Here is a 56440-nt window from a genome sequence, read left to right as displayed (position 1 = left end):
CGAGGGTTGCGGCGCCGATCGCGGGGTTGGTCAATGCCGCCAACCGCACAATGAGTTGGCGCCCGCTGACCGGCGGGTTCTCCGCCACCGTCGCTTCGAAGGAGGGCCGCCAGAATTCCCATGCCTTGGCCACCCCGCCGCCGATGACGACGTGATCGACGTCGAAGAGTGTGCCCGTGGTGAGGACGGCGTTGGCCAAGGCCTGACCCGCGTCATGAAAGACGGCGAGCGCGACCTCGTCACCGGAAGCGGCCCGTCGGGCGGTCTCCTGCCCGGTGAGGGGTGAACCGCCGGTGCGCTCGGCGTAGCGCAGGCCGATGGACCGCCCCGAGGCAACGGTCTCGAGATGGCCGATCCCGCCGCACGTACAGCGCTGGTCCGAGTGGCGAGGCGTGTGCCCGATTTCACCTGCACCGCCATGAGGGCCCTCGAACAGGTGACCAGCCAGCATGACCGCTCCTCCGACGCCTGTGCCCAGCATCACGCCCAGTGCGTTCTCAGCCCCGCGCAGCGCGCCCCAGCGGACCTCGCCGACGAGGAATGCGTTGACATCGTTCGCGACGGTGACGGGGCGTCGGATGAGCGCTTCGAGCTCGGCACCGATGCGCCGACCCACCCAGTCGGTGAAGAGCTGCGAGGCGGCCAGGACGGTGCCCGTGGCCGAATCGATGATGCCCGCGGCGCCAAGGCCGAGCGCAGCGATGGGGCTGCCGACCTCACGCTCCAGGGATTCGATCGTGGCGGCAACGGCCCGCAGCACAGCGCCTCCGCCCCGTGTGGGAGCGGCCTCCGTATGGGAGGCGAGGACGTCGCCCGACCTCGACACCAGCACGGCGGCGATCTTGGTGCCCCCGATGTCCACCCCGGCGAGCAGGGCGGGCCGAGGGGGGTCGTCGATCGCTACCGGCGTCTTTGCAGGCTGCACAGCTTGTCCTCCTTGAAAGGTGCTGGCAGCAGGTTATATCGGAGCCGAAATAAATGCCAGTCAGAGATTGACGCGCCGCGCGATCATGAGTGAGGCAGCGCCGATCGCCTCCGCCGAGGCGTCCCATTCGCGCACCTGCAGAGCGGGAGGAATGGCCATGGTGGGGCTCGTTTCACCCAGTCCAGCCTGGAAACTGGTCTGAAGGGCGGGCCAGAGCGGCAGCGACTGGCCGGTGAGGAGCACCGTGCTGAGCCCGGTCATGGTGCAGGCGCCGCCGACGGCGCGCCCGAGCCAGTAGCCCGCTCGGTCCATGATCGCTCCTGCCCGCGGAGCCGCGGCGGCGAGTTCGGCGAGGTCCTGGGCGGAGGCGGCCTCCCGGCCGGTGCTCCGGCTGATCGACTTCATGAGGTCTCCCAGGCCCACCAGCACCTGCAGGCAGCCGGTGTTCCCGCACGGACAGGGGGGCCCGAGTGGGTCCACCGAGACGTGGCCGATCTCTGTGGACGCACCCTTTTGGCCGCTGAGGATGTGGTGGTCTCGGACCACGGCCATGCCGACGCCGTAGCCCAGCGAGACGAGCATGAAGTCTGCAGGGTTCTCGGCCCCTGTCCGGAAGAGTTCGCGGTAGGCCAGGGCGCCGATGTCGTTGACGAGGAACGTGTCCATGCCACTGTCGGCCTGCAGCATGCTGGCCAGGCCCAGGTCTCGCCAACCGTGCACCACGGAGATGGCCACGCGGGTGGCGTCGGCGCTGATGACGCCGGAGATGGCCACGGACAAGCCCCACCAGTCGGCGGCAGCATCCTGTTCGACGAGACGCCTCACGTGTCGGCCCAGTGCCCTGCTCAGCTCTCGCGGCGAGTTGGTCGACACCTCGACGGTGGTCACCTCGAGTGCGGCGCCGTCGAGACCCACGGTTGCCACGGTCGCCTGGCCGGGGTTGATCCCCACTCCTACGACGCGGCCGGCGTCTGGCACCACCTCGAGCGGCACTCGGGGGCGACCCGACCCGAGGATCTGCGCCGCCCCCTCGCGCAGGATGCCCATGTCGATCAGCCGTCGCACCTGCGTGCTCACTGTTGCGGGGCCGAGACCCAGCCGGGCCACGAGATCACTGCGGCTCTGGTTGGGCTCGCTCGCCAAGCTGGCTAGCAGTTGGCCCCGTGAAGCTTGACCACCCCGTCCGAACGGCTCCATTGACCTTCTCCCCTCAGGTGCCTGCGGCCATTGTGTCGCGTACCGGCAGGAATTCGGCAACCCCACTTGACAACCACTTAATTCGGAGGCAAATTAAACCTACCTTGTATCTAGGAGGAAGCAATGAAGCTTAACCTTGTCGGCATCGGTGCCGTCACTCTCGCGGCTGCCCTCGGGTTGGCTGCATGCGGCTCGAACGCCAGCCCCACCGGAAACGAAGAAGAGTCGTCCCAGGAAGGGCAAGCCGTCACGCTCGACTGGGGCTTCTGGAACCAGGGCGATGACGGCAACAAGATGTGGCAGGGCCTCGCCGAGGACGTCACCGCTGAGCATTCCAACATCACCGTGAAGCTCACCAGCCCGCCGTTCGCCGACTACTTCACCAAGCTCCAGTCTCAGCTCGCCAGCAATTCCGCTCCCTGCATTGTCAGCATGCAGAGCCTGCGGCTGCCCGCCTTCGCCGAGGCCCTGGAGCCCATTGATGAATTGATGGCAGCCGAAGGATTCGACCCCGAAGAATGGAACCCCGCCGCGCTCAAGGCCCTGCAGCTCGACGGCAAGCAGTACGCCATGCCCTACGGCATCTCCACCATGGCGCTGTACTACAACAAGGATCTCTTCGCCGCCGCGGGCGTCGACGAGCCGGAGCCCGGCTGGACGGTCGAGGACTTCGAGGCCGCCGCCAAGACCATTACGGAGAAGACCGGCAAGCCGGCCTTCGGACAGAGCTTCTCGGATCTCCACATGTTCTCGCAGCTGCTCGCTTACAACGGTGCCCGCCCCGTCTCCGATGGCGGCACGTTGGAACTCACCACCGACGCCATGCGCGAAGCGTTCACCTGGTACACCGGTCTCGCCACAGAACAGGGCGTTGCGCTCGTTCCGGCCAGTTCCTCCGATGTTCCCTGGGGCGAGCAGCAGTTCGTCGCCGGCAACGCTGCGATGGCCGTCGACGGCACCTGGAACCTGGCCTCCGACGCCAAGGAAGCCACGTTCCCGGTCGGCGTGACCACCCTCCCCATCGGGGATGGCGGCGTGTCCTCGTTCTCCGCCAACTCCGGGTTCGGCATCGCCAAGTCCTGCGAGAACAAGAAGGAAGCGGCCCAGGCCATCGCGATCATCACCGGTGCTGACGGCCAGGAGAAGACCGCCACCTCCGGCACCATGCCTGGCCGTCTTGCGCCGGCCGACCTCTTCTACGAGGGCCTGGCCGCCGCTGTCGACGGTGACAACCCCGGATACTCGGAGCAGGCCCGCCTGGTCGTCGAGGAAAGCAGCAAGGGCGCCGTGCCGTTCGTGCCCACCTCGAACTGGGACGCGGTCACCAAGTCCATCGCCCGCGAGTTCATCCTGGCCTACACCGGCAGCGCCACCCCGGAGGCAACCCTCGACAACGTTCAGGCGTCGGCGGGCAACTGACGTGACCGTCTCATCCCCCGTCCGTGACCGTTCGGTCAGGGAAGAGGAGGCCCCGGTTGGCAACAGCCGGGGCCCCCGCTCCAGGCCCCACGAGAAACGTGCCGCCCTCGGGTTCCTGACCCCCAGCGCCATCGGCCTGACGCTCTTCGTGCTGGTCCCGACGATCCTCGCGATCGCCACGAGCTTCTTCCACTGGCCGACTTTCGGCGATGTCACGTTCGCGGGATGGGACAACTACAGGAATCTCTTCGCCCGCGGCAACGCTTTCCCGGCCGCCCTCATCAACACCATCGTCTTCACCATCGTGGTCGTTCCCCTGAACCTGGTGTTGACGCTGGCGATGGCGTTCTGGATCTCCACGAGCCGGATCAGCCACGTCTACCGAGTGCTGTTCTTCCTTCCCGTCGTGACGCCCAGCGTGGCCACGTCGATCATCTGGAAGATGCTCTACCAGCCCGGGGGCATCATCGATTACCTCGCCCAATCCGTCGGCATCCAGATGCCGAATCTTCTGGCCACCAACAGCACCGCGCTGATGGCCGTGGTGTTGGTCGTGATCTGGAATGGCCTCGGCTACAACACCCTCATCTTTTCCGCGGCCATCGACCAACTGCCGGATTCGGTGCTCGACGCAGCGAAGATCGACGGTGCCGGCTTCTGGTCCACGCTGTTCCGGGTGAAGCTGCCCCTCATGACGCCGGCCATCTTCTTCGCCACCACGATCACGATCATCCAGGCGTTCCAGATCTTCAACCAGCCCTACGTCATGACGGCCGGTGGGCCGGGCAACGCAACAGTCACCGTCGTGATGGACGTCTACCAGAAGGCGTTCCAGGGTGGGCAGCTCGGTGCCGCAGCTGCGCCAGCCATGATCCTGTTCGCACTCATCCTCGTGGTCACCGCGCTGCAGTGGCTCGGCCAGAAGAAGTGGGTCAGCTATGACCAGTGAAACCATCCCCACCGTTCGCCGGCGCCGACGCATCGCAGGACCGGTGCTCAACGAGGCGCTGCTGTTCGTCGCCGCCGTCGTGTTCATCTTCCCGGTGATCTACACCATCACCTCTTCCCTGAAGCCGGCAGGCGAGATCTTCAGCCAGCCGCCGTCGCTGTTCGGCTCGGAGATCCGCTGGGCGAACTACACCGAGGTGTTCGACTACGCGCCGTTCGGCAAGTACATCCTCAACGGTGTCATCCAGTCGCTGGGCGGCACCCTCGTCGTGCTGGCCGCCAGCGCGCTGGCGGCCTACTCCTTCGGCATCCTCCGCTGGCGAGGCCGCGACGTGACCCTGCTGGGTTACCTGGCCACGCTGATGATCCCGCAGGAAGTCCTCGTCATCCCCATGTTCCTGCTCATGCAGCGACTCGGCTGGATCAACTCCTGGCAGGCCCTCATCCTGCCCTGGGCCTTCGGCGCGTTCGGAACCTTCTTGCTGCGCCAGTTCTTCATGAGCCTGCCGTACGAACTGGTGGAGGCCTCCAGGGTGGACGGCTGCAGCCACTGGCAGACGTTCCTGCGGATCATCCTGCCGCTGGCGCGCCCGTCCATGGCCGTGCTCGGCGTGTGGACGTTCATCACCTACTGGAACAGCTTCCTGTGGCCGTTGATCGTGGTCAACGACATCGAGGGATTGGGCAACGTGAGCCTCGGGCTCCAGACCTTCTTCGGTGAACGCGGCGCAGCCTGGAACCTGATCCTGGCCGCATCCGTCATCGCGATCGCGCCCACCATGATCGTGGTGATCATCCTGCAGAAGCACCTGGTCAAGGGCATCGCGACGGTGGGGCTGGCCGGCCGATGAACCGCACCTCGCGCCCCCATGTGCTCGTCATCCTGGCCGACGACCTCGGCTGGGGCGACCTCGGCTGCTTCGGGGCGACGAGGGTGCGCACGCCGAACATCGATGCGCTGGCGGCGCGCGGCACGTCCTATTGGGACGCTCACGCCGCATCGTCGGTGTGCACCCCGTCCCGATACGGCCTGCTGACGGGGCGCCACCCCTGGCGCAGCCCCCTGAAGGCGGGCGTGCTGGGCGGAGCAGATCCGTGCATCATCGCCGACGACGTCCCGACGATCGCATCGGTGTTGCAGGCTGAGGGCTACCGCACGGGAGCCTTCGGGAAGTGGCACCTCGGTCTCGACTGGCAGCGCACGGACGGTTCACGCCCAGCAGCCTTCGATCCTGGCTTCGCTCCGGATATGCAGGGCGACGGCCGCGACATCGACTACACCGTCGCGTTCCACAACGGGCCACTCGAGCACGGATTCGAGCGCTATTTCGGCATTGCCGGGTCGCTCGACATGCCGCCCTACTGTTTCCTGGACCAGAACCGTACCGTCGGCATCCCCACGCTGGAGAAGCAGCCGCTGATCACCTCGCAACGCCCCGGGCTCATGGTGCCGGGGTGGGAGGACGACCAAGTTGACGTGGCCGTCACCCGCGCCGCGCAGGAGTGGCTGAAGGAGCCCGACGAGCGTCCATTCTTTGCCTATGTCGCCGCGGCGTCCCCACACCGTCCCTGTGTGCCGCCTGGGTTCGTGCGCGGAACCTCCGATGCCGGCGCCAGGGGCGACAGCATCCATCTCTTCGACTGGATGGTCGGCGAGCTGCTGGGGGTGCTCCCCGACGACGTTCTGGCCCAGACCCTGGTGATCGTGACCAGCGACAACGGCGCGCCGATGATCTTCCCGGAAGACGGCGACGTGGTCATCCATCGCCCCAACGGCGCCTGGCGAGGGCAGAAGGCCGACGCGTACGAGGCCGGCCACCGGGTACCGCTCGTGATCACCGGGCCCGGGTTCGACGTCGGCGCGGAATCTCGCGCGTTGGTGAGCCTGCTGGACCTGTTGCCGACGATCAGCCGCTGCGCGGGCGTCGCCGCGACTCCTCCAGCAGACGGTGTCGCTTTGGGGGACCGAACCGAGCAGGACTTGGTGGGTGCCCAGGCATACGATGGTCGGCTCCTGCTGCGCTCTGCGTCAGCCAAGGTGATCTATGGCAGCGGCTCCGGCGGGTTCAGTGAGCCGGTGGGGCAACCGTGTGGGCCGGGCAGTGAGCTCGTCCAGGTCTTCGATCTTGCGGCAGACCCAGCCGAGGCGCGTGACATCCGCCGCAACGACGAGTCTGTCGCACCCACAATGTATGAGGAGTTTGTGGCCGCTACTGGCTACGCACCTGTCCCCGACCCGTGACGCACATATTCGTCCGCCACGCGTAAGGTGTTTCGGTTCCTCTTGACCTAGACTTCGGCGCAACGAACATACGTGCCGAGGATGGCGGAGGTCGGGGTGACAGGGTCACAGGTGCCGAAGACCGAGGAAAGGTCGGTTTCGCTGAACGCGGGCCGCCCGGCCTGGCTGTTGGGACCCGCCCTTGTTGCGGGAGTGGCCTACCTCGACCCCGGCAATGTCGCGGTCAACATGTCGGCCGGCGCCCACTTCGGGTACCTGCTGGTGTGGGTGTTGGTGGTGGCCAACGTCGCGGCGTGGCTGGTGCAGTACATGTCAGCCAAACTCGGGCTCGCGACAGGCAGCAGCATGGCCGAACTGCTCGGCGACCGGATGGGCACCCGCACCGGCAGGCTCCTCTACGGCGCCCAGGCGCAGTTCGTCGCCGTGGCCACCGACATCGCGGAGATCATCGGTGGGGCAGTGGCGCTCTGGATCCTCTTCGACATCCCACTGGTGGCCGGAGCCATCATCACCGGAGCGGTCTCGACGGTGCTCCTCCTCGTCCAGTCGGAACGCGGGGCAAAGGCCTTCGAGTTCAGCATCATCTCTCTGATGGCCATCATCGTGATCGGCTTCTGCTACGGGTTGGTGATCGCGCCTCCCGAGCCTGCGGATGTCGCCGGCGGGCTGGTGCCGAGGTTCGACGGTACGCAGTCGGTCCTGCTGGCCGCCAGCATCATGGGCGCCACCGTCATGCCGCACGCGATCTACGCGCACTCGTCGCTGGCGCGTGACCGGTTCGCCCACACCGAGATCCCCGCACGCCGGCTGATCCGCGCCACACGCCTCGACGTCACCATCGCGCTGAGCATCGCCGGTTCGGTCAATCTGGTGATGCTCCTGGTGGCCGCGACCGTGCTGCCGGGCGTCCCCGGCACCGACAGCTTGGAAGGCGCGCACCTCGCTATCCAGAACGCGCTGGGGGCCACTGCCGGTTTCATGTTCGCCATCGCGCTCCTGGCCTCTGGGTTGGCCTCGACGGCGGTGGGCTCGTACGCCGGAAGCGACATCCTCGGCGGCCTGTTCCGCACCAGGCTCAGCCTCCTCACCCGTCGGCTACTGACCATGATCCCGGCGGTTCTGGTGCTGGCGGCAGGTGTCGACCCCACGGCGGCGCTGGTGCTGAGCCAGGTGGTGCTGTCCTTCGGGATCCCCTTCGCCGTGGTGCCGCTGGTGTGGCTCACCTCGCGCAGGGAACTCATGGGCGCCTACCGCAATACGACGGCCCTGACCTCTGCCGGCTGGCTGGTGGCGGGGGCGATCGTCGCGCTCAACGTGGCCCTGTTGGCGCTGCAGGTCGGGCTGGTCGGTTGACCTACGGCATGACCCAGACGGAATCCGTCGCGGCGCGTCCCAGGGTCAGCGTCTCGTCGGCGCTGCCGACGATGATCTCGATGCCGCCCGAATAGGGGAGGCCGGGCCTGGCTTCCAGCACGGTGCCCACCCCGATGCCGTGCTCGGCGAAGAACTGCAGCAGGGCGGGGTCGTCGTCGGAGATCCGCTCCACCCGGGCGGGGTGGTTGGTGCCGAGGTCGGTGAGGGTGACGGCGTCCAGCTGCAGGATGCTGCCGTCGGCGTTGGGAATGGGGTCGCCGTGTGGGTCGCGGTCGGGGTGGCCCAGGTGCTCCGCGATGCGTTCGACCATGAAGTCCGAGACGGCGTGCTCGAGGTGGTCTGCCTCCTCGTGCACCTGATCCCAGCGGTAGGCGAGGACTTCCACGAGGAACGTCTCAATGAGACGGTGTCGCCTGACCATGGCCACCGCATGCGTGCGGCCCTCGTCCGTGAGGGTCATCGACCCGTAGGGAGTGTGCTCGACCAGGCCGAGTTCGCCGAGCCGACGCACCGCGTCGGAGGCGGTGGACATCCGCACGCCGACGCGAGCCGCCACGGCGGACGTGGTGACGGGGTCATCAGACCATTCGCCCAAGCTCCAGATGGCCTTGAGGTAGTTCTGATTGCTCGTCGAGAGCGTCGACACGGACATGCTGCGATGGTAACAAAGATGCATGTTCGCCCTGACGAACTTCAGCTTGGCATACCAGGAGCGTCTAAGTAAGGAGACTCATCTTTCTCAGCGGGCCCGCGAGTCGTCACAAGAAGTTTCATATCCGAGTGCCAGCCTGACAGGTGGTGATGACTAGGTACTTGGCCTCAACGGAGGCCTCCCAGGGGCCGCGGGGGCCGTTGCAGAGCGTTGAAATGTGGTGAGCCGGCGGTAAATCCTGTCAGGCGCGCCGAGGTCGGTATGTACTTGACATATGTTCTTGAGCGTTACTATGGCGCCATGCCTTCCCCCGACGTGAACTCCCCCTCTGGGCTGGTGGCACGGATTGAGACAATGTTGCCCAATCTGCGCCCCGCCGAACGACGAGTCGCCGAGGCGGTGCTGACGAATCCGGCCGCCGTGGCACGGGAGTCGATCTCCGCCCTCGCCGAGCGCTGCGGCGTGTCCGCACCCACAGTTGTCCGCTTCTCCAAGCGCGTGGGCCTGGCCGGTTACCCCCAGCTCCGCGTCGGTCTGGCGATGGCTGCCGGCGCCGAGGCAGGCCGCACCGGACGGCCCATGACCGCGGGCATCGTGGGTGAGGACGACTCCTTGTCCGACATCGCCGCCAAGGTGGCCCACGCCCACGCCAACTCGATCGAAGAGACCCTCTCCGCGCTCGACCTCAACGCGCTCAAGTCTGCAGTCCGCACCCTTTCCAGCGCTGAGAAGATCGACGTCGTAGGTGTCGCGGGAAGCGGGCTGATCGCGGCTGACCTGGTCCACAAGCTGCAGCGATTCGGCTACAACGCCTGGGTGCAGGCAGACAGGCACGCGGCAGTGACCGCCCTGGCGCTGCGTGGCCGCGGCGACGTCGTGGTGGGCATCTCGCACACCGGGCACACCGCAGACGTGGTGGAGCCGCTCCGGATGGCTTCTTCTCGGGGCGTGAAGGTCGTCGCGATCACCAGTGACGACCAGTCTCCGTTGGGTCTGCTCGCCGACACCGTGCTCACGTACCGCTCCAAGGAGCCGGCCTTCCGCCTAGGTGCGATGGCCAGCCGGATCGCTCAGCTGAGCATCATCGACTTCCTGCTGGGTGGCATCGCGATGCGTCAGGCCCAGCCCGTGCGCTCCGCGCTCGACAGCACCTTCAAGGCCGTCGGGGCCCTCTGAGGCCCGATCAGGCCGCTCGCGGTGCCCCGCTCTTGGCGCGTTCGTAGGACACGAGGGCTGCCGCGGACAACTCGGCCGGTGACGGGCGGGGCGACTTCACGCCGATGCCCGGCCCGCTGACGGTCCACGTCCCGCCGCGGGTGCATTCGCTCTTGGCGACGACGACGGCGCCCCTGGGCGTGACGAACGACAGCCTCGGCCGGTCGTCGTCGACGGTGATCTGGCCATCGAGCTCGGGACGCATCGCGATGAGATGCGACTTGACGGAGAAGATCAGCAGCAGGTCTGAGATACCGGTGTCGGTCACCAATTCGTTCATGTGAACTACTCTGCCGCTCGCCTCCGACATTTCTTTCGCGCGCACGGGGGACCGATCGCGAGGGTCGGCTGCGCGGCGGGCCCGCCTTGGCGGATATGGGAAGCTTGGCGCGTGAACCCCCTCGTGCTGACGTTCCCGGACTTCGATCCCGTGGCCCTCAACCTCTTCGGCCTCAAGATCCACTGGTACGCGATCATGTACCTGCTCGCGTTCGGCATGGCGTACGGTCTGATGCGGCGTCGTCTGGCGCACGAGCCCTACCGCTCCATCACGAAGCCCCAGCCGTGGTCGTCGGCCGACATCGAGGACATTCTCCTCGCGTCGATCATCGGCGTCATCGTGGGCGGCCGCCTGGGCTACTCCCTCTTCTACACCAACGGCTACCACCTGCAGAACCCGTTGGAGATCATCAGGGTGTGGGACGGCGGCATGAGCTTCCACGGCGGCGCGATCGGCGTCGTCCTCGGTCTGGCCTGGTACGCGTGGCGCAAGAAGCGGCCCTTCCTCCAGGTGGGCGACTTCCTCGCGCCGTCCGTGCCCATCGGCCTCGCGGCTGGGCGTTTCGGCAACTTCATCAACGGTGAACTCTGGGGCAGGCCGGCCCCCGAATCGCTGCCGTGGGCCATGATCTTCCCCACGGGCGGAGACGTGCCCAGGCACCCGTCGCAGCTCTACCAGATGCTCCTCGAAGGCATCCTCCTCTTCGTCCTGCTGTGGTTCTACGCCCGCAAGCCGCGCTTCCGCGGCCAGGTCACGGCCGCCTTCCTCGCCGGCTACGGCGTCTTCCGGTTCATCGCCGAATTCTGGCGCGAGCCGGATGCGCAACTGGGCATCCTCGGGCTGGGTCTCAGCATGGGTCAGTGGCTCTCCCTGCCGATGATCCTCATCGGGGCGGGGTTGTGGTGGTGGGCGCGCCAGCGCCGCGTCGACGACCGCGAAGAGCCTGTGGACAACTCGGGGGACAACTCCCGCGGTGAAGCCGAGGCCGATCCGGCGTCCGACGGCTCGACACCAGACGACGACACGCTCAGTGACAGGCGCGAAGACCCCCACGTCAACCCCCGGGACAACTGACGCGGGGGTTATCCACAGCTTCGTTGCCACGTACAGTGGAGACTCACGGGAGTTCGTACTCAAACGGGCAGGACAAGCATGGATGAGCATCTGAACGAGTCGGCACGGGCTGGGGATAACTCCGTGGACGACCCCCGGCTGACCCGGCCGCTGGTCCTCTACGACGAGGACTGTGGCTTCTGTACCACATCAGCCCTCGCTACGCAGACGCCGTGGTTCCGCGCACAGGTGACTGTGACCGCTTTTCAGCGTGTGGACCTCGCTGTCCACAACCTCACTGTGGACAAGTGTGCGGAGAGTCTTCACGTCGTGGATATCGACGGCAGCGCGCACGTGGGCAGTGACGCTGTCGCCGTCGTGTTCCGCGAGTCGAGGTTCCCCTGGCCGCTGGTGGGGGGCGTCCTGCGTCTGCCCGGGATCCGCTGGGTGGCGCAGAAGGTGTACGCGATCGTGGCTCGCAACCGCTACCGGTTGCCCGGCGGGACGGCCGCGTGCCGGCTTGATTAGCGCTCGAGGAGCGGGTCCACCCAGGCAGCCGGGCCGCTGACCACGGGGCCGAGCGCGGCCAGACCTGCGCCCATCGCGGCGCGGCGGGGCGTGTGATCGACCAGTTCCAGCTCGATACCCGAGTGCGGCGCCCACAGCACGCGCGTGGTGAGCTCGCGCTGGAGCGGCTCGCGGAGCCACTCGCCGACACTCGCGAGGTGCCCGCCCAACCGCACGGTGCTGAGATCGAGCAGGTTCAGAGCCGCGCCGATGGCGATGCCCAACGCCGACGCCAGCGTGTCGATGGCCGCCTGAGCAACGGCGTCGCCCTCCGCGAGCGCGGCAACCACGCCGTCGATGTCCGGCTGCCCGGCAAGGCTGGACACGGCATGGGCGCCGGCCACCGTCTCGAGGCACCCGCGGGCGCCGCAACCACAGAGCTCGCCGTCGGGATCGACGCAGATGTGGCCGAGCTCGCTGGCCCAGCCGTGCCGACCGCTCATCAACTGACCATCCAGCGAGATGGACGCGCCGATGCCCACCTCGCCGGTGACGTAGAGGAACGACGACCCCGGGTTCTCCCGCAGCACGGTGAGCGCGGAACAGTCGACGTCGTTGCGCACGGTGAGCCCCAGCCGGGCACCGGCCACCTCCACGTCCCAGTGGAGGCCGGGCTCGACCCCTTCCCACGCGAGGTTGGGTGCGCGCAGAACGCGTTGGCCCTCCCTGTCGACCAGACCTGGGATGGCGAGGAGCGCGCCGGAGACCCGGGCTCCTTCGGGCACGTCCTTGAGTGTTTCCCTGGCGATGTCGGAGAGCCGGGCCATGCCCTCCTCGACGCTGAACGACTCGACATCGATGTCGATGTAGCGCTCCGCCTGCACCTCTCCGGTCAGGTCGACGAGGGTGGCGACCATGCGCTCGACGTTGACCTCGAGACCGAGGGCGAAGACTGTGCCGGGGCGGATCTTGAGCGGGACGGCCGGGCGGCCCCGCGACCCACCGACGGCCTCGCCCTCCACGACAAGCTCGCCGATGATGAGGTCGTCGACCAGCCTGGACACCGTGGAGCGTGTCATCCCCAACCGGCCGGCGATGTCTGCGCGGGAGACGGAACCGCTGTTCGCCAGCACTTCGCCCAGCACGAGCGCGAGGTTGCCCGTGCGCACGGATGCCTGCGTCATGCCCGCGGAAACTGGTGTCTCAGTGTTGAACATCGCCCCTCCTGCCAGGCCGGAAGTGATCAGACCTCAGACCATTCTCCCCGACAACGATGGGAAACGCCGCACGGGGTGTTGAGCTATGAGCGATCGTCGGGCGACGCATCGTCAGCATCCTCCCGTGAACCCGCGACGGGGGGCCGGCGCCGCAGGATCCGGGCGAGCTCCACGATGATGAAGAAGATGACCAGAGCCGCCGCCGCGCCCAACAGGAGGAGGGGCCACAGCGGCGTCGCCTCCGCGGTCTCGAGGAGCTGGATGTCCAGCGGAATCAGCATGCGCCCATCATCCCACGCTCGCTCGGCCCTCGGACGGGGCGCCCGAAGGGATCAGACGATGAGTTCGGCAGCCGCGTCGGCGTAGGCGCAGGCCAACTGCATCAGGTCCGCCCGGTGCCGGTCGATGCGGCAGCGGCCGGGCTCGCTGCTGATCCCCTCACGCGCCCACTGCTTGCGGGCCAGGGGCAGCAGGTGGACGGGGAGTTCCCCGTCGCGGTTGGTGACCCGCCACCAACTCACCTCGCCGCCGCGGGTGGCCATGATGGTGCCGACCCTGCGCGCGGAGGTGCCGACGAGTTCCGCGATGTCGCCGTACGACACGACCGACCCCCTCGGAACCTGTTCGACGGCTCGCAGAACCAGTTCGACGGTGACCTCCGCCTGCTGCGCCATCTCAGGCCCCCTTCGGGTCAGAGTGATTGAGCAACCCTAATACGCGTCGGGGTTCAGGGCTCGGTGGTCAGCAGATCGGGCAGGACGTCGTCGAGCCGGCCCCGGACGACCTGGTGTGCGAGGTCGTCCATGGGGGTCTCGGAGGCGTTGACGATCACGCCGTACGCCCCGTGGGAGATGGCAGTGGGGAACAGCCCAGCCACGGGGTAGACGCCGAGCGACGTGCCCACGGCGACGATCGCGTCGCAGTCTTCGACCGCCTGCAGCGAGGCCTCCATGACGTCGGGCTCCAGGACCTCCTCGAAGAGGATGACGGTGGCGCGGGTGATGCCGCCGCACTCCGGGCAGCGGGGATCCGGGTCGCCGGCGTTGACGTGGGCGACCATCTCCTCCATCGGGCCGGTCTTCCCGCACATCTCGCAGCGCCACGTGCGCATGCTGCCGTGGACCTCGTGCACCAGTTCGGGGCTGGAGCCGGCCAGCTGGTGGAGGCCGTCGGTGTTTTGCGTGATGATCGCCCGCAGCCGGCCCTGCTTCTCCAGGCCGACGACGGCGTGGTGCGCCTTCGTGGGACGGGCGTTCCAGGCCTCGGGCATGGCGCGGCGGCGCCAGGCCGCCTTCCGGACGTCCTCGTCGCTGAGGTACCAGGAGAGGGTGGAGACCAGTTCGGCGTAGGGGTCGCGCGTCCAGAGACCCTCGGGGCCGCGGAAGTCCGGGATGCCGGCGGCGGTGGACAGCCCGGCGCCGGAGAGGATGACGATGCGGTTGGCTTCAGAGAGACGTGACACGGCCATGCGCCCAGTCTGCCCCAGGTCACATGCCCCTGCCCGCTCGCCCCGAGGCGGTAGGCGACCCCCCGCCGGGCAATTAGGTAAGGCGGTGCTAACTTAATGCGCATGACTCTCGTGGAACTGTTCGCCGCTCGGCGATGCACCACAGCGCGGGCGTTCGCCGCCAAGTCAACGTGCACCCTCGATTCCATACCGCTGGGCGAGGTGCGCACCGTCGTCGGTTTCGATGACGACGACGTGGTGGTGCGCCGCCTGTTCGACCTGGGTTTCACACCGGGTGAGAGCGTCGTGCGGCTGCGCCAGGCGCCGCTGGGCGGCCCCCTGATGTTCCGGGTGGGCGGGGTGGAGATCGTGTTGCGCAGGGCGCAGGCGAGCCGCATCCTGGTCGCGACGTGAGCCACACCCACCATCACGGCGGCCCTTCGGCCGCGCCGCAGACTTCGGCGACCGGAGAGGTGCTCCCGCGGGTGGCGCTCGTCGGGAGCCCGAACGCCGGCAAGACCACGCTCTTCAACGGGCTCACGGGCCTGCGGGCCAAGACGGGCAACTACCCCGGCGTCACCGTCGCGAGGTACGAGGGCCTGGTCGAGACCACCACCGGGCCGGTGGTGGTCGAGGACCTCCCCGGCACCTACTCGCTCGATCCCATCAGCCCTGACGAAGAGATCGTCGCCGCCGTCCTCGAGGAGGCGGGCACGCTGGCCGGGCTGCTCGTCGTCGTCGACGCGACGAACCTGAGGCGGGGGCTCGGCTTCGTCGCCCAGGTGCAGCAGGCCGGTCTGCCCACCACGATCGTGCTCACGTTCGTCGACGAGTTGCTGCGCCGCGGCGGCAAGGTCGACCCAGAGGCCCTGTCAAGGGCCCTCGGGCTCACGGTGCTGCCCGTGGTGGCGGGTGAGCGACGCGGGGTCGAGGCCCTCCGCCAGATCCTCGCCGCGCCCGCCCACTGGCCAGCGCCGATGCTGGTGCCTCCCACGGAACCCCAGGCCGTCGTCGGCTGGACGCAGTCCGTCCTCACCGCAGCGCACTTCGCCGCGCCGGATCCGGATTCGCGCACCGCCAGGTTCGACCGCGTGCTGCTGCACCCCCTCTGGGGCAGCCTCATCTTCTTCCTCACCATGTTCGTGTTCTTCCAGACCATCTTCGTGGTGGCCGCCCCCCTGCAGGGCTGGATCGAGGCGGCCTTCGCGTGGCTCGGCGACTGGGCGCGCGGCGCCATCCCGGTGGGCTGGTTGGCATCCTTCACCGCCGACGCCCTGCTGGCCGGTGTGGGCGGCGTGCTGGTGTTCCTGCCGCAGATCGCCCTGCTCTTCATCCTCATCTCGTTGCTCGAGGGTTCCGGCTACCTGTCGCGCGCCGCCTACCTGATGGACCGCGTGATGTCGACGGCGGGCCTGGAGGGCCGTGCGTTCGTCGCGCTCCTCTCGTCGCTGGCCTGCGCCATCCCGGGCATCATGGCCACGCGCACGCTGCCGTCGGCCAAGGACCGGCTGGCCACCATGATGGCCGCACCGCTGATGACCTGCTCCGCCCGGCTGCCCGTCTATGTGCTGCTGATCGGGATGCTCGTGCCGCCCGAGCTGGGCTGGGGCCCGGTGCGGGCACAGGGCGCCATCATGTTCGGCCTCTACGTGCTGGGGGCCGCGTCGGCCATGACGTCGGCGTGGTTCTGGAAGCGGGTCGTCGGGCGCTCTGGCGTGGGGCTGCCGTTCTACATGGAGATGCCGTCCTATCGGCTGCCAAAGCTGAAGACGGTGCTGATCTCGGTGTGGGATGCCTGCAAGGCGTTCCTGCGGAAGGTGACCTCGATCATCCTCGTCACGACGGTGGTCCTCTGGGCGCTGTTGAGCCTGCCGATGCGCTCTGCTGACGACCTGACCGCGGCAGGCGTGGACCCCGCCGACGAGGTGGCCGTGACCGCCTACACGCTGGACCATTCGGTGGCCGCCGGTCTCGGCCGCGCGGTGCAGCCGGTGTTCGAGCCGTTGGGCTTCGACTGGCGCGTCAACGTGGGCGTGATCTCGTCGCTCGCCGCGCGCGAGGTCTTCGTAGCGACGCTCGGTCAGGTGGCGTCCGCCTCTGACCCCGAGAACCCGGCCAGCGCGTTGGCGGACATGCGACACCAGGACGGGCCGCGCGAGGGCGAGATGGTCTTCACCCCTCCCACCATCGCGGCGCTGCTGGTGTTCTTCGTCTACGCGCTGCAGTGCATGTCCACGCTGGCCGTGATGCGCCGCGAGACCGGCACCTGGCGGTGGCCGCTCATCGCCTTCGGTTACCTTGGCCTCACCGCCTGGCTCATGGCCTTCCTTGCCCATCAGATCGTGGGAGTACTCACATGACACGCGCCATCCACCCCCAGTCGATCCCGGGCGAACCGCGCGCCGTGCGCTGGGTCACCGACGCCGTCCTCCCCGTCGGCCAGGTCCTGCACGCGCCCGGCACGCTCGGCCCGCTGCTCGAGTACGGCGTGTTGACCAAGGCAATGGTGGAACGACGCGGTGTCTGGACGTGGTTGGCCGAGGACCGCACCTGGACCGAGCACGGCCCACGGATCCGCGACGCGGTGGCGGCCGCCGTCGACCTCGAGGGCTGGGAGGTCACCGAGGGCTCCGGGGAACTGCTGGGAATGCTGGCGCGCGAGGTGCTGGAGGGTGAGCTGGCCGGCTACGTGTCGAGCCACGGCGGCCACATCACAGTCGCCGATGCGACGGCCACGACGCTGAAGCTCAACTTCGGCGGCGCCTGCGAGGACTGCCCCGCGGCCGCGTCGACGCTGCATGACCGGGTGGAGGCATCGGTGCGTCAACGCTATCCGCTCCTCACGGAGGTGAAGCGCAGCGGCGAGCACCATCACGGCGGCGGCTGGCTCGGCCTCCCGGTGCCCGGTCGGGGCCGATAGCCCCTGAAACTCCCGCGTGACTGACAGGATGGCCCGTATGAAGGTCTACGAGCACGTCACCGACTTCGCGCACCCGCGCGACCTCGTTCGCCGAATGCTGTACGGCCCCGGTGGGCTGGTGCGCTTCACTCCGGGCGGCGGGCTGACGGTTCTCCAGGGCAACCCGGACGACTACCGCGTGGGCAACCAGTTCACCGTGAGCGTCCATCTGCCCTACCGGCCGTACCCGAAGCCCAAGGCCACCTACCGCTACATGGCGCTGAGCGACGACGTGCAGGTCGTCGACATGGTGGACAGCGCCATCTTCAACAGTTGGCGCCACGAGTCGTTCCTCAGCGACCTGCCAGACGGCGGCACCAGGATGTTCGACCGCATCACGTTCGACGCCCCGCAACTGAGGTTCGACACCGATGCGGAACACAACCGCGACTTCCGGTTCAGGGCGCGCCAGATGAAGGGCGACCTCATGCTCCACCGGCTCCTCGCCGGCCAGAGCCGCCGGATCCTCGTCGCGGGTGCCTCGGGCCTCATCGGCACGCAACTGGTCGCGCTGCTCGCCAACGCCGGGCAGCACGTCGGCCGGCTGGTCCGCTCGCCGGACCAGGGCTACGCGCCCGGCACCGCCATCCAGTGGGACCCCGCCGGGCGACACCTTCCCCCCGGCGTCCTCGAAGGCGTCGACGCGGTGATCAACCTCGCCGGGCACTCCATCGGCGGCCGGTTCACTGCGAACAACAAGCAGAAGATCCTGCAGTCACGCCTCGACGCCACCCACACGCTGGCCGACGCCGTCGCCCAACACCCGTCGACCGCGCTCATCCAGGCGTCGGGCATCGGCATCTACGGCGCGCGACGCCCGGGAGAACTTCTCACGGAGGAGTCGGCACCCGGCGACGGGTTCCTCGCCGACGTCGTGCGTCAGTGGGAGGGAGCCGCCGGCGCAGCGTCGGACGCGGGCGCCCGCACCGCCTTCATGCGCACCGGGATCGCGTTGAGCCAGGGCGGCGGGGCCCTCCTGCCGCAGCTCCCGCTGTTCTTCCTGGGGCTGGGTGGACCGGTGTCGCCGAAGGAGGGCATGAACAGCTGGATCGGGATCGACGACGTGGCCCGCGCGTACACGTATGCCGTGGTGGCGCCGTCGGTGCAGGGACCGGTCAACATGGTGGGGCCCGCTCCGGTCACCAACGGCGAGTTCGCCGAGACGCTGGCCCGGGTGATCGGGAAACGGTCCTGGCTGCCGGTGCCCTCGGTGGGGCCCAAGGTCCTCCTGGGGTCCGAGGGCTACGACCAGCTGATCGACACCGACCAGCGGGTCTCCTCGGCCAAGCTCCAGACCGCGGGGTTCAGGTTCTCTGAGCCCACCGTCGAGGAGGCGCTGAAGCACACGCTCTGGCGGTGACAGGCGGCGCTATCCGGCGAGCTGGAGGCCCCGGAAGAGGCTGACGACCACGAAGGCGACCGCCAGCACGGCGAGCAGCGGCCACTGCCATTTCCGCACCGACCTGGGCAGATACAGGACGACGGCCGTGGCCACAACACCACCCACCAGGCCGCCCAGATGCCCCTGCCACGACACATTGGCCCACAGGAACGACACCGCCACGTTGATGCCGATCCAGGTGAGGATGCCGCGCACGTCGCCCTTGTGCTTGATCGCGAGCAGCAGCACGGCGCCGAGGAGCCCGTAGATCGCGCCCGACGCGCCCAGCGTGGAGCCCAGCGGGTTGGAGAACAGCATCACGCTGGCAGACCCGCCGAGCAACGAGATGAGGTAGATGGCCAGGAACTTCCAGCGGCCCACGATCTGCTCGACGTTGGGGCCCAGCAGGTACAACACCAGCATGTTGAAGCCGAAGTGCCACAACTCCACATGCGCGAAACCCGAGGTGAGCAGTTGCCACCATTCGCCGTAGTACGCGGCGATGGCGGGGGTGAGCGCCACGTAGCCCATCGGCTCGCCGTCGTAGCCGCCGGTCAGCAGCAGCAGGATCCAGATGGCGGCGTTGATGCCGACCAGGACCATCGAGGTCGTCTTGGGGTTGGAGGTGCGCTCGCCGCCGTACGGGAGCGCGTGTTGCCGTGTCTGCTGCATCCCCTGCTGCACGCATTCGGGGCACTGGAACCCCACCGAGCCCGGCACCATGCACTGGGGACAGATGGGGCGGCCGCAGCGCTGGCACGAGATACGGGTGGGTTCGTTCGGGTGCCGATAGCAGACGGGCGCGGCCATTTCCATGGGACGAGCGTACCCGCGCGCCTACTGGTGCTGTTTCCGGCGGCTCTCAGCCCAGGCCTCGCGGGATTCCGGGTCGTCCATGATGAGATAGACGAGGCCGCAGTCGTGCGGGCCGGTCACGCTGACCTGGCAGAGGGTGCACGGATCCCCTGGGCGCAGCGGGCACTTGGCGTCCGGGCGCCGCTTCCGCCTGGTTTCCGCGTTCGTCGACACGTTTCGAGTGTACGTCCGCCGTGTACGTTGGCCCGCATGGGTCACTCGCACGGCGAACACGCACCAGTAGAAGTGGGACAGCGCGCCCGGGCTCTCCTCGTCGGCTTCCTCGCCGTCGTGGGCATCCTCGCCGTGGCGGGCATGATCTGGCTGTGGCCCAGCGGCGCCGAGCTCGACGGCGCCCTCACGATCGTCGACGAGGTGCCGGGCGTGACGTACGAGGACGCCACCATCACGGGGATCGTCGAAGGGTGCGAGTCGGCGGGGGTGGGCCCCGTCGAAGGGCCGGCCTGCCTGACCGCCCAGGTCGTCGTCGACAGTGGGGCCGACGAGGGGGCGGAGGTCGCCGTCGAGCTGTCCGGGCCCCAGGTGCACGCAGGCTTGAAGTCGGGCGACTCCATCGAGGTCGCCCGCATCCCCACCGAAGACGGCTTCCACTATGCGTTCAGCGGTGTGAACCGGCTGCCGGTGATCGGGATCATGCTGGCGCTGTTCGTGGCTGCGGTGGTCGCCGTCGCCAGGTGGCGGGGGCTGATGGCGTTGGTGGCGCTGGGCATCGCCGCCTACGTACTGCTGGGGTTCATGCTTCCGGCCGTCATCGTGGGCAAATCCGGCATGGCCGTGGCGCTGGCCGGGTCGACGGTGATCATGTTCATCGTGCTCTACGTGGCGCACGGGGTCTCGGTGCGCACCTCGGCCGCGCTGGCCGGGACCCTGCTGGGGCTCGCGGTCACCACGGGGCTGGGCGCGATCGCTGTCGTGACAGCCCGGCTGTCCGGCTTCTCTGACGAGAACGAGTACGACCTCGCCCAACTCGCACCCGCCATCAACTTCCAGGACCTGTTGATGGTGGGCATCATCGTGGGCGGGCTCGGCGTGCTCAACGACGTGACGATCACCCAGGCCTCGGCCGTCTGGGAGCTGCGCGGCGCAGCGCCGCAGTGGTCGCGGTCCCGCGTGTTCGCGGCGGGGATGCGAATCGGCCGCGACCACATCGCCTCCACGATCTACACCATCGTCTTCGCCTACGCCGGCGCCGCGCTGACCGTGCTGCTCCTCCTGTACTTCACCTCCCGTGCGCCGCTGGACCTACTCGGCGTGGAGATGTTCGCGGGGGAGGCGGTGCGCACTCTCGGCTCGGCCATCGGCTTGGTGTTGAGCGTGCCCCTGACCACCGGCATCGCGGCCCTCACCGTCGGCCCGGCGAAGGGGGAGGTTCCGGCCGCAGAGGCATCGCCGGTAGCAGAAATCTGAGCAATTCTCAGGAAGGATTTGGGAAACTCTCAGGAAACTCGTACAGTTTTCAGGGATCACCGCGTGGGTGGTCTCCTCACCCTGAGAAACCCTGAGAATTTGCTGAAGGATATCTGCGTGCGAAAGTCTTTTGTCGGAGCCCTGGTAGTCGCGCTCCTGGCTGGCGTGTTCAGCGTCGCCACCGCTCCGAGGGCCGAGGCAGCAGCCACCCTTCCGGATTTCCCCATGCTGCTGCCCGTGGGTTGGGGCCTCACAGTCCAGGGTGGCGGCACCCACACCTTCGCCTCCGGCGTGCGTAGCTCCGTGGATCTCGGCGCCGCAGGCAACGCGTCGGTCGACGTGGTCGCCGCCGCCGATGGCGTGCTCACCACCGTCAAGGCCAACTGTGAGGTCATCATCACCCACCAGGGCGGCTGGCAGACGAAGTACTTCCACCTGCGCGCCATCCCGGCCGGCCTCGCCGCCGGCCAACAGGTGGCGGCCGGCACCAAGCTGGGCATGACCGGCATGCCGGGCTCCGAGACCTGTGGCCGCGGTACCTTCCGCCACGTGCACTTCACGCTGATGAAGGCCGGCACCGAAGTGCCCATCGACGGTCTGCAGCTGGGCGGCTACGCAATCCACGGCAGCGGCGGCGCGTACTGCGGCTACTGGACGCGCAACTCCGACGGCGCCGTCGTCGCCGACGCACGTCGCTCCTGCTACGCCGTGCCCGCCCTGAGCAACACACTGCTGCCCGCCTCCGCGCTGCACCGCGCCTCGCAGGTCGCCGCATCGCGTGACGTCCAGCGGCCGGTGATCGCCGCGGCGGACACCATCGACGCCGTCGCGCTCTACGTGACCGAGGGTCAGCACACCGTGGGCGGTCGCGCGTGGCGCACCACCTGCGAGCCGTATTCGCAGACTGAGCGGTGTCGCACCGAGATCTGGGCCTCCATCGTCGAGAACGTCGCGGGCTACGAACTGCACACGGAGGGTTGGGTGTTCAACAACCTCACGTACAAGCCCGCGAAGCGGGAACTCTGGGTAGGCAATGACCTGGGCACGCCCGGCAGCTGGAGCGACGCGCAGGGCCGGCAGTGGCGCACCGAGTGCGACACCGCCGCGACGGGTCGCGGCGCCTGCCGCACCTACGTGAGGTCGTCCGCCGGCGGCGCCGAGGTCTTCAACAACCTGGTGCGCTTCAGCGACTGACCCCCGGCCCGCTCGCGTCACACTCTTCTCCGAATCCCTGCCCCGTCCGCACCGGGGGGCAGGGATTCTCCTATCGTGTGGATGTGGCCCTCCGGCGTTCTTCAGCACTGCTCCTCGCCATCGCCCTGGTGTGGAGCGGTCTCACGCCCACCGTGGCGACGGCCGACGACGGCCTCCACAACTGGCGGGTCCCCCTGACCCAGCAGGCGACCGACGCGGAACTCAGGGGGTTCGTCGGCGCCGAGAGCCTCCTCCCCGGCCAGCCCATGGAGCTGAGGGTGCACAGCCCGTCCCAGGCCGTGGCCGTTGACGTGTACCGCATCGGCGACTACAGCGGCCGCGGCGGGCTCAGGGTGGCGCAACTGACGGCCCAGCCCGGCGTCGCGCAGCAGGCCTGCACGTTCGAAGACGGCAACATGGTGGACTGCTCCGGGTGGAAGGTCACGCACACCCTCGACACCACCGGCTGGCTGCCGGGCATGTACTACGTGAACCTGCGCCACGCGTCGGGGAGGTCGAAGACGGTGCCGGTGATCCTGCGCTCGCGGTCGCACCGCGGCACGGTGACGGTGATGTCGGCGACGGCGACCCACCAGGCGTACAACCCGATGGGCAACTTCAACCTGTACCAGGGCTACCAGGACGGGCGCTCGGCCTTCGAGTACCGGGCGCACCGTGTCTCGTTCATGCGGCCCCAGGCGTTCGAGGGGAACCGCACGCTCAAGGTGCAGGAGTACGAGGTGGGGTTCATCCAGCAGCTCGAGTCGCTGGGTGTGCCGCTGTCCTACACCACCAATTTCGCCCTGCAGCAGGGCCCGGCGCAGTACGCCGGTTCGCCCGCCATGGTGTTCCTCGGCCACGACGAGTATTGGAGCCTGGAGATGCGGCGCGCCGCCGAGGCGTTGCGCGACTCGGGCACGAACCTGCTCTTCCTCGGCGCCAACACCGCGTACTGGCGCATCCGCTGGAACGCCGACGGAACGATCGTGACCAGCTACAAGGACGCGAGCCTCGACCCGGTGCAGGGCCCGACGACCACGGACCTGTGGCGCCGGAGCCCCTGGGCGGATCCCGAGGCTTCACTGCTGGGTTCGCAGTACGCCTGCGCGTCGCAGTTCCGGGAGACGGCGCCCCTGGTGGTGACCGATCCAACCTTCTGGGGGTTCGCGGGCCTCGGCGCGACCGCGGGCGCCCAGTACCCCGGGCTCGTCGGTCATGAGATCGACCGGTTGGCGAAGCAGTCGCCTGAGTCCACCGTCGTGGTGGCCCACAGCCCGTTGCGGTGCACCAACGACGACAACGCGTTCTCCGACATCACCTACTACTCGGCGCCGTCCGGGGCCGGGGTGGTGAACCTCGGGTCGTTCGCGTTCGCGTGGGCGGTGTCGCCGTGGATGGAATCGGCACCGGCGACGTCGCAGGCGTTCGCGCGCGGCCTCGTGCGCAACCTGGTGACGGAAGCGGCGAAGGGGCCGCTCGGGCTGCGCCATCCGAGCGTCGAGCCGGCTCCCGATTTCGTGAGGAATCCGCAGTTGCTCTACGTGACACCCGGCGAGCACCTGGTCAACGGGCGACGGTGGCGCACCTCGTGCGAGCCGTACTCGGTGACGGAGCGCTGCCGCACCGAGATCTGGGGCACGGTGGTCAGCCACGTCGGCGGTAGGTTCGTGCAGAGCACCGGCTGGCTGTTCAACAACCTCACCTACAAGCCCACGCCCCGTTCGCTCTGGGCCGGCAACCCGCTGGCCGCCAATGGCGAATGGACGAGCAACGGCAGGCGGTGGCGCACTGAATGCGACACGGCCGCCACAGGCAGGGGCGGCTGCCGCAGCTACCTGGTGGCCTCGGTGATCGCCTACTCGGTGGGCGCCGACGGGAGCGGCAGCTACGCCTGGCGCAATCAGTGGACGTTCAACTCGATGGTGTCGTTCCAGCCCTCCTGACGTGGCCAACCCCTCCCGGGTGCCCGGCCCTGTGCCTAAGCTTGCGCCATGAGCACTGACGCGATGGTCCTGGTCGGAAACTCCAAGGGTGGCACGCTGACCACCCTTCACATCAGCGACGAGCAACTGGTCCGGGTGAGCGAGGTCGGCGTCGGCGCGGGGTGCAGCACGTTCGCTGTCGACCATGCCCGCGGGCTGCTGTATGTCGCCACCGCCGAGCCATCGCCTGCAATCGTGACCCTGCGCATCGATCGCGAGCAGGGCAGGCACCAGGAGGTCTCGCGTCGCCCGGTGGAAGACGCGTTGGTCTACCTGGACGTGTCGCCGAGGGGCCACATGCTGTTGGCCGCCTCCTACCACGGCGGATGGGGTGCGTCGTACCGCGTTCTCGACGGCGTGGTGGGCGAGGAGTCGGCACGCCTGGAGAGCCGCAACATGCACGCCGCGCTGTTCGACCCGACCGGCCACAACGCCTACTTCGTGTCGCTGGGCGACGACCGCATCGCCCAGTTCGCCACCACCGTCGACGGGGGGCTGGCCGAACTCTCTGAACCGTTCGTCCACGCCACGCCCGGCACGGGTCCCCGGCACCTCGTCTTCTCCCCGGACAGCAACCACGCGTACCTCCTGACCGAGTTCACCGGTGAGGCCATCCACTTCGACCGTGGGGAATCCGGCCGGCTGACCCGTCGCGAAGAGGTGCGAGCCTTCGACGTGACGCGGGGGCTGCACACGTCGTCGTTCGGGGTGGACCCCATTGCGGGTCACCTGGTGTGGGGCGCAGACCTCGCGCTGGCCGCCGGTGGCCGGTGGCTGCTGTGCACCGAGCGCACGGAGTCGACGGTGGGCGCGATCGCCGTCGGAGCCGACGGCACGCTGCGCGGCCCGGTCGTGATCACCGACACGGAGACGCAGCCTCGCGGGCTCACGGTGTCGCCTGAGGGTGAGCATGTCGTCGTGGTCGGGGAGCGGAGCGGGCACGCCTCGCTGTATCGGATTTACGACGACGGCCACCTGGTTCTCCAGAGCCAACTCGAGACCGGCGCGGGCCCCAACTGGGTCCGCTTCCTGTGACGGTTATCCACAGGCTTACCCACACCCGGGGATAAATCACACGGCTGTGGTTAGCCGGGGATCCCCCCTCGGCGTCCTACGCGTCGTAGTATCCGTCACGGGACTCAGTCACCAGCGTGGTTGTCGAGATCCGTCAGGAGCGTGGCTGCCATGGACAAGCTGCAGGACAAGCGCCCCGTGATGTTCGCGGTGGCCTGGATCGGGATCTACATCGTCGCCGTCAATATCGGCGACTGGCTCTCCGGCCTCGTGGGCGTCCCCGATCTGGCGACCAGCGTCGTGCTGGTGCTGCTCTCGCTGGGGCTCATGGTCCACCTCGCGAGGAACGGTTGGCTCAGGTATTACGGGGTCCGACGCCTGCGTCGGGACGATTTCTCGGGGACGTTGCTGTACGCACCGCTCGTTCTCATCGTCGTGATGCAATTCATGAAGGGGCTACGGGCTGACCTCGACGTCACCGCCGTCCTGGTCATCGTCGTGCTCATGACCTGCGTCGGTTTCCTGGAGGAGCTGATCTTCCGAGGCATGCTGCTGCGCGGCATCCAACGCACCAGCACGCTGACCCGGGCGATCATGATCTCCGGGGTCACCTTCGGCATCGGTCACATCGTGAACCTGGCACGCGGGATGAATCCGCTCGAGCAGGGCATCCAAATCGGTTTCGGAGTCGTACTTGGAATAGTCCTGGCCATGCTGTTCGCCGTCACCGGCACCATCGTGCCGCTCATCGTGTTTCACGCGCTGCTGAACATCAGCGGCAACGTGACGGCGAGCGACCCCGGGGCGGAACTCGTCATGCTCGCGGGCACCACGGTTGTCTGCGCTGGCTACGTGATCTACCTGACTGGTGTGCTTCGCAAACGGGGACCCAGCCCGGAGGTGTCGCGGCCCGCACCATCAGCTGAGGTGCCGGAGGTGGGCGTCGAGCCCCAACGCTCGACTGACAAGGTCGGGTGAGAACGGGAGGGTTACGCGCTCGGTTGGGCAGTGAAGGCGGAGAGGTCGCGGCCGCTGGACAGCCTTCGTGTCAGTCACCCGGACGGCGACGCGCACTCTTCAGCTCCGCGCGGTGTTTCTTGGACCGCAGCCGGCGCTCCACCGACCCCTTGGTCGGGCGCGTGGCTCGCCGCTTCGGGGGCGGTGGGGCAAGTGCCTCGCGGAGCATCGCGGCCAGCCGCTGGCGGGCGGCGGAGCGGTTGCGCAGCTGCGAGCGCTCTTCCGACGCTTCGACGGCGAGCACCCCGTCGACCATTCTGTGCCGCAGTCGGTGCAGCACCCGACGACGCTGCGCCTCCGTGAGCGTGGTCGACGCCCGGACGTCGAAGGAGAGCTGCACCTTGCTGTCGGTGGTGTTCACCCCCTGACCGCCGGGGCCCGACGAGCGGGCGAACCGCTCCCGCAGTTCGCCGGCCGGAATCACCAGGCCGTCGGGAATCCCCGGCCCCGGGTCGACGGTCAACTCGCTCATGCCCCGGAGTCTACGAGGATCAGTACCAGAGGCGGATCCCGCGCCTGCCGTGCCGCAATAGGCTGCCTGGCATGGTTCGGAGATCCTGGGGATGGGTGCTGACGGTGGCTCTCGCGGTGGCGGTGGTGTCGCTGGTGAGCGGCCTCGCCACCCAGACTGAGCTGAACGGCGACGCCAACGGGCTGCTCGCCACACGGCTCACCTTCACGAAGTTGCTCAACACCGGAACGGCCTGGGCGGGGGTCCTGATCCTCGCAGGCCGGCTAGTGCGCCGCCCGCGCCAAGCCGCAGCTGCGGGCGTCCTGAGCGGGTGGCTCCTGCTGGGCGCCCACTACGGGCTGGGGCAGGTCCTCGGCGTCTACACCGGCGACATCTGGGCGGAGAACCTCAACTGGTTCCTGCTCACCGGCGCCATCGGCGCACCGCTGGGCCTCATCGGGGCGGCCGCGGGCCGCCCCGGCGGGTGGGGAGCCGCTGCTCGGCTCGCGGTCCCGGCCGGAGCCGTCATCGAACCGTCCTACCGCGGCATGTTCGACCTCCCGGACGCCACGCCCTGGCCCGGGATGCTCTCCAACGTCCTGTGCGGCGCGACGCTGCTGGTCCTCGGCGGTGCTGGTCTCGTTGCCGCGCTGCGCCGAGGGGGCAGGGCTGTGCGGGTTCTAGACTCAGCCGCATGACGCGCCCCTCGTTCGACGAACTCGGCCTCGCCACCGCACGCCTCTGGGCCTCCCGGAGCGCCGACGCGAAGGTTCAGGTGGGCGCCTGCCTGCTGGACAGGTGGCACCGCGTGGTCGGCGTCGGTTACAACGGCCGGGCCGCCGGCGAACCGAACCAACGCGAATCCATGGCCCAGGGCCAGAGCGGGTTCATCCACGCGGAGGTCAACGCACTCCTGGCCGCGAACTGGAACGGCGAGGGCCACACCCTGTTCGTCACCCACGAGCCGTGCGCCACGTGCGCCCGGTTGATCATCAACTCGCGCCGCGTGACCAGGGTGGTCTACGAGACCGGCTACACGGAGGTGGCGCGCTCCGAAGTCGGCCTCCCGTCCGGGGCCCAGATCCTGCGCGAGGGCGGGCTCAGCGTCGAACTCGCTGGTTGAGTCCGCGGCCACTGGCCAGCGTCCGTGCGAGCATTGTCGGATGCACCTGCCCCAGCCGTCCGTCAAGGCCAAGGCGTCGCTCCTGTTGGGGGGCACGCTGGCCGTCGCGCTCGTCGCTGCCATCGTCCTGACCGAACTGTTCGGCGAGATCATGGAATCCATCGCGGACAACGACGGGGTCGCCGCCTGGGACCGCCCGGTGCTCGACTGGGCCCTCGCCGCGCGGACGCCCGGGTTCACGTCGTTCGTCGCCTGGTACTCCAACACCGGCGGGCCCTTCTGGCAGCCCGTCGTCACCGGCGTCGTGGTGGCATTCCTCAGCTGGCGCTGGCGCGACATCACCCCACTCATCCTGACCGTCATCGCCGTGGGCGGCTCGCTGCTCATCACCATCCTGGGCAAGAACTACATCGGGCGTGCCCGGCCGCCCATCGCGGAGGCGGTGCCGCCGTTCGAGTCGTCGATGAGCTTCCCCAGCGGACACAGCCTCAATGCCCTGGTCATCGCCGGCATCCTCGCCTACCTGCTGATCCGCCACACCCGGCAGCACCGGCACCGACGCTGGCTCCCCTGGGTCATCGCGGCATTGGCGGCGCTCTACTCCATCTCCATGGGCCTCTCCCGGGTCTTCTTGGGGCACCACTGGCTGACCGACGTGTTCGGCGCCTGGGCCATCGGCTCGGCGTGGCTCGCCGTCGTCATCGGATGCCACCGCATCTGGCACGCCGTGCGGTCCCGGACGGAGCCTGGGCCGGTGGAGGAGGAACGCGCTCCCGCCTGAAACCCCCAGTCAATGGTGGAACAATGGAAGTGTCAATGGAGCCGGGCGGCGTCACGCCCGCCCGGCGCGGCCCCGCGTAGAAGGGAAGGGCGCCCCATGTTTGAGAACCAGTTCGACAAGATGCAGAGCGCACCCGGCTTCATCGCCGCGCTCGACCAGAGCGGTGGCAGCACGCCCGGCGCACTGAGGCGTTACGGCATTGAATCCTGGGCCGATGAGACCGAGATGTTCGACCGCGTCCACGAGATGCGGACCCGGATCATGACCAGCCCCAGCTTCGATGGCGACCGGATCCTCGGCGCCATCCTCTTCGAGGACACCATGCGCCGACAGGTGGAGGAACGGCCCACCGCCGAGTACCTGTGGAAGGTCAAGGGAGTGGTGCCCATCCTCAAGGTGGACAAGGGACTACGGGACGAGGAGTCCGGCGCCCGCCTGATGAAGGACATGCCGCAACTCGACGACGTGCTCGCGGAGGCGCGGGACAACAAGGTGTTCGGCACCAAGATGCGCTCGGTCGTCATGACGCCGGGTGCCGGCTTGAAGGCCGCCGTCGATCAGCAGTTCGACATCGGCCGGCACATCTTCGCCGCCGGCCTGGTGCCCATCCTCGAGCCCGAGGTCGACATCAAGAGCCCGCTCAAGGCGGACGCCGAACAGCAGCTCCACGACTTCCTCATGGAGGGCCTCGACTCCCTCCCCGACGACGAGTGGGTCATGCTGAAGCTGACGCTGCCGGAGGTGGACGACCTGTACCGCGACGTCGTCGACCACCCGCGCGTGCTCAGGGTGTTCGCACTCTCCGGCGGCTACACGCGCGCCGAATCCAACGAGCGCCTCGCACGTCAGCACGGGGTCGTGGCCAGCTTCTCCCGCGCCCTCACCGAGGGGCTCATGGGGAGCCAGACCCAGGAGGAGTTCGACGCGCTGCTCGACGAGTCGATCGGCAGCATCTACGCTGCGTCGAACACCTGAGCGGGCTGCAGACGCCGGCGGATGCTCAGTGGACGTCTGCGCCGGGGGTGACGTGCACGCGCACCTGCCACAGGTGCGGCACTGTTCCCCGCACGTGGTCCTCGACGGAGTGCGCCACGACGTGGCCCGCGTCGACAGTGAGCGTCGGGTCCACGGCGACATCGAGTTCGGCTTCGAGCCGGTGGCCCGACCAACGGGCGCGGGCCCGGGCGACGCTCAGCACTCCCGGCACGTCCGCGGCCCTGGCCTCGATGGCGTCGATGGTGCCCGGCTCCACGCCATCCATCAGCCGCCGCATGACACTGCGCATGGAGTTGATCAGCACCAGGACGATGACGGCTGCGATCACGAGCCCGATGATCGGGTCCAGCCACGGGAGACCCATCCAGGCGCCGATGACACCGATCGCGACGGCGACCGAGGTCAGCGCGTCCGTGCGGGCATGCTGGCCCTCGGCGATCAGCGCGGCCGAGCCGATCCGGCGCCCGGCGCGGATCCGGTACCAGGCGACGACCTCGTTGCCCAGCGCGCCGATGATGGCGGCGGCCATCACCCAGGGGAGGTGCGTCATGTCGCGCTCGGCGGAGAGGGCGCGGAGGGATTCCCAGATGATGAGGGCTGCCGACGCGGCGATGACGCCGCCGATCAGGAGTCCGACGAGGTCCTCTGCCCGGCGGAAGCCGTAGGTGTACGAGCGCGTGGGGGCGCGCCGGCCCAGGCGGAAGGCGAGGATCAGGGGGATGGTCGTGGCGAGGTGGCCGAAGTTGTGCACCGTGTCCGCGAGGAGGGCGACCGAACCGCTGAGCAGGTAGATGAACACCTGCAGCAGGGCGGTGGCGGCCATGCCCGCGAGGCTGATCCACGAGGCCCGGATCCCGATGGAGCTGGCTTCTTCGGCGCTGCGCACTGCGTCGACGTGGTCATGGCTGTGCGGGATCAGTGCGTGCTTCAGGCGCGCCCAGCGGCCGGAGCCATGATCATGCGGGTGGTCGTGATCGTGGTCATGCGGGTGGCCGTGATCATGGTCGTGCCCATGGGCGTGCTGCTCGTGCTGGGTTTCCGCCGGTGACGTCATGAAGGAAGCATAACTGCGCAACTACGCAGATAACAAGCCATCGCGTTACGATGGAGCGCATGCACGAACACCCGATCCGACAGGTGCCCGACGACGAGCACGCGAACCTCGCCTCTGAGACGTTCCGCATGCTGTCCGATCCCACGCGCGTCAAGCTCCTCTGGGCGTTGTTCCAGGGCGAGCACAGCGTCAATGCGCTGGCCGAGATGGTGGGCGCGGCGCCCACCGCGGTGAGCCAGCACCTGGCCAAGCTGCGCCTCGCCGGCCTGGTGGAGAGCCGCCGCGAGGGGACCTTCGCTTACTACCGCTCGGTCGACGAGCACGTGCGCCGCCTCCTCAGCGAGGCGCTATCCCATGCCGAACACGTCTCCGGGATGGCAGACCACACCTACCGCTGAACACGCCGGGAGATTTCTGCCACATCGGCCTCTAGGGCGACAATGTGGCAGTTTTCTCCCCCCGAATTCGGGCCACTTGCCTCAGCGGGCGAACAGGGCGGCGATCTCCTCGTGCGCGGCGATGTAGCCGTCGAGAAGTTTGCGGCCCAGCTCCGGCGAGTTGACCAGCGGATGCGAGGCGAAGCCTTCCCAGGCCTTGTCCGCATCCCGGTTGAGGGCGGCCTCGGCAATGGCCTGCTCGGCGCCGCGGAGCCGGGCCATCAGGCCCAGTTCGAGGAGGCTCACGGGCCCGACGGGCAGTGGGTGCACCCCGTCGCCGTTGACGACACAGGCGACCTCCACCACCACGTCGTCGGGCAGCTCCGGCACCACGCGCCGGCCATCCGACAGGTTCGCGACGTCGAGGATCATCCGCTCGGGCTGCCCCGTGGCCAGCGCCCGCATCATCCGCAGCGCGACGTCCTGGTAGCCACCGCCCATGTCCTCCTCGCGGCGCTCCTCGTCGCGGGCCTCGGCCATGTAGGTGGCCTCACGCTCGTGCAGCACCTCGTGCCACAGGCGCAGCGGGTCGGCGGCCCCGGCGACATTCTCGTAGAACTGGCTCTGCTGCGCCGCCAGGTACTGGCCCCTGGTCTGCTCGTTCTGACCGATCCGTCCGACGGCGGAGTCTGTGTGCCAGTAGTAGTAGAGGTATTCATTGGGCAGGGCGCCGAGCGCGCGCACGAAGTCCTTGCCGATCACCCGGGCCTCTTCGATGGTGTCGAGCCGGGTGTCGTCGGCGAGGATCTCCGGCAGCCTGTCCACGCCGTCGACGCTGACCGACCGGAGGAACCCCATGTGGTTGAGGCCGAGGTAGTCGTAGTCGACGCGGTCCTGGTCGTGCTCGAGCGAGACGCCCAGCAGCCGCGACACCCGCCGCACCAGCCCGATGGGGGTGTCACAGATACCGACGACGCGCTCGCCGAGCACCCGACGCATGGACTGCGTCACGATGCCGGCCGGGTTGGTGAAGTTGATGGTCCAGGCATCAGGGGCCACCTCGGCTATGGCCGTGGCGACCTCGTGCATCACCGGGATTGTCCGCAGCGCATAGGCCAGCCCGCCTGGGCCGATGGTCTCCTGGCCGAGCAACCCGAGGTCGAGCGCCACCCGCTCGTCCTTCACCCGGCCCGCGGGCCCGCCCACGCGGATGGCGGAGAAGATGAAATCGGCGCCCGCCAGGGCGGTGCGCAGGTCGGTGCCGGTCCGTAGCGTCGGCGGATTCTCCAGCTGCGCGGCCCGCGCGCGGATGACCCGCTCGATGCCGTCGAGCCGTTCCTGGGAGGTGTCGTAGAGCACGACCTCCTCGATGAACGGCCGGCCGTCCGACATGGCCACCGGGTCTGTGGCCACCGCTTCGTAGACGAGGGGCACGCGGAAGCCGCCGCCGCCGAGGATCACGAGTTTCATGGGTAGCGAACCTCCAGATTCGTTTCAGGGGGAAGGTGCAGCGACTCCGGCCCCGCTGGGCTGTCGGTGACGAGTCCGGTGAAGGCTGTGACCGGGGCGATCTCGAGGAAGCCCGCGCCCGGGAACTTGGCGTGGTCGGCCAACAGCCAGGAACGGGTGGACACCTCGATCATGGCCCGCTTGACGGGCACCTCGCTCGGGGTGGAATCCAGGACCGCACCGTCGGGCCGGATGCCGGCCGCCCCCAGGAACGCCACGTCGACGCGCACCTGACGCAGGCACGACTCCGTCAACACCCCCACCAGCGACTGGTAATTGGGCCGGAGCACGCCGCCCATCACCACGAGGTCGACGTGGGGCGCGTCGCTCAGGGTGGCCACCACCGCCAGCGACGCCGTGACCACGGTGATGGACCGTGTCCGCAGGTAGGGGCACATGGCGAACACGGTCGTGCCGATGTCCAGCGCCACCACGTCGCCGTCCTTGATCAACGCGGCTGCGGCCTTGGCGATCCGGCGCTTCTCGTGGGTCTCCTGCCCGGCCACCACGTCGAACGCGGCGTGGTCGGCCTCGGGGCGGATGCTGTGCGGCCGGCAGGCGCCACCGCGCACCCGCTCGACGAGGCCCGCGTCGGAGAGCTGTTGGAGGTCGCGGCGGACGGTAGCCTCGGACACACCCAGCGTGCTGGCGAGTTCGGGCACCGACGCGGAGCCCTTCGCGTGCACGAACTCCGCCACCCTGCGGAGGCGCACATCTGTCAGCATGACACCGACCCTAGCCCCGATGACCAATCATTATCGCTAAACATCGATCATCACCAAACAGAACGTGGCAGACTCAGAGCCACAGACAGTCAAGGAGGACCCCATGTCGCCCAGTCCATTCAGTCGGCTGCTCAAAGCGGCCGTTGCGGCCGCTGCGTCGCTCAGCATGCTCGCAGCCTGCGCCCCTGGATCTGACGCTCCGGACGAGACCACCGCCCCGGCCGACGGCGGCTCGAGCGCCGCGGCTGATCCCAGCGTCGACCCGGCCAGCCTGGGCGACATCACGCTCACCGTGTGGGACCAGGAGGTCCGCGGTAGCCAGAACGACGCGCTCGTCGCCCTCAATGAAGCGTTCATGGAGAAGTACCCCAACATCACCATCGACCGGCAGAGTCAGTCGTTCGACGACCTCAAGGCGCAGGTCTCCCTCGCGCTGAGCGGCAACGACGTGCCCGATGTCGTCCAGGTCAACAACGCCCGCGGCGACATGGGCCAGTTCGTCACGGCCGGTCAGCTCACCGACCTGTCGCCGTACGCGGCGCAGTACGGCTGGGAGGACCGCTTCCCGGCCTCGGTGCTCTCGAAGGTGCGTTACTCCCCCGACGGCACGACGTTCGGCGAGGGCAACCTGTACGGACTCCCGCAGACCGGTGAGATCGTCGGCATCTTCTACTCGAAGAAGAAGCTCGAGGAACTGGGCGCCGAACTGCCGACCACCTGGGACGAGTACTTCGCCATCCTCGACCAGGCCAAGGAGGCCGGCGAGCAGCCGATGATCCTCGGCAACATCGAGGGCTGGCCCGCCATCCACGTCTTCGGCCCGCTGATGGCCAACTACATCGAGCCCGAAGAGGCCGTGAAGCTGGGCATGGGCAACGCCGGCGCCAGCTGGGTCTCCGACGGCAACAAGGCCGCCATGGAACAGTTCGCCACGTGGGGCGCGGAGGGCTACTTCGGCACCTCGCCCAACGGCACCGACTACGACGCCGCGTGGAACGACTTCACCAAGGGCACCGGCGTCTTCCTGCCCGGCGGCTCCTGGTTGGGCACCGACATGGAGGGCGTGATGGGCGAGGACCTCGGCTTCATGGCCCCGCCGCCCGCAGTCAACGGCGAACTCGCCACCACGGGTGGCACCGGCATCCCCTTCTCCATCCCGGCCAACGCCGAGAACAAGGACGCTGCCGTGGCCTACATCGACTACATCACCAGCGACGAGGCGATGAAGCTGATCGCCGAGAACGGTGGCTTCCCGGTGCTCGGCGCCGCCGACCTGGCGCCTGAATCAGGCGTGCAGAAGGAGATCTTCGAGGCGTTCGACAAGGTCTCCCAGGAGGGCACGCTGCTGCCGTACCTCGACTACGCCACGCCCACATTCTCCGACACCGCCGGCCAAGGCCTCCAGGAGGTCCTCGGCGGCCAGCGCTCGGCCGACGAGGTGCTCCAGGCGTTCGAGGACGACTACAAGGGCTTCACGGGCGAGTGACCCATGGCAGGACGAGGTAGGCGGGGGAAGGGCAACCCGTCCGCGGTGATCCGCGGGCGGGCGACGCCCTATCTGTACTTGCTACCCGCCTTTCTCGTCTACGCCGCCTTCCTGCTCTATCCGCTGCTGAGGGCCGGCCAGTTCTCGCTGTACGACTGGCCGGGCTTCGGCCCCTCCACCTTCGTGGGCCTGGACAACTACGCAGCCCTGCTCGGCGACCGTCGCTTCCTCGCCGCAGTCAGCCACGCGCTGGTGCTGATCTTCTTCTACTCGATCCTGCCCCTGGTCGTGGGCCTCGTGCTCGCCGCCGTGCTGCGGCGCGGTCAGGTCCGTGGCCTCGGGTTCTTCCGCGTCGTGATCTTCATGCCGCAGGTGATCGCGCTGGTCGTGGTCGCCGTCGCTTGGTACCAGATCTACTCGCCGCGAGGCCTGCTCAACGCCGTGCTCGAACTCGTCGGGCTGGGCGAGTTCGCGCGCGGCTGGCTGGGCGACCCGGACTTCGCGCTGCCCGCCGTCGGCATGATCGGGTTCTGGTTGTCCACCGGCCTGGTCATGCTGCTGCTCCTGGCAGGCATGAGCCGGATCCCCAACGACCTCTATGAGGCGGCCCGCCTCGACGGCGCCGGCCCCGTGCGCGAGTTCTTCGCCATCACTCTGCCCAGCGTCCGCGCCGAGATCACCACCGCTTTGGTGCTCACGATCATCGCCGCGTTGAAGACGTTCGACCTGGTCTACGTCACCACCTCCGGCGGCCCCGGCACGGCGACGACCGTGCCCAGCTACGAGGTCTACAACCGCGCGTTCAACCTCAAGCAGGTGGGCTCCGCGTCGGCAGTCGCGATCGTGCTGACGCTGCTGGTGTTCGTCATCAACGTGTTCGTGTCGCGGATCGGTGAAGAGAAGGAGGTGCGACGGTGAAGGTCTCGGCCGGCGAGAAGCTGATGAACTACCTCATCCTCAGCCTCTTCGCGCTCTTCGCGCTGTTCCCCATCATCACCATCCTCCTGACGTCGCTGCGCCCGCAGATCGGCGTCGTGGGCGGCGCGTTCCACTGGGAGAACTTCGTTACGGCGTGGGAACTGGGCCGCTTCGGGACGGCGCTGACCAACTCTCTGCTGGTGGCGCTCCTTGTGGTGAGCGTGGCGCTGGTCCTGTCGATCCTGGCCGGCTACGCGTTCGGGACGATGCAGTTCCGGGGGTCGACGGTGCTGTTCTACCTGTTCCTCCTGGGCCTGATGGTGCCCGCCGAGGCCATCGTGATCCCGCTGTTCTTCGACCTGCGCAACCTGGGGCTCACGGACACGATCTGGGCGATCGCGCTGCCGCAGATCGCGCAGTCGGTGGCCTTCGGCACGTTCTGGATGCGCGCCCAGTTCCGCGCCCTGCCTCGCAACCTCATCGAGGCGGCCGCCATCGACGGCACCTCCGGCATGGCCGCGCTGTGGCGCATCATCGTGCCGCCGTCGCTGCCGTCCATCGCGACGGTGGCCGTGCTGATGTTCATGTGGACCTGGAACGAGTTCCTCATCCCGCTGATCATGAGCCCCGGCGGGCAGTGGCGCACGGCGCCCCTCGGGCTGGCCATCTTCAAGGGCCAGTACACCTCGGATCACGCGCTGCTCGCCGCGGCGGGCGTGATCATCGCGGCACCCATCATCGTGGTGTTCCTGCTGCTCCAGCGCTACTTCATCAGCGGCATGCTGGAAGGAGCGTCGAAGGAATGAACCAGCATCAGCACCAGGAACCCGTCTGTTACGACTGCTGGGACTGGGATCCGCTCGCGGATCTGCGCGGCGACGACGACCCGCCGCTGGACGTGGTGACCACCGGCCCGCTCTTCTTCGACCTGATCTTCACCGGCCTGCCCCGGCTCCCGGAGCCCGGCGAGGAACTGTTCAGCACCGGCATGGGCTCCTGCCCGGGCGGCATCGCGAACCTGTCGACGGCGACGGCCCGGCTGGGCCTGCGCACCGGCCTGGTCACCGGCTTCGGCGACGACGCCTACGCCGACTGGATGTGGGACACGCTCGCCAACCAGGAGCACATCGACCTGTCCTGCTCGCGGCGCTTCCAGAACTTCCACTCGGCGATCACCGTGTCGATGGCCTTCAGGGGTGACCGAGGCATGGTCACCCACGAACACGTCCTCCCCGAACCCCTCGACGACCTCCTGCTGGCCGCCCCCGCGGCGCGCGCCGCCGCGGTCGACCTGAAGCGGCCCGGCCTCTGGTGGGACAAGCTCCGCCACGACAACACGCTGATGTTCGCCGACGTGGGCTTTGACGAGACGGGGCGCTGGGACAAGGCGCACCTCGCGCCGCTCAGCCAATGCCACGCCTTCACTCCCAACGCGGTGGAGGCGATGGGCTACACGCGCACGGACCGGCCCAGCCATGCCGTCCGGGCGCTCGCCGACCTCGTGCCGCTGGCGGTGGTGACCGACGGCGTGCGGGGCTCGTACGCCATCGACAACACGACGGGGGAGGAGGCCTACTGCCCCAGTGTCGCCGTCGACGCCATCGACCCGACGGGCGCCGGTGACGTGTTCGCCGCGGCGATCATCCTCGGCACCATCTCCGGATGGAACCTGGAGCAGCGGCTGCAGTTCGCCTCGCTCAGCTCATCGCTGGCGGTGCGGCAGTTCGGCGGCTCGCTCGCCGCCCCCGGTTGGGGCGACCTGGCCGACTGGTGGCACAACCTGGAGAGGCTCCGCGACGAGGGCGACCTCCGCGCGGCCCACATCGGCCGGGAGTACGCGTTCCTGGCAGAGCTCATCCCCACCCACCCGGTGCATGGCGTGCGCCGGGCTGAGGGCACGTTCGCGCTGGCCTCAGATGCGGACTCGCCCCTCGCGCGCCCGGTCCCGGGCGCAGAACCCGTGGGTTGACAGGCCTTTTCAATCAGCTTCACGCAGACTCTCGCAAATGCACACAGGTCGTGCCTAGTATGACCATCATCCTCATCCAACTAGGGCAACGCCGTCGTTGCCATTGGAGGTTCCCTGATGAGACGCAAGTTGCTAGCCCTGGTCGGCGCTTTGGCCGTCGGCTTCGGTCTACAAGTCCCAGCGTGGGCGCAGGACGTGGAGCTCGCCGTGGGCGAGCCGTCCGTGACCACCGAGGTCAATCCCAACAAGATCGATGTGCTCGGCATCTGGGCCCATCCCGATGATGACGCGGGTTTCACCACCCCTTGTGGCGTCTGGACGGACCGCTACGACGTCAAGTGCGGCGTCGTCATGCTCACGCGTGGTGAGGGCGGCTCGAACTCGGTCGGCGACGAGGCCGGTCCTGACCTCGGCCTGCGCAGGGAGAACGAGGACCGCACCTCTTTCTACCGCTCCGGCATGTACGACATCTACAACATCGACGCAGTGGACTTCTGGTACAACACCAGCGCCGCCCTCACCGAGGACGTCTGGGGCTCCGAGCGCATCCAGCGCCAGGTGGTGCACGTCATCCGCCAGACCCAGCCGGAGATCCTGATGGGATGGGCCCCCAGCCCCGCAGGGCACGGCCATCACCAGTACTCGGGCCGGGTGAACTGGGAGGCGGTGCAAATGGCCGCGGATCCCACCGCCTTCCCCGAGCAGCTCACCGGCCCCGACGCGGTTGAGCCGTGGCAGGTGAAGGTGGTCACCTCCGGCGCCGCCACCAACGGCACGGGCGGGCAGCTCGCCGCTGAATGCAACGCGGGCTTCGTGCCTGCCGACAACAACCAGTTCACCGTCGTGGGGACGTGGACCGGGTTCGAGTCGCCGTACACGTGGCTCGAGGGCAACGTGCAGGGCATGGAGCCGGGCACCCCGATGACGTGGGCGCAGGTGGGCCGCGAGGGCAACCGGGCGCACCCCACCCAGGCGCGCACCAAGGAGACCGGCGTGTTCGCGCCGCTCTGCCAGCGTTACGGCATTGCCCAGTCGCTGGTGCCGTTCCAGCCCAACGGCACGGCTGCGAACGCGCGCGACGACGCCATCCTCTTCGGCACACTCGTCGCTGATCCCGGCGGCATGCCGCTGGGCTCGACCTACACGATCGACGTGGGCGACTACTTCCAGGCCCCCGGCGTGCCGTTCGATGTGACCGTCACCGCGAAGTCGGGTGAAGGAACCATCGCCGCCGGTGACGTCACGCTCGGGCTCCCCGAAGGCTGGACCGTCACCGGTGACCCGGAGCTCGGTCCCATCACCAGTAACGCTGAATCCAGCGTGACCCTGACCGTCACGCCTGCCGAGGACGCGGCGCTGGCCCGGTACAAGATCGAGGCACACTTCGACAACGGTTCCGTGACCGCGTACAACGACTCCCGCGTCCAGCTCGTCGCCGGTGTCGAGGGCCAGTTCGAGCGGTGGGGCAACTTCGCCTCCTACGAAGCGTGGGCCGACGAGTTCACCCGCGTGTCCGGTCGCTCCGCGGCCGAGCGCCAGATCGGCGCGGGCGAGTCGGTGACGATCCCGGTGATCGTCAGCAACCGCACCACCGTGCCCCAGAGCGGCAACGTCTCGCTCACCGTCCCGGCCGGGTTCACCGTCGACCAGGCGAGCAAGCCCTACACGGCGCTGGCCGCCGGAGCCCAGACGACGGTCGACTTCGTCGTCACCCACACGGACCCGGCAGATCAGGGCGGGCGGATCGCGGAGGTGCCGATCGTGACGACGGCCACCGCGCTCGGCTCGACGAGCACTGAGACGCTGCGGCTGTACGTGGTGCCCACCACGGTGATCCCCGAGGCTGAGGTGGCGCCCGTGGTTGACGGTGTCGCCGATGACTTCTACGGCGCCCCGCTCGACATCGGCCGCCGCTGGGAGGGGGCGGCCTGTGATCCCGACGGCACCGACTGTGGCGCGGGTAGCACCATGAGGCTCGCCTGGCACGGCGACGCCCTGTACGTCACCGCGTACGTGGTGGACAACATCGCCAGCGCCGCCGCCACGCCTGAGCGTTGCTTCGGCCACTGGCTGGTGGATTCGGTGGAGGTGCTCCTCGACCCGCTCGGCGGTTCGCGCGACACGTCGACGACGTTCAAGACCGGCATCATGCCGTTCACGGACGACGCCTCGGGTGCCGCGGGTCAGGGCCCCAACGGGCCGTGCTGGAGCCGCGACGCCGATAACCACCAGGGCTTCTCGTCCGGTCCGCTGGCCGCCACCGTTGAGGGCGGGCCCAACTCGCCCGGCCAGGAAGTGGCGGTCGACTTCGCCCTCAACGAGGACGGCACCTACGTCGACGGCGGGTTCACCGTCGAGGTGAAGATCCCGCTGGATAACCTGCCTGCGGCAGTGGTGACCAGCACCGCCCCCACGGGCGCCCAGGCGACCAACGTGGTGGACCCGGATTACCTGGGCCTCAACGTGACGCCGTACGACTCCGACGTGCAGACCTTCATCGGCAAGACGCGCACCGCGTGGTCGCCGTTCGGGAGCCAGCAGTCCGAGCCGTACCGCTGGGGCCACGCCTACCTCGACGGCTACACGGCGCCCGAGGGTCGTTCGACCACTCCGGACACGCCGCAGATCCCCGATCAGGCGTTGCTCGGCGTCGAGTCGCCTCAGACCATCTACCAGTCCGCCGCCCGAGGCGTGACCATCGCCGGTCTGAATGCGAGCCGTGCGCTCACCGTGCAGGACGTCTCGTTCGACGACGACGGGGCCACCATCTCCGTCGCCAGCGCCAAGGCCGGCACGCTGCGTGCGTTCGCCTGGAACGGCAACCCCGCAGCCATCCCGGTCTGGGTGTCCAGCTGCGAAGGGGACGAGTGGGGCTTCTCCACCTGTGACCTCGCCACCGACACCGCGGCCGCGCCGTGGGGTGACGACATGGGTGGGCGTCTGCTCGGCTCCGTGGAGAAGGCCATCGGCACAGGAGCCTCCACCGTCCGGTTGGCGTTGGACGCAGCAGCGTTGGAGACGCTGATGGGCGAGGACGGCACGATCCTGATCTCGTTCCAGGAGAGTGCCACCAGCGCGGTCAACGCCTGGGCCTACCCGGTGGTGCTGCGCGAGGTGGAGCCGACGAAGCCGCCGGTCACGCCGCCCACGTCGCCCGGCAAGCCGGACTTCGTGCGCACCCCGCCCTACACGCTGCCGGGTTACCACGACCTCAACGGCCGCAAGTGGCAGACCACGTGTGAGGCGTACTCGCAGACCGAGCGTTGCTGGACCTACATCTGGGCCACGACGATCAAGGTGGAGGACGGCAAGTTCGTGCGCACCACGGGCTGGGCGTTCAACAACCTCACCTACCTGCCCTACATGACCCGGGGCGACTGGGCGAAGAACCCGCTCGGCTACACGGGTGCATGGACCGCGACCGACGGCCGCATGTGGCGCACCGAGTGCGACACTCCTGCCACCGGCCGGGGTGGCTGCCGCTCCTACGCGAAGGTGACGGTGTACCAGGCGACGGCGAAACCGACCGGTGGGTACACGTTCACCCAGAGCAATGAGTGGGTGTTCAACAACATCGTGCTGTTCAAGGAACGCGTCTGATCCCTGAGCGGTTGATGTGAAGCGGGGCGGGTGGCGGTTGCCACCCGCCCCTCCTCATTCGGACAGGGCGCGCCGGGCGGGCGTCTGCATCGCGTCCTGGACCCGGATGGCAAGTGCCGGCTCGAGGTCACGGCCTTCAGCCCGCAGCGCCCGGTTGAGCCGGACGACGGCGTGCTCCGCGTCGGCCTGACTCCCGGCCCTGAGGAGGGCCTCGATCTCGCGCACGGCCAGCGCGTCGTCTGAGGGCGAGCCGAGCCGGCCCCGGGCGATGGCCCACCTGGTGGTCTCGAGGTCTCCCTGGTCAAGCGAGCGGTCCGCGAGGACGCAGGCGGCGTCGACGATCATCGCGATCATGTCCGCGCGCAGTTGCTGGGCCCATTGCCACTGGAACGCGAAGATGCCGAGCGGCTCGCCGCGGACCAGGGCGAGGGCGTCCCGGAGGGCGTGGCTGCCCGCCATGTTCACGCCGCCGCTGAGCAGGGCGACGAACTGCTCCCAATCCGAGGTGACGCGTTCGTCGAGCGCGATCCTCCCGGTGTAGGCGTCCGGTAGGTAGGGCTGCCCGGCTGGGTCCGCCCCCAACCAGGTGCGCAGTCGGCTCATGTTCGAGCGACGGGTGGCATCCGCCACTTGGAGGTCGCGCAGCATCCGGCTGGGCGTGGCGCCGGGGTTCTGCAGCAGCCAGGCACAGTACTCCAGGCACTGCCCCAGCGCTCGGGTGGGGGCGATGCCGGTGGTCGCGCCCAGTTCCACCGGCCCGAGGAGTGAGAGCACGGGATGGGGCGGTGAGCTGAGCCTGGTGGTCATGGGTCGCTCCTCGGGGCGGTCCAGCCGGGGGAGAGGGAGAACGTTGGGTGGGAGATCGTCGTCGCCTTTCCACCAGGGCGCAGGCTCCGTGTCGAGACGGCCGGTGGTGGCGAACAGTTCGACGAGCGCCCGGCGGGCGGGAGCGGTGACGAGTTGAGGGGTGAAGCTACGGCCCCGGAACAGGCCCTGCTGCGGGCTGACGAGCACCCGGGAGAACGGGAGCGGGGATGGGCCCACCGTCGGCGCCACCACTGAGACGCCCACCTCGCCCAGCGCCAAGGCATCGCCCACCGCGTCGAGGTGAGCAGGCTCCAGACGCTCCAGGAAGACGACGACGGTGGGCGCGAAGGCATCGCGCAGGTCCTCGTCTGCGCGCATTGCGGCCAGCGTGCCCTGGCGCATCGCGAGTCTGCGCTCGGAACAGAGGCGTGCCAGCCTGTGCAGCCCCGCAGCCGTATCGTTCTCGCCGCTGACGCGTGGGTCGTCGATGGCCCGCACCCAGTCGTCGCCGCCCACCACGACCAGCGACACGCTGCTCGCCGACGGGTTGCAGGACAGTTGCGTCACGATGGCACCGAGGGCCGACATGGCCCCGTCGCCGTCGAAGAGGACGGCCCGCTCGGCCTCAAGGTCCGCGTTGACGGTTTCCTCGCCGTCCCACCCGAGCACCACGCCGGTGGGTCCGGAGGCTGGGGCCCCGGCCACCGTCGTCTCGGATCTGTGCGCCAACGCCGTCCAGAACTGCGAGACCTGCCGGGGCACTGGGATCAGGCGCCGGCCCAGCGCCCGGGCGAGCACCTGCGCCCGACGCCGCGTCGCCACGCCGAGCAGCACGGAACTGGCCAGTGCGGCGCCCACGGGTTCGAGCATGCCGGAGAAGTCCTCGGCCGATTCGCTGTCCTGGTCGTCCGCGTCTGTCCCTGTTGCCTCGTGGCCGGCCGAGGCGGCGGGATCCTGAGGGTGCGCCGGCCGGGCCGCGTCGATGGGGTAGCCCTGGCCGAAGGCCTCGGCAACGGCTTGCTCTGGGGACCCAGTCGGGGACGTGGCAGGCAATTCGGCCTGCTCGACCGCGGCGGGAGTCGTCGGCTCCGCGACGAAGGCCTCGCGGGATGGTTCTGGGACGGGAGCGTCGGGAACCGGTTCTGCCGCGGCGTCCTGTTCCGCGTGCTCTCCTGGTTCTTCTGCGGCCGGCGCGACGGCGTCTGCCCCGCCCTCGGGCAGGCGCAGCTCCCACCCCACCTCGATCAGGTCCGGGTCTGCCACCGTGGCGGCGTTGGCTCGGTGCAGCTCGGGCCAGCGGGTGGGATCTCCCAGTTCGGCGCCGGCGATGTGCCAGAGGGTGTCGCCTTCCTGAACCACCACGGTGTGTGGAGGTTCTGCGGCGTCTTTGGGCAGGGTGAGGATGTCGCCTGGGTGGAGACGCGAGACGTCCGAGACGCCTTCGTTCAACGCCACGATCTCCCGCCAGCGCTCGCCCGAACCCAACTCGCGCTCTGCGATGGCCCAGAGCTCGTCACCGGGCTGCACCGCGTAGCCACGCCGGGCTCCGGTAGGGGAGGTCGACGGAGCGGGCGCCGTCGCGTCCATCCCCGCGGCGGCAGGAGCGCGTGGCGGCTCCGCGACAAGTGGGGTGGTGCCACCGTCCGCCATGGCCAGGGTGGGGGAGGCGACCGCCGCCATCACGAGGGCGCCGACCGCCGGACGCAGCCAGCCGGTGCCCGGTAGCGTCACGCGGATCCGCTGCCTGCTGAGCACCGCGATCAGCTCCAGCAGCACCGTGAGCGCCACGACCGCCCACGCGGCCCAGGCCACGACGCTGAAGAGCCCGAGGATGAGCCGGGAATCTGCCCCCAGGGTGAGGGCCGTGACCCAGTCGACCCCCAGCAGGTGCGTGGCGTCGGTGAACCGGTACAGGAACCACGGCACGCCGACGAGCAGCGCGCCCAGGGCGAGGATCGCCGAGCCCGCCGAGGCCAGCCGGGTGCCGAGAGTCCTCACGTCAGCCCGGCAGGTTGTCGGTCACGTAGGCGGTGATGACCGTGATGATGATGACGGCGATGCCGGCCGCTCCCGCGAGCAGGATGGCGTTCTCCGTGCTCTGGCTGAGGCCACGCTCGTCGCGACGCGGGGCCGGAACGAGGGTGCGGACGATGAGTTCTACGGTCTGGTGGATTGCTGACATGGGTTCCTCCTCGAAGGACACTCTGGTTGATGGGGAGCTCGGTACACCTGTTATCCACAGGCAGGGCAGGAAAGTCGGAAAAGTTGTCCACAGGGGTCGAGAAAGGGTTGACATTAACCCCCGATCAGGGTGAGGAGCGCTGGGGCGACCAGGGCGACCCCTAATAGGAGGGCAGGGATGGTCATCCAGAGCGTCATCGCCTCGCTGGCCTCCTGCGCCTTCGCCTTCTGCTGGCTGAGGTGAGCGTCGCGCAGTTCGCGCACCCGGGCGCGGAGGGCATCGGCGACACCGGCGCCCTGCTCCTCGAGTTGCATGACGTCGCTGAAGTCCGCCAGTTCCGGGATGCCCCACTCCGCCGCGATCCGCCGGAGTTCCGGCCACGGTTGGACCTGCTCCATCCGTGCCCGCTCGAGCCCGGCGGAGATCCGCCTGAACAGCGCGGCGTCGGAGATAGCGGCCGCGTTCGCCGCAGCCTGCGCGGCCGAGGCGTTGGCGAGGCGTTCCAGCACGGCCAGATCGAAGAAGGTGTGGACGCCGTCGACGGCCGAGCGCTTCTGGTCCTCGGAGCCGGACCGCAGCCGGAGGTCCGCGATGAAATAGCCCGCGGTCGCTCCGGCCAGGGCCACCAGGAACGGGGTGAGGCCGGTGGGGCGTCCCATCGCGAACCGCAGCCCACCCCAGAGGGCGGGGAGGAAGAATCCTGTCACCGTCCAGACCAGTTTCTCCACGAAGAAGTCGCCGACGGTGCGGTCCTGCATGAGCAGCAGCCGCTGTTGCCGGGCGGTGAGCGGCAGCCTGAGCCGACGGTGGAGGCGCTCACCCCAGCTGTCGACTCCTACGGAACCGGCTGGTTCGGAAGGGGTGTGTCGCCGGTCGAGCAGCGCCAGCGCGTCGTCCAGACGGACGGGCGCAGTGAGCGCCCCGCGGACGACCAGCAACGCCCCGAAGCCCGTGACCATGCCGGAGGCGATCGCCAGCCCCATCATCACGACTGGCTCCTCAGGAAGCGCGGCGCCATGGGCGGCACAGTCTGGCGCCGCAGCACGACCAGACAGCCCAGGTAGGCGCAGGCCAGGGTGACGGCGAGCAGTTGGCCCAGCGGGGAGCGGTAGGGCGCGAAGAACTCGCCGTTGAAGAGCAGGGCCGCGCCCAGCACGGCCAAGGTGATGTAGGTGACCTGCCGGACAACAGCCCTGGGCTTCGCGCGCTCGGCCGCCACTTCGCGCAATGCGCGCAGCCGGTCCTGGCTGGTGTCCGCGAGTGCCGCGAGGGTGGCACGGGCACCGGCCCCACCACGTCCTGCGGCGATGACCAGGGCGGCGACCACCGCGTCGGCATCTGCTGAGCGGAGTTCATCTGCGAGCGCGAAGAGCGCGTCGCGCATCGTCCACCGCTGATCGAGGCGCACGCACAGCCGGACGACCGGTTCGGTGAGGACTGGCGGCACTTGTTGCCGGGTGGCGAAGATGGCATCACGGATGGACTTGCCGGAGGAGAGCGCGGTGGCGAGCAGCCTGACCCATCTGTCCAGCGCCGCGATCACCTGGATCTCCCGGTTCGGCGGGGCCATGAGCAGCAGTGGCACGATGATCGCCGCACCGGGCACCAACAGCAGGGCGGGCAGCCACCCCGTGATGACGGTCACCAGAACGCCGGCGCCCAGGGCGCCCCCGAACCATGCTCTGCGACGCGGCGTGAGGCTTGTCCACCACTGCCTGAGTCTTGTCCACAGGCCTGTGGACGAAGCTGTGGACAGCGGGTGGGCGTGGCGCAGACCGGCCACCAGCAGGGTGAGGCCCAACCCGACCGCGCACCCCATGGCGGCCGCTACCATCACCCCCACAGCGACGCCCCGTCGAACTCGGCGAGCTCCGCGGACATGGCGGCCTCAGGCTGGAACCATTCCTGCTGGGAGGCGGTTGCCGCCCGGTAGACGAGGTGCGTCGCGGGGCGGCCCGCTTCGACGGACCCGGTGAGTTGGCGCACCTCCGAGACGAAGCGGCGACGCTGACCGCCGCGCCACGTGTCGTCGGTGAGGTGCACGTGCACGAGGAAGTCGATGTGGTGCGCGATCTGGTTCATCGCGTCCTCGATACTGAGCACGCGTCCCTGCGCCACCCGCGCGGCCAGGCGGTCGATGGTGGAGGTGGCCGAGTGGGAGTGCGTGGTACTCAGCACCCCCGCGCCCGATTGCAGGGCCTCGAACATGGCGCCAGCCTCTGCGCCACGCACCTCTCCGACGACCAGCCGGGTGAGGTTCTGCCGCAGCGCCTCGGGGATGAGGTCTGCGACGGTGTAGTCGCCGACCCCGACGCCGCCGGAGGTCTCGCCCATCCCCACGCGGGCCTGCAGGGCGAGGACGTTGCGCCGGTTGTGCAACAGGTGGGTCAGGAGCTCGTAGTCCGTCTCCAGGGTGCCGAATCGTTCGTTGGGGTGGATGGCGGCGATCAGTGCCCGCAGGAGGGTGGTCTTGCCCGCGCCCTGGTCTCCTGAGATCACCACAGATTTCCTGGCGAGCACTGCCGACTGGAGCAGTCTGGCGACGTACGGCGGCAACATGCCGGTTTCGGCCAGGTCTGACAGCGTCACGTCGGTGAGCCGGTGCTGCCGGATGACGACGCTCGGCCGGTACGACAGGCCGAAGCCGATCGCGTGGAGGCGGAAGCGACTCCCGAGGGCGAGGGTCATCGTCGGATGGAGGTCGTCGAAGGGGCGCGGCGGCGAGGCGGTCTCCCCCAGGAAGCGGATCGCGTCGACCAGCTCCTCGTCGGAATCCGCGACGGCGGGGTGGGCCACCCGCCTGCCGTCGCCGTACTGGATCATCACCGAGTCGCAGCCGTGAATTTCGATGTTCTCGGCCTCCGGGATCTCGAAGAGCGGTTGGAGCCGCCCGTACCCGAAGATGGCGCTCTCCACGGCGTCGGCGTAGCGCGTCTCGAGTTCCATGGGCCACAGCGCCTCGCCGGAGTCGCCGAGTGCCTGGGCTTGAGCGTGGACCACGCGCCGGATGATGGAGCGGCCCTGCACGCGCCGGTCGGCCTCAGGCATGGGCTGGCCGTGGCCGTTGAGCCATTCGGAACCGGCGAGGGTAATCGCCTCGGCCGCCTCCCGCCGCAGTGCCACCACCAGTTGCCAGTCCACCGCAGACGGCGGCCCTGGCAGGCGCGGTGGCGTGGCGGGCGAGCTGGCACCGCGCGCGGCCCGCGTCGGCAGCGTGGGCCCGGCGGGGGAGGCGCCGAGCCTACCGAGGGCTCCTGACAACGGTGGGAGTTCATGCACGCTCATCTGGTTCCTCCGCTCACCAGCGTCGCCGCCTGTCGCGCCCGGCTGAGTCGATCGGAAACCGCCTTCGCGTCGGCCCTCAGCCGGCCCATGAACGATCCTTCGAAGAACCGGCGCGGCTCGCGCTCGCCGTCACTGAGGACGTCGGCGGACTTCGGCTCCCACGGCACCTCGGCCCAGACGGGCACGGCGAACTGGGCCGCGATCTCCGAGGTCGAGTACGGCCGTCCGGCGCCCACCACGGCCAGGCCGACAGCCGGCTGCTGAGGAAGCGCCGCCACCTGGTCATTCAGCGTGGGCAGGTGGATCCGCGCCCCCGCCAGGGAGCGCAGTGAGGAACGGAGGGTCAGCAGGACCACGTCTGCGGCGCTGAGGAGCCCCAGCGGCAAGCCGCCCGTCGAGAGGCGACCCGCGTCGATCAGCACGTCGACGCCCTGGCCGTCGAGCGACTCGAGTGCCTCGCCGAGGACTGGCCACACGTGCTCGAAGAGCCGGGACGCGCCAGGGGACGTGAACCCGGGGAGGAACCGCCGCTGCACGTCGCCGCCGTCGACGAGGGGGAGGGTCTGGCGCCACAGCTCCGGGGCCAACGGGCTGCCCTCCCGGTTGAGGTGCGCGAGGCTCATGAGGCCCCGGCCCCCGTGGTCCATGCCCCGCAGGTAACCGGCCTGCACCGACTGACCGGGCTCGCGGTCGCAGTCTGCCAGGAGCACGTGGCGCGGCCAGGTGAGCGCGAGGCCGAGCGACGCCGTCGTCACGCCGGGGGCGCCCGTGGCGGAGGTGAGGAGGATGACCGCCATCAGCCCTCCGTCGTCACGACGAGGGCCACCTGATCCGCTGCCGACAGCCTGGCGACGGTGTCGGCCTCCCCGTCTGCCACCTGGACGTCGAGTGCGTAGCTGGCGCCGTCGTCGAGCAGTTGCGGACGGGTGGCCACCAGAGCATCGACGGCGGTGTCGGCGCCGTCGAGCAGCCCCACCAGGCGCACCGTGGTGCCGGGCGGCAGGTCGCTGGCCGGCAACTTACCGGGCGCCAGCCGCAGGCCCACGAGGGTCTGCCCGGCGGGGAGCGGTTCCTCACCCACGTGGCGGGTCAGGGGGAAGGACCCCTGAGGCAGATCAGTGCGCGCGATCTGCCCGACGAACAATTCCAGCGATTCGGCACTCTCCGCCGTAACTGCCAGCGAACCGGGGACCTCGAGCACCATGAGGTCGGCGCGGTCCACCATGTCGCCTCTGGACACATCGGCCGCCATGGCAACGACGGCCCGTTGGTCCGCGTTCATCGTGTAGAGCAGCGCGGCGCCTATGCCGCCCAGCGTCACCAGCAGTACCCCCAGGGCGATGAGCTTGGGGCTTCGGCGGGCTCGGAGTTGAACCCCCTCGGGCCGTGGCGCCGAGGGCGGTGTGAGGTCTGGTTTCGTCGGTCGGTCGTGGTTGAGCATTGGCCCCCTCCTGCGAACGCGAATCTAGGCCGCAAAGGGGTCACTTCCTCCACTCACCGGGAGGGCTGTGGACAACCCGACCACAGTTGGCAATCAGCAGCCCTGAGTGATGGCAACCGGTAGCATAGGCCCGGCTTGATTTCCTGAGAATTCTAAGGAACTCTTGTCCTGTCGGAATCGACGAAGATCATCGGAGACAACACGTGCGCACATGGATCGCCTCGCTCGCAGCGCTGGCTGCTGTAGCTGTTGGCTCGATCGCCGCCACCACCGCGGATGCACTGCCGATCGCCCCTGAGCCCGTCGTCCCCGTCACCGGCATCCCCAGCCCCTGCGCCTCCACCTTCCCGTTCCCCGACGGCGCGTCCATCGAGGACATCCAGGCGCAGCTCGCCGCCAACTTCGGCTTCAAGCTGGCCGGCTCGCAGTGGACGGAGGCGCGCCGCCCGTCGATCAAGATCCTCTGGGAGACGCTCGACGCGATGGAGTGCACCTCCTACCGCACGGATCTGCAGAGCAAGGTCACGGGCACCGTCGGCATCAACACCACCAACATCCGCGGCTACGCGTGGGGCGACTGGAGCCTCACCAGGAGCGGCTACGTCTCCCTGGATTTCGCCAAGTTCCAGCGCGCGCTGGATTCCGGTGACGAGGGACGCCTGACCCGCCTCGTCGCCCACGAGTTGGCCCACGTGCTCAACTCGGACCGTTACTCGGAGCCGGCCTACTGGACCGATTTCACGAAGCTGTACGCCAAGGAAGGCCGCTTCTCGGAGTACGCCGGCAGCAAGGTCACCGAGGTCTGGGCAGACGTCATCGGCTACTACGTCGGCCGCTGCGCGCTCGACAACCCGTACGACACCGGGGAACACGACGCGTACTACGCCTACGCCAAGGACGTCATCTTCGGCGGCAAGGAATTCGGCCCGCCCCCCGGCGAGCCTATGAACTGCACCGTCCCGGACGCCAGCGCCGAGGCGCCCATGCCCGGGCCGGAGTCCGACGCCGAATGGCTCGTCGGTTTGGGCGGCGAGTAACCTCGGCTTCATGCCTGAGGTCATCGCCTACGCCATCGACTCGCCCACCGGCCGGTACGAGAAGACCACCATCACCCGCCGGGAACCCGGCCCCACCGAGGTCTACTTCGAGATCGCCTACGCGGGCATCTGTCACTCCGACATCCACACCGCGCGCTCCGAATGGGGCGACACCAGCTACCCGCTCGTCGCGGGTCACGAGATCGCGGGCGTGGTCACGAAGGTCGGCTCGGAGGTCACGAAGTTCGCCGTCGGCGACCGCGTCGGAGTGGGCTGTTTCGTGGACTCCTGCGGCGAGTGCGAGATGTGCGTGGACGGCGAGGAGCAGTTCTGCACCGCGCCCGCCGGCCAGCGCACCGTGGGCACCTACAACGACCGGGGCCGCGACGGCGAACCCACCGCCGGCGGCTACTCGCAGGGCATCACCGTCGAGCAGGATTACCTCATGCGCGTGCCGGACGAGATGTCGCTCGAGCACGCAGCGCCGCTCATGTGCGCCGGCATCACCACCTACAGCCCGCTGAAACACTGGGGTGCAGGCCCGGGCAAGCGCGTCGCCGTCATCGGCATGGGCGGGCTCGGCCACGTCGCCGTGCAGTTCGCCGCCAAGATGGGCGCAGACGTCACCGTGTTCGGGCGCACGCTCGCCAAGCGCGACGACGGGCTCAAGCTCGGCGCGTCGGATTACGTCTCCACCCAGGACCGCGACGCCATGAAGAAGATGCGCGCCTCCTTCGACATCGTGCTGTCCACCATCTCCGACGGCGTGGACCTCAACGTCCTGGTGGGCCTCACCAGGCCCCACGGTGTCGTCGTCAACGTCGGCCTCCCCTCGGACGGCAACGCCACCGTCGGCCTGGGCCGCCTCATCAGTGGCAACCGCGTCATCGCCGGCTCCAACATCGGCGGCATCCGCGAGACCCAGGAGATGCTCGACTTCTGCGCCGACTACGACGTCCGGCCCATCATCGAGGTGATCCCCGCCAGCCAGATCAACGAGGCCTACGACAACGTGGTGGCCTCGAAGGTGCGCTACCGCTACGTGATCGACGCCTCGACGCTGGCAGACTGAGCGCGCCTCAGCTCTCCAGCACCAGGCGGAGTTGCTCCAGCGCCCAGTCGATCTCCGTCTCGCCGATCACCAGCGGCGGCGCGATGCGGATGGTCTGGCCGTGCGTGTCCTTGACGAGCACGCCGCGCGCCATCAGCTTCTGGCTGATCTCGCGCCCGGTCCCGAGCGGGGGAGCGATGTCGACGCCCGCCCACAGGCCAGCCACGCGAATGGCCGTCACACCGTGCCCGAGCAGCCTCCCGAGCCCCAGGGCGAGGTGCTCGCCAAGCCTGCGCGCACGCTCCTGGAACTCACCGGTCTCCAGCATCTCGACCACGCGCAACCCCACCGCCGCCGCCAGCGGGTTGCCGCCGAAGGTGGAGCCGTGTTCCCCGGGCCGCAGCACGCCGAGCACCGCGCGGTCCCCGACGACGGCGGAGACGGGCAGGATGCCGCCGCCGAGCGCCTTGCCCAGCAGGTAGAGATCAGGCTTGACTCCCTCCCTGTCGCACGCGAAGGTCTCACCGACGCGGCCCAGTCCTGACTGGATCTCGTCGGCGATGAACAACACGTTGCGTTCGTCGCAGACCTCGCGGATCCGCCGCAGGTAGCCCCGGGGCGGGATGATCACGCCTGCCTCGCCCTGGATCGGCTCGATGAGCACCGCCGCGGTCTCCGCCGTGATGGAGGCGGCGATGGCGTCGGCGTTCCCGTAGGGCACCGCGTCGAAACCGGGCGTGAACGGGCCGAAGTCGTTGTGCGCCACGGGGTCGTCGCTGAAGCTGACGATGGTGGTGGTGCGGCCGTGGAAGTTGCCCGCGGCCACGATGATGCGCGCCTTGTCCGCGGGGATGCCCTTGACGCGGTAGCCCCAGGCGCGGGCCACTTTGATGCCGGTCTCGACGGCCTCGGCGCCGGTGTTCATGGGCAGCACCATGTCCTTGCCGCAGAGCCTCGCGAGCGCCTCGGCGAACGGCTCGAGGCGGTCGGTCATGAAGGCGCGGCTGGTGAGCGTGACCCGCTCGAGCTGGCGGGTGGCGGCGTCGACGAGCGCCGGATGGAGGTGGCCGAAGTTCACCGCTGAGTAGGCGGCCAGCAGGTCGAGGTAGCGCTTCCCGTCCACGTCGGTGACCCAGACGCCCTCGGCGGACGCGATGGTCACCGGCAGCGGGTGGTAGTTGTGGGCGACGTGCGCCTCCACACGCTCGGGGTGCGGGCCCGCCGTCGCCACGTGGCTGCCGCGCAGCTCCAGCGTGCAGCACTTGATGCCGCCGCCCCCGAGCAGCAGCTCGGACAGGTCGAGCGGGATGGGGTTGTAGCCGCGTGCGCGCAGCTCATTCGCGAAGTCCTCGGCCCCGGGCGCGATGACGACGTTGTAGCCGTCGCTCACGCAGTTCAGCCCGAACACGGCGCCGTCCTCGTCCGACACGCGGACGGCGTCGGGGTAGCGATCCTCGAGGATGGCGCGGCTGGCGGCGTCGAAGGCCCCTGGCAGGTACGCGATGTTGGCCCTGGCCGGCGCGCCGTGCTCCGTGCCCTGGACGGGGTCGAGCACGGCGATGGCTGTGTCGAGGTGGTAGTAGCGCGCGTCGATGAGGTTCAGCGAGACCACGTCGCGACCGAAGATTGCCCCCACTTCGCGGTGGCTGTCGTCCGTGGAGCGGAACCCGGTGCCGGCCAGGATGGTATTGCCGACGAGGAGGAAGTCGCCCTCGCCCTCGTTGACCTCGGTCGGCTCTACCGTGTCGTAACCGTGGGTGCGGAACCACTCGGCGAACGCCGGAGCCTCCCCGGCCCGCTCCTCGAAGAGGCACTTCGGCAGGTAGGCACGCCCGTCGATGAGGAAGCCGCCGTTGGCCGTGTAGACCATGTCGGGATAGCCGGGGACCGGATCGATCAGCTCCACCTCGTGGCCCAGGCTCAGATACAGGTCGTGCAGCTTCTGCCACTGTTCAATCGCGCGCGCCGTGTCGGTGGGCCTGCCCGGCTCCATCCAGGGATTGATGGCGTAGGTGACCGTGAAATGCTCCGGCCGGCACATCAGGTAGCGACGGTGCTGGGCCGTGCGTCGCTCCATCGCGCGGCTGGGGGTGGGGGTGGGGGCTGGGGCCGTTTCCGTCGTGGACATGATGCTCCTCGGGAAATAGACGAGGCGGACGCTGTCCCAGGGCCCGGCGGAACTTCCACCCGCCGCCCATCAGGAGCGGGCGGGGAAGATGCGACACGGGCACGCCAATTTCATTCTGGCATCCGTCCCTGCGGTTTACCACCCCCATTCCAGGGGTCGCGGTGAGCCGCCTGCGATCTCGTAGGCTGAGAGCCATGAGCCGCTTCACGGTCACGCTGCACGCTGACTGTCCACCTCCCGAGGCGCTCAGCCGCGTGCTAGACCTCCGAGCCCACAGCAGGGTCATCCCGTTCACCACGCTGACCCCGGCGCCGTCGTTCGCCGAACTGGAGCCCGGTGCGCGGTTCGTCGCCCGCACCGCGATCGGGCCGTTCGGCTTCGACGACCCGATGGTCGTCGAACACCTCGACGCGGGTCCCGGCCGCTGCTCGGCCCGGCTCCGCAAGCAGGGGCGCGCCATCCGCGGGCTGATCCGCGTGGAGTGCCTGCCCGACGACGGCGGGGCCACCGTCATCTGGCGGCAGGCGGTGCACCTGCCGTGGTGGCCACGCAGGCTCCACTGGCTCGCCGTGCCGGTGCTGCGGGCCGGCTACCGCCGGGTCCTCCGCCGGTTGCTCGCTGAATCATCGGCTCCGTAACCGACACGAGTAGGGTTCGTTTTGTGAGTACAAGCGGGTACGGCCGAGCGGCCTGGGTGGTGTGGGGCGTCTCCCTCCTCGCCTACGCGGTCGCCGTCATGCACCGCACCTCCCTCGGCGTGGCCGGGCTCGAGGCCGCCCAACATTTCGGCACCACACCGGGCATCATCTCTACCTTCGTGGTGCTGCAGCTCGCGGTCTACGCGCTGGCCCAGGTGCCCGTCGGGCTGCTGCTCGACCGGTACGGATCGCGCGTCGTGCTGACCGGCGGCATCCTGGTGATCGTCGCCGGCCAGATGGTGCTCGCCCTGGCCACCGAGCTGCCGCTGGCCTATGTCGCCCGGATCCTGCTGGGCGTGGGCGACGCCTGCATCTTCAACGGCATCCTCAAACTCCTGCCCCGCTGGTTCGAACCGCGTCGGATCCCGGTGCTCACCCAGATCACCGGCATGTTCGCCGGCTTCGGCCAGATCGCTTCGGTGATCATCGTGCTGCCGGTGATCCAGCTCCTCGGCTGGCGGCTGGGGCTCCTCATGGTGTCCGGCGCCAGCGCGCTGGCGGTGCTGGCGATCATCGGGTGGGTGCGCAACGCCCCGCCGGGGGAGGACGCGGGCATCGTCGTCGACCCGCTGCGCGAGATCCCGGGGCGGATCGCCGACGTGACGCGCCATCCGGCGACGCAGCTCGGCTTCTGGGTGCACTTCACCTCCGGCTTCTCGATGAACGCCTTCCTTTTCATGTGGGGCATGCCGTACCTGGTCGTCGCCCAAGGACTGTCGCAGCTCCAGGCGTCCGGGCTGTTCACGGTGCTGTCTGTCGCGTCGATGTTCGCGGGGCCTGTCATCGGCGCCCTCACCGCCCGGCATCCGCTGCGTCGCAGCACGCTGGCGCTCATCGTGGTGTGCTCGTTGATCGTGGTGTGGGCCGCGGTGCTGCTCTGGCCGGGGCGCGCCCCGGGGGCGCTGCTGTTCCTGCTGGTGCTGGTCCTCGCCGTGGGCGGACCGGGCACAGGCATCGGCTTCGACTTCCCCCGCACGTCGTTGCCGTCGACGCGGCTGGGGGCGGCCAACGGCATCGTCATCACCGGAGCGTTCACCGGCGGCACCCTGCTCATCCTGCTGATGGGCGTGTTCCTCGACTGGATCGCGGGCGGCAACGCCTACACGCCGGAGCACCTGCGCCTGGCGTGGGCGCTGCAGGCGCCGTTCTTCATCGTCGGCATCGGCGGGATTCTGCTCAGCCGCCGGAAGCTCCGCACGCTGATGGAATCCCAGGGTGTCCTCGTGCCGAGCTGGCGCGAGGTGCTCGAGAGGCTGCGTCGCCGCCGGGGCTTGGGCGACTGACCCGCATCCACGGGGTCAGAAGAGACCCTCCGGCTGGGGCGGCGGGGCGTGCGACGGATCCACGTCGTTGAACAGCTTCGAGACGGAGCGGCCGTTGTGGATCCGGTCGATGGCGCTGGCGAACAACTGAGCGACACTCAGGCACGTGAGGCCCGGGAAGTTCTCCGGTGCAGGCACCGTGTTGGTCGACACGATCTCCTTGATGGCGTCCACGCTCAGCAGCTTCTCGACCGCGTTGCCGGTGAACAGCCCGTGCGTGCAGGCGACACTCACCTCGGCGGCGCCGAAGGCCTGCAGCGCGCGCACGATCTCCACGATCGAGCCGCCGGTGGCGATCTCGTCGTCGAGCACGATGGCGCGCTTGCCACGGACGTCGCCGACGATGGCGTCGATGACCACCCGGTCGTCGGCCAGCCGCTGCTTCGAGCCCGCCGCGACCGGGAGATTGAGCAGCCGCGACAGGAGCGTGGCCTGCTTGGCGTTGCCCAGGTCCGGGGAGACGACGACGCAGTCTGTGAGGTCCCGCTCGCGGTAGTGGTCGGCGATGACGCCCAGCGCGGTGAGGTGGTCCACCGGCACCGAGAAGAAGCCGTGCACCTGCGGTGCGTGCAACGCCATGGTGAGCACCCGGTCGACGCCTGCTGTCGCGAGCATGTCGGCCACCAGCTTGCCGCCGATGGAGATGCGCGAGGCGTCCTTCTTGTCGGAGCGGGCGTAGGCGTAGTGCGGGATGACGGCGGTGATCTGACCTGCCGACGCGCCGCGGGCGGCGTCGATCATCAGGAGCAGCTCCATCAGGTGCTCCTGGGTGGGAGGCACCAGCGGCTGCACGATGTAGACGTCGCGTTGGCGGCAGTTTTCCAGCAACTGGGCCTGGAGGCAGTCGTTGCTGAAACGGGAGATCTTGACGCCGGAGCGCCTCAGCCCCAGGTGGTCACAGATCTCGTCGGCCAGCTCATGATGCGCCGACCCGGAGAACACGACGATGCCCTTCACCGGCAGGCCCCTATCTTGTTGGACTGGCCTCAGCCTACCCAGCCGCGCAGGGTCCAGGGTCAGGCATTCACCGACGGCCAGCTGCACGCCGCGTTTCCCACTGGTCGTCGGAGCCTCGGCAGCCACGCCGCGCCGCTCTGCTGGTCGGCCGCCCCCGTCGCTGAGTACTACTGGTTGTAGGATCGCGGGCATGTCGCACCCACATGCCATGCACCAGCCGCAGTCGAAGGGAGTGGT

General features: G+C 68.9%; 55 protein-coding genes (2 of these 55 running past the window's edge). 32 read left to right on the top strand and 23 right to left on the bottom strand.

Annotated features, from left to right (window positions below):
- Positions 1-925, bottom strand: the 5' portion of a protein-coding gene (locus H5393_RS11520) for an ROK family protein (protein WP_220488383.1). It extends 38 nt beyond the left edge of the window; the window shows 925 of its 963 coding nt (coding positions 1-925); it begins with the start codon at positions 923-925; the stop codon falls past the left edge of the window.
- A gap of 60 nt (positions 926-985) precedes the next feature.
- Positions 986-2122 carry an ROK family transcriptional regulator gene (locus H5393_RS11515; protein ID WP_255433483.1) on the bottom strand — a complete coding sequence of 379 codons (1137 nt, stop codon included), beginning with the start codon at positions 2120-2122 and terminating at the stop codon, positions 986-988.
- A gap of 123 nt (positions 2123-2245) precedes the next feature.
- Here H5393_RS11515 and H5393_RS11510 point away from each other — a divergent pair, with 123 nt between their 5' ends.
- From H5393_RS11510 to H5393_RS11490, 5 genes are all read left to right on the top strand, one after another.
- On the top strand, positions 2246-3541 hold the full coding sequence (locus H5393_RS11510; protein WP_182763155.1) for an ABC transporter substrate-binding protein: 1296 nt from the start codon (positions 2246-2248) through the stop codon (positions 3539-3541).
- Position 3542: 1 nt separating this feature from the next.
- On the top strand, positions 3543-4490 hold the full coding sequence (locus H5393_RS11505) for a carbohydrate ABC transporter permease (RefSeq protein ID WP_182763156.1): 948 nt from the start codon (positions 3543-3545) through the stop codon (positions 4488-4490).
- Positions 4480-5340, top strand: coding sequence for a carbohydrate ABC transporter permease (locus tag H5393_RS11500; protein ID WP_182763157.1), 861 nt, complete (start codon positions 4480-4482; stop codon positions 5338-5340). The genes H5393_RS11505 and H5393_RS11500 overlap by 11 nt, the downstream gene beginning before the upstream one ends.
- On the top strand, positions 5337-6731 hold the full coding sequence (locus tag H5393_RS11495) for a sulfatase-like hydrolase/transferase (RefSeq protein ID WP_182766767.1): 1395 nt from the start codon (positions 5337-5339) through the stop codon (positions 6729-6731). The genes H5393_RS11500 and H5393_RS11495 overlap by 4 nt, the downstream gene beginning before the upstream one ends.
- A 168-nt stretch (positions 6732-6899) precedes the next feature.
- Positions 6900-8084 (top strand): Nramp family divalent metal transporter, encoded by a 1185-nt coding sequence (locus tag H5393_RS11490; RefSeq protein WP_255436495.1) that lies wholly within the window; start codon positions 6900-6902, stop codon positions 8082-8084.
- Position 8085: 1 nt separating this feature from the next.
- On the opposite strand, the gene H5393_RS11485 is transcribed toward H5393_RS11490, so the two are convergent.
- Positions 8086-8757 carry a metal-dependent transcriptional regulator gene (locus H5393_RS11485; RefSeq protein ID WP_182766765.1) on the bottom strand — a complete coding sequence of 224 codons (672 nt, stop codon included), beginning with the start codon at positions 8755-8757 and terminating at the stop codon, positions 8086-8088.
- Between the two features lie 261 nt (positions 8758-9018).
- Here H5393_RS11485 and H5393_RS11480 point away from each other — a divergent pair, with 261 nt between their 5' ends.
- Positions 9019-9933 carry a MurR/RpiR family transcriptional regulator gene (locus tag H5393_RS11480; protein ID WP_370585982.1) on the top strand — a complete coding sequence of 305 codons (915 nt, stop codon included), beginning with the start codon at positions 9019-9021 and terminating at the stop codon, positions 9931-9933.
- 7 nt (positions 9934-9940) lie between these two features.
- Here the strand turns inward: H5393_RS11480 and H5393_RS11475 are convergent, their stop codons facing one another.
- Positions 9941-10252 (bottom strand): hypothetical protein, encoded by a 312-nt coding sequence (locus H5393_RS11475; RefSeq protein WP_182766763.1) that lies wholly within the window; start codon positions 10250-10252, stop codon positions 9941-9943.
- 111 nt (positions 10253-10363) lie between these two features.
- Here H5393_RS11475 and lgt point away from each other — a divergent pair, with 111 nt between their 5' ends.
- The gene (gene lgt, locus H5393_RS11470; protein ID WP_209455153.1) at positions 10364-11326 is read left to right on the top strand and encodes a prolipoprotein diacylglyceryl transferase; all 963 of its coding nucleotides are present in this window, start codon (positions 10364-10366) and stop codon (positions 11324-11326) included.
- 78 nt (positions 11327-11404) lie between these two features.
- A complete protein-coding gene (locus tag H5393_RS11465) occupies positions 11405-11833 on the top strand; it encodes a thiol-disulfide oxidoreductase DCC family protein (protein ID WP_182766762.1) in 429 nt (142 codons plus the stop codon).
- Here the strand turns inward: H5393_RS11465 and H5393_RS11460 are convergent.
- From H5393_RS11460 to H5393_RS11445, 4 genes are all read right to left on the bottom strand, one after another.
- Positions 11830-13029 carry an ROK family transcriptional regulator gene (locus tag H5393_RS11460; RefSeq protein ID WP_182766761.1) on the bottom strand — a complete coding sequence of 400 codons (1200 nt, stop codon included), beginning with the start codon at positions 13027-13029 and terminating at the stop codon, positions 11830-11832. The two genes, H5393_RS11465 and H5393_RS11460, sit on opposite strands and share 4 nt — an antisense overlap.
- 83 nt (positions 13030-13112) lie before the next feature.
- A complete protein-coding gene (locus tag H5393_RS11455; RefSeq protein WP_182763164.1) occupies positions 13113-13310 on the bottom strand; it encodes a hypothetical protein in 198 nt (65 codons plus the stop codon).
- A gap of 51 nt (positions 13311-13361) precedes the next feature.
- Positions 13362-13703: an MGMT family protein gene (locus H5393_RS11450; RefSeq protein WP_182763165.1), complete on the bottom strand. Its 342-nt coding sequence runs from the start codon at positions 13701-13703 to the stop codon at positions 13362-13364.
- A 53-nt stretch (positions 13704-13756) separates the two neighbouring features.
- On the bottom strand, positions 13757-14497 hold the full coding sequence (locus H5393_RS11445; RefSeq protein WP_182766760.1) for a Sir2 family NAD-dependent protein deacetylase: 741 nt from the start codon (positions 14495-14497) through the stop codon (positions 13757-13759).
- A gap of 102 nt (positions 14498-14599) precedes the next feature.
- Between H5393_RS11445 and H5393_RS11440 the strand changes: the two genes are divergently transcribed.
- Genes H5393_RS11440 through H5393_RS11425 form a run of 4 tightly spaced genes read left to right on the top strand, consistent with a single transcriptional unit; the run spans position 14600 to position 18795 of the window.
- Positions 14600-14890: a FeoA family protein gene (locus H5393_RS11440; RefSeq protein WP_182763167.1), complete on the top strand. Its 291-nt coding sequence runs from the start codon at positions 14600-14602 to the stop codon at positions 14888-14890.
- A 59-nt stretch (positions 14891-14949) separates the two neighbouring features.
- Positions 14950-16836, top strand: coding sequence for a ferrous iron transporter B (locus H5393_RS11435; protein ID WP_182766811.1), 1887 nt, complete (start codon positions 14950-14952; stop codon positions 16834-16836).
- On the top strand, positions 16833-17396 hold the full coding sequence (locus H5393_RS11430; RefSeq protein ID WP_182766759.1) for a NifU family protein: 564 nt from the start codon (positions 16833-16835) through the stop codon (positions 17394-17396). Before H5393_RS11435 ends, H5393_RS11430 begins: the two co-directional genes overlap by 4 nt.
- A 37-nt stretch (positions 17397-17433) precedes the next feature.
- The gene (locus H5393_RS11425; protein ID WP_182766758.1) at positions 17434-18795 is read left to right on the top strand and encodes a TIGR01777 family oxidoreductase; all 1362 of its coding nucleotides are present in this window, start codon (positions 17434-17436) and stop codon (positions 18793-18795) included.
- A gap of 9 nt (positions 18796-18804) precedes the next feature.
- Here the strand turns inward: H5393_RS11425 and H5393_RS11420 are convergent, their stop codons facing one another.
- Positions 18805-19632: a rhomboid family intramembrane serine protease gene (locus H5393_RS11420; protein ID WP_182766757.1), complete on the bottom strand. Its 828-nt coding sequence runs from the start codon at positions 19630-19632 to the stop codon at positions 18805-18807.
- Positions 19633-19653: 21 nt separating this feature from the next.
- The gene (locus H5393_RS11415) at positions 19654-19845 is read right to left on the bottom strand and encodes a DUF6767 domain-containing protein (RefSeq protein ID WP_182766756.1); all 192 of its coding nucleotides are present in this window, start codon (positions 19843-19845) and stop codon (positions 19654-19656) included.
- A gap of 36 nt (positions 19846-19881) precedes the next feature.
- Between H5393_RS11415 and H5393_RS11410 the strand changes: the two genes are divergently transcribed.
- The 5 genes from H5393_RS11410 (at position 19882) to H5393_RS11390 (ending at position 26267) form a co-directional block, all read left to right on the top strand.
- Complete coding sequence (locus H5393_RS11410; RefSeq protein WP_182766755.1) at positions 19882-21099, top strand: YibE/F family protein; 1218 nt, start codon at positions 19882-19884, stop codon at positions 21097-21099.
- A gap of 117 nt (positions 21100-21216) precedes the next feature.
- Positions 21217-22293, top strand: a complete 1077-nt coding sequence (locus H5393_RS11405) for a M23 family metallopeptidase (RefSeq protein ID WP_182766754.1) — start codon at positions 21217-21219, stop codon at positions 22291-22293.
- A gap of 83 nt (positions 22294-22376) precedes the next feature.
- Entirely contained in the window at positions 22377-24236 is a 1860-nt protein-coding gene (locus H5393_RS11400) for a N,N-dimethylformamidase beta subunit family domain-containing protein (protein WP_182766753.1), read from the top strand.
- A gap of 48 nt (positions 24237-24284) precedes the next feature.
- Positions 24285-25310 carry a beta-propeller fold lactonase family protein gene (locus H5393_RS11395; protein WP_182766752.1) on the top strand — a complete coding sequence of 342 codons (1026 nt, stop codon included), beginning with the start codon at positions 24285-24287 and terminating at the stop codon, positions 25308-25310.
- A gap of 150 nt (positions 25311-25460) precedes the next feature.
- A complete protein-coding gene (locus H5393_RS11390) occupies positions 25461-26267 on the top strand; it encodes a CPBP family intramembrane glutamic endopeptidase (RefSeq protein ID WP_182766751.1) in 807 nt (268 codons plus the stop codon).
- A 70-nt stretch (positions 26268-26337) separates the two neighbouring features.
- Here H5393_RS11390 and arfB read toward each other — a convergent pair whose 3' ends face one another.
- Positions 26338-26778 carry an alternative ribosome rescue aminoacyl-tRNA hydrolase ArfB gene (gene arfB / locus H5393_RS11385; protein ID WP_182766750.1) on the bottom strand — a complete coding sequence of 147 codons (441 nt, stop codon included), beginning with the start codon at positions 26776-26778 and terminating at the stop codon, positions 26338-26340.
- A 71-nt stretch (positions 26779-26849) separates the two neighbouring features.
- Between arfB and H5393_RS11380 the strand changes: the two genes are divergently transcribed.
- The 4 genes from H5393_RS11380 (at position 26850) to H5393_RS11365 (ending at position 29636) form a co-directional block, all read left to right on the top strand.
- The gene (locus tag H5393_RS11380) at positions 26850-27455 is read left to right on the top strand and encodes a hypothetical protein (protein WP_182766749.1); all 606 of its coding nucleotides are present in this window, start codon (positions 26850-26852) and stop codon (positions 27453-27455) included.
- Positions 27452-27880, top strand: a complete 429-nt coding sequence (locus H5393_RS11375; RefSeq protein WP_182766748.1) for a deaminase — start codon at positions 27452-27454, stop codon at positions 27878-27880. Before H5393_RS11380 ends, H5393_RS11375 begins: the two co-directional genes overlap by 4 nt.
- 40 nt (positions 27881-27920) lie before the next feature.
- Positions 27921-28661: a phosphatase PAP2 family protein gene (locus tag H5393_RS11370; RefSeq protein ID WP_182766747.1), complete on the top strand. Its 741-nt coding sequence runs from the start codon at positions 27921-27923 to the stop codon at positions 28659-28661.
- 96 nt (positions 28662-28757) lie between these two features.
- Entirely contained in the window at positions 28758-29636 is an 879-nt protein-coding gene (locus H5393_RS11365; RefSeq protein ID WP_182766746.1) for a fructose bisphosphate aldolase, read from the top strand.
- A gap of 25 nt (positions 29637-29661) precedes the next feature.
- Here the strand turns inward: H5393_RS11365 and H5393_RS11360 are convergent, their stop codons facing one another.
- Positions 29662-30711 (bottom strand): cation diffusion facilitator family transporter, encoded by a 1050-nt coding sequence (locus tag H5393_RS11360; RefSeq protein WP_182766745.1) that lies wholly within the window; start codon positions 30709-30711, stop codon positions 29662-29664.
- Between the two features lie 59 nt (positions 30712-30770).
- Here H5393_RS11360 and H5393_RS11355 point away from each other — a divergent pair, with 59 nt between their 5' ends.
- Entirely contained in the window at positions 30771-31109 is a 339-nt protein-coding gene (locus tag H5393_RS11355) for a metalloregulator ArsR/SmtB family transcription factor (protein WP_182766744.1), read from the top strand.
- Positions 31110-31190: 81 nt separating this feature from the next.
- Here H5393_RS11355 and H5393_RS11350 read toward each other — a convergent pair whose 3' ends face one another.
- Together H5393_RS11350 and H5393_RS11345 are read right to left on the bottom strand one after the other, a co-directional pair.
- On the bottom strand, positions 31191-32558 hold the full coding sequence (locus H5393_RS11350) for a 6-phospho-beta-glucosidase (RefSeq protein ID WP_182766743.1): 1368 nt from the start codon (positions 32556-32558) through the stop codon (positions 31191-31193).
- On the bottom strand, positions 32555-33322 hold the full coding sequence (locus tag H5393_RS11345; protein ID WP_182766742.1) for a DeoR/GlpR family DNA-binding transcription regulator: 768 nt from the start codon (positions 33320-33322) through the stop codon (positions 32555-32557). Before H5393_RS11345 ends, H5393_RS11350 begins: the two co-directional genes overlap by 4 nt.
- Before the next feature lie 103 nt (positions 33323-33425).
- Between H5393_RS11345 and H5393_RS11340 the strand changes: the two genes are divergently transcribed.
- The 5 genes from H5393_RS11340 to H5393_RS11320 all read left to right on the top strand — a co-directional run bounded on the left by H5393_RS11340 (position 33426) and on the right by H5393_RS11320 (position 41295).
- A complete protein-coding gene (locus H5393_RS11340; RefSeq protein ID WP_182766741.1) occupies positions 33426-34808 on the top strand; it encodes an ABC transporter substrate-binding protein in 1383 nt (460 codons plus the stop codon).
- Positions 34809-34811: 3 nt separating this feature from the next.
- Positions 34812-35726, top strand: coding sequence for a carbohydrate ABC transporter permease (locus H5393_RS11335; protein ID WP_182766740.1), 915 nt, complete (start codon positions 34812-34814; stop codon positions 35724-35726).
- On the top strand, positions 35723-36532 hold the full coding sequence (locus H5393_RS11330) for a carbohydrate ABC transporter permease (protein ID WP_370585981.1): 810 nt from the start codon (positions 35723-35725) through the stop codon (positions 36530-36532). The genes H5393_RS11335 and H5393_RS11330 overlap by 4 nt, the downstream gene beginning before the upstream one ends.
- On the top strand, positions 36529-37695 hold the full coding sequence (locus H5393_RS11325; protein ID WP_182766739.1) for a carbohydrate kinase family protein: 1167 nt from the start codon (positions 36529-36531) through the stop codon (positions 37693-37695). The genes H5393_RS11330 and H5393_RS11325 overlap by 4 nt, the downstream gene beginning before the upstream one ends.
- A 117-nt stretch (positions 37696-37812) precedes the next feature.
- Positions 37813-41295, top strand: coding sequence for a PIG-L family deacetylase (locus H5393_RS11320; RefSeq protein WP_182766738.1), 3483 nt, complete (start codon positions 37813-37815; stop codon positions 41293-41295).
- A 54-nt stretch (positions 41296-41349) separates the two neighbouring features.
- Here the strand turns inward: H5393_RS11320 and H5393_RS11315 are convergent, their stop codons facing one another.
- From H5393_RS11315 to H5393_RS11285, 7 genes are all read right to left on the bottom strand, one after another.
- Positions 41350-44100 carry a LysM peptidoglycan-binding domain-containing protein gene (locus H5393_RS11315; protein ID WP_182766737.1) on the bottom strand — a complete coding sequence of 917 codons (2751 nt, stop codon included), beginning with the start codon at positions 44098-44100 and terminating at the stop codon, positions 41350-41352.
- Between the two features lies 1 nt (position 44101).
- Positions 44102-44284 carry a hypothetical protein gene (locus H5393_RS11310; protein WP_182763397.1) on the bottom strand — a complete coding sequence of 61 codons (183 nt, stop codon included), beginning with the start codon at positions 44282-44284 and terminating at the stop codon, positions 44102-44104.
- 113 nt (positions 44285-44397) lie between these two features.
- A complete protein-coding gene (locus H5393_RS11305) occupies positions 44398-45273 on the bottom strand; it encodes a hypothetical protein (protein ID WP_182766736.1) in 876 nt (291 codons plus the stop codon).
- A complete protein-coding gene (locus H5393_RS11300; protein WP_255436492.1) occupies positions 45270-46118 on the bottom strand; it encodes a type II secretion system F family protein in 849 nt (282 codons plus the stop codon). The genes H5393_RS11305 and H5393_RS11300 overlap by 4 nt, the downstream gene beginning before the upstream one ends.
- On the bottom strand, positions 46118-47569 hold the full coding sequence (locus H5393_RS11295) for a CpaF family protein (RefSeq protein WP_182766735.1): 1452 nt from the start codon (positions 47567-47569) through the stop codon (positions 46118-46120). The genes H5393_RS11300 and H5393_RS11295 overlap by 1 nt, the downstream gene beginning before the upstream one ends.
- Positions 47566-48366, bottom strand: coding sequence for a hypothetical protein (locus tag H5393_RS11290; RefSeq protein ID WP_182766734.1), 801 nt, complete (start codon positions 48364-48366; stop codon positions 47566-47568). Before H5393_RS11290 ends, H5393_RS11295 begins: the two co-directional genes overlap by 4 nt.
- Positions 48366-49010, bottom strand: coding sequence for an SAF domain-containing protein (locus H5393_RS11285; RefSeq protein WP_182766733.1), 645 nt, complete (start codon positions 49008-49010; stop codon positions 48366-48368). Before H5393_RS11285 ends, H5393_RS11290 begins: the two co-directional genes overlap by 1 nt.
- A 203-nt stretch (positions 49011-49213) precedes the next feature.
- Here H5393_RS11285 and H5393_RS11280 point away from each other — a divergent pair, with 203 nt between their 5' ends.
- Positions 49214-50047, top strand: coding sequence for a hypothetical protein (locus tag H5393_RS11280; protein ID WP_182763195.1), 834 nt, complete (start codon positions 49214-49216; stop codon positions 50045-50047).
- A gap of 10 nt (positions 50048-50057) precedes the next feature.
- Positions 50058-51119 (top strand): NAD(P)-dependent alcohol dehydrogenase, encoded by a 1062-nt coding sequence (locus tag H5393_RS11275; RefSeq protein ID WP_182766732.1) that lies wholly within the window; start codon positions 50058-50060, stop codon positions 51117-51119.
- 7 nt (positions 51120-51126) lie between these two features.
- Here H5393_RS11275 and rocD read toward each other — a convergent pair whose 3' ends face one another.
- Positions 51127-53226 (bottom strand): ornithine--oxo-acid transaminase, encoded by a 2100-nt coding sequence (rocD, locus tag H5393_RS14905; RefSeq protein WP_370585980.1) that lies wholly within the window; start codon positions 53224-53226, stop codon positions 51127-51129.
- 194 nt (positions 53227-53420) lie between these two features.
- Here rocD and H5393_RS11265 point away from each other — a divergent pair, with 194 nt between their 5' ends.
- Together H5393_RS11265 and H5393_RS11260 are read left to right on the top strand one after the other, a co-directional pair.
- Positions 53421-53864 carry a hypothetical protein gene (locus H5393_RS11265; RefSeq protein WP_182766731.1) on the top strand — a complete coding sequence of 148 codons (444 nt, stop codon included), beginning with the start codon at positions 53421-53423 and terminating at the stop codon, positions 53862-53864.
- A gap of 23 nt (positions 53865-53887) precedes the next feature.
- On the top strand, positions 53888-55207 hold the full coding sequence (locus H5393_RS11260) for an MFS transporter (RefSeq protein ID WP_220488382.1): 1320 nt from the start codon (positions 53888-53890) through the stop codon (positions 55205-55207).
- Between the two features lie 15 nt (positions 55208-55222).
- Here the strand turns inward: H5393_RS11260 and H5393_RS11255 are convergent, their stop codons facing one another.
- On the bottom strand, positions 55223-56203 hold the full coding sequence (locus H5393_RS11255; RefSeq protein ID WP_182763198.1) for a ribose-phosphate pyrophosphokinase: 981 nt from the start codon (positions 56201-56203) through the stop codon (positions 55223-55225).
- A 190-nt stretch (positions 56204-56393) separates the two neighbouring features.
- Here H5393_RS11255 and H5393_RS11250 point away from each other — a divergent pair, with 190 nt between their 5' ends.
- On the top strand, positions 56394-56440 hold the 5' end (the start) of the coding sequence (locus tag H5393_RS11250) for a TIGR04053 family radical SAM/SPASM domain-containing protein (RefSeq protein ID WP_182766730.1). It continues 1126 nt past the right edge of the window; 47 of the gene's 1173 nt are visible here — the first part of the coding sequence; the start codon lies at positions 56394-56396; its stop codon lies beyond the right edge, outside the window.

Origin of the sequence: Tessaracoccus sp. MC1756 (assembly GCF_014164735.1) — a bacterium.
Lineage (GTDB): Bacteria > Actinomycetota > Actinomycetes > Propionibacteriales > Propionibacteriaceae > Arachnia.
The sequence above is the reverse complement of the archived record's forward strand: the minus strand, read 5'-3'. Positions and strand labels throughout refer to the sequence as shown.

Coding starts and splice junctions, on each gene's coding strand:
- H5393_RS11515 (WP_255433483.1), bottom strand. CDS start 2,122: ATGGAGCCGTTCGGACGGGGTGGTCAAGCTTCACGGGGCCAACTGCTA.
- H5393_RS11510 (WP_182763155.1), top strand. CDS start 2,246: ATGAAGCTTAACCTTGTCGGCATCGGTGCCGTCACTCTCGCGGCTGCC.
- H5393_RS11500 (WP_182763157.1), top strand. CDS start 4,480: ATGACCAGTGAAACCATCCCCACCGTTCGCCGGCGCCGACGCATCGCA.
- H5393_RS11495 (WP_182766767.1), top strand. CDS start 5,337: ATGAACCGCACCTCGCGCCCCCATGTGCTCGTCATCCTGGCCGACGAC.
- H5393_RS11485 (WP_182766765.1), bottom strand. CDS start 8,757: ATGTCCGTGTCGACGCTCTCGACGAGCAATCAGAACTACCTCAAGGCC.
- H5393_RS11480 (WP_370585982.1), top strand. CDS start 9,019: ATGTACTTGACATATGTTCTTGAGCGTTACTATGGCGCCATGCCTTCC.
- H5393_RS11475 (WP_182766763.1), bottom strand. CDS start 10,252: ATGAACGAATTGGTGACCGACACCGGTATCTCAGACCTGCTGCTGATC.
- H5393_RS11465 (WP_182766762.1), top strand. CDS start 11,405: ATGGATGAGCATCTGAACGAGTCGGCACGGGCTGGGGATAACTCCGTG.
- H5393_RS11460 (WP_182766761.1), bottom strand. CDS start 13,029: ATGTTCAACACTGAGACACCAGTTTCCGCGGGCATGACGCAGGCATCC.
- H5393_RS11455 (WP_182763164.1), bottom strand. CDS start 13,310: ATGCTGATTCCGCTGGACATCCAGCTCCTCGAGACCGCGGAGGCGACG.
- H5393_RS11450 (WP_182763165.1), bottom strand. CDS start 13,703: ATGGCGCAGCAGGCGGAGGTCACCGTCGAACTGGTTCTGCGAGCCGTC.
- H5393_RS11445 (WP_182766760.1), bottom strand. CDS start 14,497: ATGGCCGTGTCACGTCTCTCTGAAGCCAACCGCATCGTCATCCTCTCC.
- H5393_RS11440 (WP_182763167.1), top strand. CDS start 14,600: ATGACTCTCGTGGAACTGTTCGCCGCTCGGCGATGCACCACAGCGCGG.
- H5393_RS11430 (WP_182766759.1), top strand. CDS start 16,833: ATGACACGCGCCATCCACCCCCAGTCGATCCCGGGCGAACCGCGCGCC.
- H5393_RS11425 (WP_182766758.1), top strand. CDS start 17,434: ATGAAGGTCTACGAGCACGTCACCGACTTCGCGCACCCGCGCGACCTC.
- H5393_RS11420 (WP_182766757.1), bottom strand. CDS start 19,632: ATGGAAATGGCCGCGCCCGTCTGCTATCGGCACCCGAACGAACCCACC.
- H5393_RS11410 (WP_182766755.1), top strand. CDS start 19,882: ATGGGTCACTCGCACGGCGAACACGCACCAGTAGAAGTGGGACAGCGC.
- H5393_RS11395 (WP_182766752.1), top strand. CDS start 24,285: ATGAGCACTGACGCGATGGTCCTGGTCGGAAACTCCAAGGGTGGCACG.
- H5393_RS11390 (WP_182766751.1), top strand. CDS start 25,461: ATGGACAAGCTGCAGGACAAGCGCCCCGTGATGTTCGCGGTGGCCTGG.
- arfB (WP_182766750.1), bottom strand. CDS start 26,778: ATGAGCGAGTTGACCGTCGACCCGGGGCCGGGGATTCCCGACGGCCTG.
- H5393_RS11380 (WP_182766749.1), top strand. CDS start 26,850: ATGGTTCGGAGATCCTGGGGATGGGTGCTGACGGTGGCTCTCGCGGTG.
- H5393_RS11375 (WP_182766748.1), top strand. CDS start 27,452: ATGACGCGCCCCTCGTTCGACGAACTCGGCCTCGCCACCGCACGCCTC.
- H5393_RS11370 (WP_182766747.1), top strand. CDS start 27,921: ATGCACCTGCCCCAGCCGTCCGTCAAGGCCAAGGCGTCGCTCCTGTTG.
- H5393_RS11365 (WP_182766746.1), top strand. CDS start 28,758: ATGTTTGAGAACCAGTTCGACAAGATGCAGAGCGCACCCGGCTTCATC.
- H5393_RS11360 (WP_182766745.1), bottom strand. CDS start 30,711: ATGACGTCACCGGCGGAAACCCAGCACGAGCAGCACGCCCATGGGCAC.
- H5393_RS11355 (WP_182766744.1), top strand. CDS start 30,771: ATGCACGAACACCCGATCCGACAGGTGCCCGACGACGAGCACGCGAAC.
- H5393_RS11350 (WP_182766743.1), bottom strand. CDS start 32,558: ATGAAACTCGTGATCCTCGGCGGCGGCGGCTTCCGCGTGCCCCTCGTC.
- H5393_RS11345 (WP_182766742.1), bottom strand. CDS start 33,322: ATGCTGACAGATGTGCGCCTCCGCAGGGTGGCGGAGTTCGTGCACGCG.
- H5393_RS11340 (WP_182766741.1), top strand. CDS start 33,426: ATGTCGCCCAGTCCATTCAGTCGGCTGCTCAAAGCGGCCGTTGCGGCC.
- H5393_RS11335 (WP_182766740.1), top strand. CDS start 34,812: ATGGCAGGACGAGGTAGGCGGGGGAAGGGCAACCCGTCCGCGGTGATC.
- H5393_RS11325 (WP_182766739.1), top strand. CDS start 36,529: ATGAACCAGCATCAGCACCAGGAACCCGTCTGTTACGACTGCTGGGAC.
- H5393_RS11320 (WP_182766738.1), top strand. CDS start 37,813: ATGAGACGCAAGTTGCTAGCCCTGGTCGGCGCTTTGGCCGTCGGCTTC.
- H5393_RS11310 (WP_182763397.1), bottom strand. CDS start 44,284: ATGTCAGCAATCCACCAGACCGTAGAACTCATCGTCCGCACCCTCGTT.
- H5393_RS11300 (WP_255436492.1), bottom strand. CDS start 46,118: ATGGTAGCGGCCGCCATGGGGTGCGCGGTCGGGTTGGGCCTCACCCTG.
- H5393_RS11295 (WP_182766735.1), bottom strand. CDS start 47,569: ATGAGCGTGCATGAACTCCCACCGTTGTCAGGAGCCCTCGGTAGGCTC.
- H5393_RS11290 (WP_182766734.1), bottom strand. CDS start 48,366: ATGGCGGTCATCCTCCTCACCTCCGCCACGGGCGCCCCCGGCGTGACG.
- H5393_RS11285 (WP_182766733.1), bottom strand. CDS start 49,010: ATGCTCAACCACGACCGACCGACGAAACCAGACCTCACACCGCCCTCG.
- H5393_RS11275 (WP_182766732.1), top strand. CDS start 50,058: ATGCCTGAGGTCATCGCCTACGCCATCGACTCGCCCACCGGCCGGTAC.
- rocD (WP_370585980.1), bottom strand. CDS start 53,226: ATGTCCACGACGGAAACGGCCCCAGCCCCCACCCCCACCCCCAGCCGC.
- H5393_RS11265 (WP_182766731.1), top strand. CDS start 53,421: ATGAGCCGCTTCACGGTCACGCTGCACGCTGACTGTCCACCTCCCGAG.